The organism is Cohnella caldifontis (assembly GCF_029360585.1).
Classification (GTDB): Bacteria; Bacillota; Bacilli; order Paenibacillales; family Paenibacillaceae; genus Cohnella; species Cohnella caldifontis.
This window is the reverse complement of the sequence record NZ_JAQZSJ010000003.1, coordinates 516520-557087: the sequence shown is the minus strand read 5'-3', so window position 1 is coordinate 557087 and position 40568 is coordinate 516520. Positions and strand designations below refer to the sequence as shown.

The window sequence follows — 40568 nt, the reverse complement described above, 5'->3', positions numbered from 1 at the left end:
CAGGATCAAACTCTCCAAAAAGGTAAAACCTCCAGCGTTCCAAAGGAACGCACATCGGAAGCATAATCTTTCGAAGAGCCAATTGGCTCAAAAAGTTAAATCGTTGTCCGTCGTCTCAATGAAACGACAGGGTCCGTTTACGCTCGATGTTCAGTTTTCAAGGAGCAATCTTTGCTCGGCCATTCGGCCTTGCGAGTCAACCGCAACTCAGCGGCGACAGCTATTAACTTTACCAGGCATCCGCCGTGAAGTCAACTAGAAGTTCTTTCCAACCTCTTCGCTTCCCGTCCGGAATGCCAGCCGCCTCACTGGCGGAAGACAAATGTACCACATCTCCGTTCGGCAGCGCAATACTCCAGAATTTTGCAGCCGCCTAACGATCGGTATTGATATTTTAATTCCAATCGATTAAGTTGGAATTAAGCATCGATCGAACTTGGAGGTGTCCACTGTGGAAATTCCCATGTCTTACGTGAAAGCGAACCAGGTCGGCATCGTGGTCCTCGTGATCCTTTCCTTCGTTTTCACTCCATGGATTTTGCTCGCCTTGTGGCTGATCGAACTGGCCGGATTGCTAAGCGGGGGACGTTACAACTTATTCGTCCGCGTCGCGAAACCGTTCCTGCATCCCGAAGGCAAAGAGACGCAGGCTGCCGAATTGACCCGTTTCAACAATGCCCTGGCCGTTATTTTTCTGACGCTTTCCGTCTTATCCTTTTCTTTAGGCTGGCCCGTTGCGGGGATTGTATTCGCCGCCATGCTGCTGGCCGCCGCGGGCGCCGCCCTGCTCGGATATTGCATCGGCTGCACCGTATATTTTCAATACAAACAATTTCGCCATCGTTTCTCGCGATAACCGCGTTAAGCCGAGCCGAAAAACCTGCTTCAGCCCGCAGAGCGCCGGGGATAAAATACGGAACGCTGCTACACGCAGCGGCTGTAAAATAAAGAAAACCGTCAGACGCCGCTGACGGTTTTCTTATTCATCGGGGAATGCCTATTCCGAGACTCCAAGCAGCTTGAGCAACTCTTCTTCGTCCTCCAGGACGGGGATGCCGAGCTCGCGCGCTTTGGCCAGCTTGCTGCCGGCGCTCTCTCCGGCGATGACCAGGTCCGTCTTCTTGGACACGCTGCCCGACACCTTCGCTCCGAGCGCCTCCAACCGCTTGGACGCTTCGTCCCGGCCCATCTTGCTGAGCGTTCCGGTAAGCACGACGGTCTTGCCGTACAGCGGATGGCTCGCATCCGCCTCGGCCGCCGCCGGGCGTCCCGCTTCCGCCTTCACCCCTGCGGCGCGCATGCGGGCGATGCTTTCCCGCATCAGCGGATCGCGGAAAAAGCCCGCGATGCTCTCCGCCACGATGCCGCCCACGTCCGGCAGCGCGATGAGCTCGTCGGCCTCCGCCTCCATCAGCCGATCCAAATCCCCATAGTGATCCGCCAGCATTTTGGCCGTAGCTTTGCCGGTGTTCGGAATGCCGAGCGCATTCAGGAACGCCGCCAATTCCCGCGATTTCGATTTCCCGATCGCCTCGATCAAGTTCGCGGCCTTCTTCTCGCCGAACCGGGTCAGCCCCTTCAGTTGCTCCAAGGTCAGCGAATAGAGATCCGCCGGGTCCCGGACGCCCAGTTCGTCATACAGCTGCTCTGCCGTCTTGCCGCTGAACGTCTCGATGTCCATGCAATCCCGCGAAGCGAAGTGGGTGATGCGGCCGACGATTTGCGGTTTGCAGCCCAGCTTGTTCGGGCAGAACAGATGGGCGCCGCGCATCTCCAGCGGCGAACCGCAGCCCGGACAGACGGAGGGTACCTCGATCGCGCCGCCCTCCGCTTCGTCCGCTTTGCCGAGAATTTCCGGTATGACGTCGTTGGACCGCCGGATGAAAATCCGGGTGCCGAGCGCGTGCTTCAAATTTTTGCGTTCGATATCCCCGATGTTGTTGAGCGTGCAGTTCTGGACGGTGACGCCCGCCAGCTCCACAGGCTCCACGCGTGCCAAGGGCGTGATTTTGCCGGTGCGGCCGACCTCCCAAGAGACGGATTCGAGCACGGTGGTCGTTTCCTCGGCCTCGAACTTGTAGGCCACCGCCCAGCGGGGGAACTTGTCCGTATAGCCCAGCGCTTCGCGCGTGCGCATGTCGGTGATTTTAATGACCGCTCCGTCGATGAGGTAATCGAGATTGTTCCGATCGGAAGCGATCCGCTCCAGTTCGGCCTCCAAATCCTGAATCGAGGAAAAGTACTTGGCGTACGGGTTGACCGGAAAACCGTTCGCCCGGAGAAACTCCAGCATTTCGCCATGGCTCTTGAACGAAACCCCGTCCGCATACCCCACGTTGTAGAAAAAGGCGTCCAGCTTGCGGGATGCCGTCACTTTCGGGTCCAGGTTGCGCAGCGCCCCCGCGGCCGCGTTCCGCGCGTTCTTGAGCGGCTCCGCGGCGGTGCGGTTATACGCCTCCAGCACCGAGAGGCGCATGATGCCTTCGCCCTGTACTTCGATGGTGCCGCCCGTAAAACCGATCGTCAAAGGGACCGAACGGATCGTCTTCACCTGCGCGAGAATGCCTTCCCCGACTTCCCCGGTGCCGCGGGTCGCGGCTTGTACCAATTGCCCGTTCTCGTAGGTCAAGTTGAGCGTCAGCCCGTCGAACTTGAGCTCCAGCACGAATTCCGGATCCGGGAGCGGATCTTCCGGGTGCTTCGCGTTGTAATCGGCGATCAGCCGGGCGGCGCGCGCGGCCCAAGCCGTCAAGTCCTCCATGTTCTGCGCCTTGTCGAGGCTCCAAAGCCTGGACAAGTGGCGGTGGGGCTGGAAGTTCTTGAGAATTTCGCCGCCTACCCGGCGCGTCGGGGAATCCGGCAGCACGGTGCCGGTCTCCCGCTCGAGCCGCACCAACTCGTCGTAAAGCGCGTCATACTCTTTGTCGCTGATCGTCGGGTTGTCCTCGGTGTAGTATTGGCGGCCGTAGTCGTTCAGCTGGGCCACCAGTCCACGCATGCGGTCCATCGGTTCCGTCATGGATATCCCGGCCTTCCTTCCTCGAATGGGTTTACAACTTCGTTACGGGAGCAAACGCCGCCAGCAGCCGCTTGACGCCCACCGGAGCGGGGAAAGCGATCTGAAGCTCCGTGTCGTTGCCCGTTCCTTTCACCGCGACGACCGTGCCGACGCCCCATTTGGCGTGCTGCACCTTGTCGCCGGCCGCTAGGCTTTGACCGTCCGCGCCCCCTCCCGGTTTCGCCGATTGCTGCGGGGCTGCCGGACGCGCCGCGGGCGAGACCCCGTAAGCGCCCGTCGACCCGAATCCTCCGGAGGCCGCCGCCGGACGGGTCCCGAATCCTCCGGCGCCCGGGCGAGCCTCAAAGCCGCCGCCGCTGCCGCCGAGCCGGTTGGCATAGCCGCCATACGACCCGAGACGCCCTCCGGCCGGCATCGCCGGCTCCTTCAACTGATCCGGGATTTCCTCCAGAAAGCGGGACGGGGCGTTGCTGTTCGTCCGCCCGTACAGCAGCCGCATCCGGGCGCAAGTCAAGTACAGCTTCTCCTCCGCCCGGGTGATGCCCACGTACGCCAGGCGCCGTTCCTCTTCCATCTCGTCGTTGTCCAGGAACGCCCGGCTGCCCGGAAACACGCCTTCCTCCATGCCGACGATAAAGACGACGGGAAATTCCAAGCCTTTGGCGCTGTGCATCGTCATCAGCACGACGGCGTCGCTGGCGTTCTCCTCTTCCGTATCGTTCATGGAGTCGATGTCCGCGATGAGCGCGAGGTCGGTGAGGAACGCGACCAGCGACTTGTCGTCGTTCCGTTTCTCGAATTCCTGGGTAACGGACAGGAATTCGTCGATGTTTTCCAGCCGGGATTTCGATTCGATCGTATTCTCCCGTTGCAGCTCCATCCGGTACCCCGTCATCTCCAGCATTTTTTCCGTGAGTTCGGTGACCGACAAATACTCGACCATGGCGCTAAGATTATTCATGAGGTCCCGGAATTCATATAAAGCCGTTCGCGCCCTGGACGTAATATCCACTTCGTGCAAACTCTCGTTCAGCAGACGGAAAGTCGAAATCCCGTACCGCTGCGCTTCCGCCTGCAGCTTGTCCATCGTCGTGTCGCCGATGCCGCGCTTGGGTTCGTTGACGATCCGCAGCAGGCTGATGTCGTCGTCCGGGTTGGCGATGAGCCGCAAATACGCGAGGATGTCCTTGATTTCCTTCCGGTCGTAGAACTTGATGCCGCCGACGATCTGATAAGGAATTTCCGATTTGATCAAAATTTCCTCGATCACGCGGGACTGGGCGTTCGTCCGGTACAAAATCGCGTGGTCGCCGTAGCGCCGCCCGTTCTGCCGGTTTTTGCGGATTTCCCCGGCCACGAAATACCCTTCCTCGTGTTCCGAGTCTCCTTGATAGACGACGATTTTGTCGCCGCCGTCTTTATCCGTCCACAAATTTTTGGCTTTGCGTCCGAGATTGTTCTTGATGACGGAATTCGCCGCCTCCAGGATGTTGGAAGTGGAACGGTAGTTCTGCTCCAGCAGGATGGTGCGGGCCTCGGGATAGTCGGATTCGAAATTGAGGATGTTCGTAATGTCCGCGCCCCGCCAGCGGTAAATCGACTGGTCGCTGTCGCCGACGACGCAGATGTTGTGGTGCTTGTCCGCCAGCATGCGGCAGAGCATGTACTGCGCGCGGTTCGTGTCTTGATACTCGTCTACGTGGATATAGCGGAATTTGTTCTGGTAGAAGGCCAGCACGTCGGGAACGTCCCGGAACAGCTGGATCGAGAGCATGATCAGGTCGTCGAAGTCCAGGGAGTTGTTGCTTTTCAGCCTTCTCTGATACTGCTTGTAGACTTGGGATACGATCGTCTGAAAATAGTCCCCTTGCCGCTGCTCGTACTTGTCGGGGGTGAGGAGTTCGTTCTTCGCGCCGCTGATCGAAGCCAGAACCGCCTTAGGGTCGAATTTCTTCGTGTCGAGATTCTGCTCCTTCATCACGTTGCGGATTACGGACAACTGATCCGTCGAGTCGAGGATCGAGAAATTGGAGCCGTATCCGATTCGCTCGATGTCCTTGCGCAGGATGCGGACGCACATGGAGTGGAACGTGCTGACCCAGATATCCTTGCCGGACTGTCCTACAAGCTTAGAAACGCGTTCCTGCATTTCGCGGGCGGCTTTGTTCGTGAAGGTAATGGCGAGGATGCTCCAGGGAGCCGCGATACGCTTGCCGATCAGGTAGGCGATCCGATGCGTGAGCACCCGCGTCTTGCCGCTGCCCGCACCCGCCATGATCAGCAGCGGGCCTTCCGTCGTCACGGCGGCTTCCCGCTGCTTCGGATTGAGCTTGCTGACCGCTGCGTCTATATCAATGCCGTCTTGCGAAGGGACTTGTTCGAAAAACATGGCCTTGCTCCTTTACGCTAGATATTCTTTACGGCGTTAACCGTGGCGAGCGCCGCCGGCAGATCGGAATAGACCGCGTTGCCGACCACGACCGTATGGGCAGCCCCGGCTGCCTGACGCGCCTTGTCCGGGCCGTCGATTCCGCCGCCGTAAAACAGGTGCGCTTGCCGAAGGCTATCGCGGATTCGGCGGACCAGCGGCATGTCGCCGAACGTGCCGCTGTATTCCACGTAGAGGACCGGCACGTTCCACAATTTGTCCGCCGCCTGGCTATATGCGAGAATTTCGGCTGCGGTAAGCTCGGTGTCCGCCTCGGTGAGCCGGGCCACGGTCGAGTCGGGGTTCAGCACGAGGTACGCTTCCCCGACCGCGGATTCCCAGGGCAGGAGATGGCCATACTCCCGGAGCGCGTCGACGTGGCGTCCGACGATCCATTCCCGGCGGCGGCTGTTGAGCACCATCGGGACGAAGTAGCCGTCGAAGCCGGGCACGCCGACGGATACGTCGGACAATTCCAAGGCGCACGGCAGCTCGTACCGGCGGATCCGCGAAAGCAGTTCTACCGTATTGTCGTAGGTGAGACCGCTCGAACCGCCGACCAGGATCGCGTCCGTGCCCGAGAGGCATACGGCCTCCAGCGCCTCGTCGCCGATCTCCCGGTCGGGGTCGAGCTTGAACGCATGTCTCCATCCGCTGTAAAAAGAGGGAATCATGAAACCTCCGTAGGGCATGACTGTGTGTCCGATTGGCGTTTACCCCTAGTCTACAGGAATTCGGCGGTTCTTCCAAGAGAACGGCGGAGTGTTGTCGGGCGTTTGCGGACTTGAATAACCCGGGGCTCTAGAGGGAGTTTCTCCCTTTACAAGTCCTGCCGCACCCGATCAGCTGCCGGACGTACTGACCATTTCATGTTCTAAGATCAGCCCCTCGAACGACCTCATCACCGGCCAAACCGTGACCTCCAATAGCTTCTTCGTTCCCGTGAGATCCCGCTTCAGCATTTCCAGACGCTGCCCGCTTGCCTCGGCTTGCTGCTGAGCCAAAAACCTCGCGAATTCCTGTTCGAACGCCGACATCTTCCCCGACCTCCCGGCTAAAAATAAAACGCCGCCCGCCCTCCATGAGAGGGACAAGCGGCGAGTGCTTCACGCGCATGATTCCGTAAGTCGCGCATCAACCTCGTTACATTACGAGCGGTCCGCGACCGCCTGGGTTTCGCGCAGCTTCGCCTCCAGGTAGCTGCGAACCGCGTCCTTCAGATCCGGGCGCTCGAGCGCGAAATCGATGATCGTTTTCAAATAGCCCAGCTTCTCCCCGGTGTCATACCGATTGCCTTCGAAATGGTACGCGTACACCGGCTCTTGCCGCAGCAAGCGCGAAAGGGCGTCCGTCAGCTGGATTTCCCCGCCCGCTCCGGTATCCTGCGTTTCCAGCAAATCGAAGATCGCCGGGGTCAGGATGTACCGGCCCATGATCGCCGTGTTGGAAGGAGCCGCGCCGCGCGCCGGTTTCTCCACCAAGCCGCGCACCTTCAGCACTCCGCCATCTACGGAACTGCCGGTTTCCGGATCCACGATCCCGTAACGGGACACTTCGTCGTCCGGCACTTGCTTGACCGCCAGCACGGTGCTCTGCACGCTTTCGAACACGTCCATCATCTGCTTGAGGCAAGGCACCTCGCCCTGGACGATATCGTCCCCCAGCAGGACGGCGAACGGCTCGTTGCCGATGAACTTGCGGGCGCACCAAATCGCGTGGCCGAGCCCTTTGGGCTCCTTCTGCCGGATATAGTGGATATCCGTAAGCTCCGACGCCTTGCGCACCTCGGAGAGGAGATCCAGCTTGCCGTTCCTCCCCAAAATTTGTTCCAATTCATAATAGCTGTCGAAATGGTCCTCGATCGCCCGTTTGCCTTTGCCCGTTACGATCAGGATATCCTCGATCCCGGAAGCCACCGCTTCCTCCACGATGTACTGGATGCCGGGCTTGTCGATGATCGGCAGCATTTCTTTGGGCATCGCTTTCGTGGCGGGCAAAAACCGGGTCCCGAGCCCAGCCGCGGGAATGATGGCTTTGCGTATCTGTTTCATCGGACGGAAGTCCTCCTCGTATCGGCAGGTCTACCGACCGCCATGGCTCGTCGCTTTCCCTCCATTATAGCCTGTCCGGACCGATTCCGGAAACAAGTTTTCCAATAAGCGTCAACCCGCTCCTTACATTTTTTTCCGGATCGGATTCGAAAACGGCGTATACCTTCCGGTTGCGCTCGGGAACAATGGGCATGACAAGGAGGCATAACCTGTGAATCGGCCGTATCCCCCCAGACGAATCCGGGCCCTGTTGGCCGGGTTCGGAACCACGACGCTTCATCCCCGCAACCCGTGGACCGTCATGTTTTTCGCTTTTTCCTTCCCGGGCTTCGGTTACTTGATGCTTCAACGCTATTTGGCCGCCTTCCTCTTTATCGTTTGGGAAATGTTCATCAACACGAAAGCCAAAATCAATTCCGGCATCCTGTATACGTTGCTGGGAGATTTCGACAAAGCCCGGGAGGTCATGGATGAGCGCTGGCTGATCCTCTACGTGACGATTTATTTATTCAACATTTGGGACAGCTACCGGCTGTGCACGGATTTGAACAAACAGTATCTCCTGGCGGAAAGGGAAAAAGCCCCGATCGAGAATTTCAAGATGACGCCCCTGGATATCAACTTCATGGATAAAAAGCAGCCTTGGCTGGCGTTCTGGTGGTCGTTCTTCGCTCCGGGAGTGGGGCATCTGTATATCCATAAATTTTTGACGGGTTTGTTCATCTCCGGGGCCATGATGGTTCTGATGTATTACTCCCGCATTCCCCAGGGCATGCATTTCACGGCGGCGGGAGATTTCGCGGGGGCGAAGCGGGTCCTCGACATGCAGTGGGCGATGTATCTGCCTTCCATGTACGCGTTCATCGTTTATGACGCCTACGACTCCGCGGTCGAGCAGAACAAGCTGTTCGAGACGGAGCAGTCGGAATTTCTCCGCCGGCAATATCTCCATCCCTCGTTTCCAATGCCCCTTCGGGAAAGGTGAGGAAGATGTATGTCATCGCGACCTTCGAAAAAACCGTCTTCCTGGAGCTGGCGCTGACGGAACTCGAAAGCAAAGGGCTGGAGCGCGAAGACATCCTCGCCGTGCCCTTGGAAAAAAGGCGGCGCACGCTTCAGCTGATGGACACGATTCACCACGCGGACGGGCACAGCGTGCTGGATTTGGCCGCGATTCTCGGGACCGTATTCATGCTGCTCGGAACGATTTACGGATTCGTTCTGAGATGGGGGCCGATCCTGTGGGGATTAATCGGGGCCATCATCGGCGTCCTGACGGGATTCCTGATCAAATACGCCATCGTCCGAAAACAAACGAACCCGACGCCCGGAAACATCACCTCCGAAGTGGTCGTGATGGTTTCGTGCCCCGACCGCGACGGCGAATGGGTCGAGCATGTGTTGTGGGAGAACCGCGCGCTGGGCGTATCGAAAATCAGCTTCTCCCTATCGCCTGCCGTAAAATAAAAAAGGATAGGAACGCCGCCGCGTCGCCAGGCGGCATTCCTATCCTTTATTTCTTGATCAACTGTCCGCGCGTGACGCCCAGCTGGTTGATCGCCTTAAGCTTGCGCCACACTTCCGGCCCGCCGATGCGGCCTTCGATCGCGGAGCGGTACAACGCAAGCACCTCCCGGACTTTGGCGGCGTTCTCTTCCAGGAACTCGACCCGGAAAGAACGAACCCCGAGTTCCAGGAACGTGCTCAAATATTCCGATCCCGACTGCTCGATCGCGTTATACACCGTATTGCGGCAGCCTTCGTCCACCCGGACGGGATGGGACATGCCGATCCGGTCCTGCAGCGAAGCGCGGTGCTGCTCGCAAGGACGGCCGCAGTTCGTATAATCGGTTCCTTCGCTCAGGAACGTGCAGTACACGCAGTGTTCGGTATGGAACATCGGCATGTGCTGGTGGATGACCACCTCGAGCCAAGACGCGTCCGTACGTTCCAGCATGTCGACCATTTGCTGCACGTTGAGGTCGTACGACGGGGTGATCCGGTCGAGCCCGGCTTCGCGGAACAGGTTCGCCGTCTTGTGGTTGGCGACGTTAAGCGAGAAATCGCCGATCAGCATCGGATGCTCGTTCCCCGGGTTCTGCAGGCGTTCCTTCAGGTAGAAGTAAAGCGCCCCCGTGTTGCGCACCAATACGGCGTCCGGCCGCAGTTTCAGGATGTTCCTATGGTAGCCGTTCTCCCCCGGCATATGAATGCGAGGCGTCGCCAGCGCGATCGGCTTGCCCGCTTCCCGGCAGATCGCGATCGCGTCCGGGAACTGCTTGATGAACTCGAAATCGGCGTAAATCATCGCCGCGTCCGTCTCCGCGGCGGCCCGAACCTGCTCGAGGCTCCGGCACAGCACCGTCAGCCGCGCCTCCGCCGGGGCGGCATCGCGCGCGCCGCCGTCCGGACGTGCCGCATCGGCGTACACGTCCACTTTGCGCTTCGCATATGCCGGCGGCTGCTCCCTAAGCCGCTCCAGCTGTTCCGCCGCCTCGCGGCGCATCCGGTTCAGCTCCCGCATCGGCACGATGACGTCGCCTTTCAGCGACACGTCCAGCTTCTCCAGATGGAACAGCGTGCCGCCGAGACGGCCCAGCTGCTCCTCGAGCACCTCGTCGCCAAGCGGCCGTTTCTCGGCGCGTTCGAGCGGCATCTCCGATTCCACCGCTACCGTCGTCCCTTTGTTCAGATCCGTCCAGATCGTCCGAAGAGGCATGCCTTCCTGACCGAAGACGGACACCGCGACGCCGAACGTGCGGTAAGGCTTCTCCGTCTCGAACGTGCCGCGGAGACGGCGGTCCAGCGCCGGGTCGCTCGTCTTCCAGATCCGATGGCCTTCCCGTACCCGGCTCAGGTCCACGTCGTTGCGGCCGCAGACGATCTCGATCCGCTCTCCCTCCGGCGCTTCCCCTTCCAGCTTCGCGCCGGACCGGCGGAGGTCGTAGACGCGGCCCCCTTCTTCCTTCTTGGTCGGGTCGCCCGCGTCGAACACGATGCCGTCCCCGCGCTTGAGCGGCGCGTCCAGGACGCAGACGACCGCATCACGAAGCACCTTCTCCACCCGTCCGAGGTATACGCCCCGGCTTTTGGGGAACGTGCCCTCGACCAGCTGCTTATTGTTCGTTCCTTCGAGGAAGCCGTGCGTGAAGCCGCGCGAGAAGCTTTGCTGCAGCTCGCGCATCTCCTCCTTGCTCGGATCCGAGAGATCCCCTCCGAAATACTTATCGATCGCCTTGCGGTATTTGCCGACGACGTTGGCCACATACTCCGGGCTCTTCAGCCGCCCTTCGATCTTGAATGAAGTCACGCCCGCTTCGATCAGCTCAGGCACCAGCTCCACCGCGGCCAAATCCTTCGGCGACAGCAAATACGCCACGTCGCCCATCGGCTTCTGCACGCCGTCCACCATGAGATCGTAGGGCAGCCGGCAAGCCTGCGCGCATTCTCCCCGGTTCACCGAGCGGCCGCCCCACATTTCGGAGGTCAGGCACTGGCCGGAATACGAAACGCACAGCGCGCCGTGCACGAACACTTCCATCGGCAGCTTGGCCTGCTCGCCGATCTGCTTGATCTGCTTCAAGTTGTTTTCCCGTCCGAGCACGACCCGCTCCAGATCCCACGGCTTGACGAATTCCACCGCTTCCGGGGACGTGATCGTCATCTGGGTCGACCCGTGGATCGGAAAATCCGGCGAAATTTCGCGGATCATCTTGACCAGCCCGAGATCCTGCACGATCACGGCGTCCACGCCCGCATCGATGCAGGCTTCGATCAGCTCCCTCGCATCCGGGAGTTCGTCCTCGAACACGAGGATGTTGAAAGTCAGGAAACCTTTCACCCCATAGCGGTGCAGAAACCGCATGATCTCCGGCAGCTCGTCCATCCGGAAATTATGGGCGCGCGCCCGCGCGTTGAATTTCTCCGCGCCGAAATACACCGCGTCCGCGCCGTTCGCCACCGCGGCGCGCAGGCATTCCCAATCGCCGGCGGGCGCCAGCAGTTCGATATCTTCACGCCGCTTCGCGGCCATGTCCGTCATCGGATAACCTCCAAAAAGCCGCATCGTGCGGCATTGTTACTTTCCAGTATACCAAACGGGTCCGCGCGCAACCATGGAAAGCGAAACCGCCCGCCGGGAGCAGGGGCGCCGGCAGGCGGTCGGGGAAGCGTATGCGTTTATTCCGCCTGGTCCAGCTCCCGCTGCACGTATTTCATCGGGATCGCGAAATCCAGGCTCGTTCCGTCCACGCCCATCGAGGTTACGCCGATCGCCTCTCCTTTTTCGTTGAGGAGAACGCCGCCGCTGGACCCGTGGTCCGTATCCGCCGTATGTTGGATGTACGTGACGCCGTCATAGGTACGGATCGAGGAGACGATCCCTTCCGTCAACGTGTTTTCGAAGCCTTGCGGGCTGCCGATCGCGTACACCTTCTCCCCGATTTCCGGGACCTGCGTCGTATAGTCGAGCGAGTGCGCCGGGAGGGTCCCCGTGGCCGCCCCGCCGGAATCGTAAGAGGTCGAAAGCAGAACGCCGTACAAATCCAAATCCTCGCTATCGAAATAATACCAGTCGGACACGTCATAGGTGACGCCGTCCAGCTTGACGACGATTTTGGAGGCATCCTCGACGACGTGGTGGTTCGTGATGAATAAATTCCCGTTCACGACGAAGCCGGATCCTTGCGCCAAAGGCTCGCCGTCCGAGTCATACGTCAGCACGACGCCGACCGCGTTCTGCAGCTTGCCGATTTCTTTGGTGGACAGCACGGGTTTGAACAGATGGCCCGATACGACGAACCGATCCGAAATATCCGCGGTCTTGCCGCTTTCATAGTCCAGTACGGCGCCGCGGTCGATCGACACCGATCCGATCCACGTGCCGTCCGCGTCGACGTAATCGATGCCGATGGTATCCGCGTCCATCTGCGCAAGCTGCCTGAACTTCTCGAAAATCAAGTCCCAATCGGCGTCTTCGTCTTTGATTTTCGTGAAGGAAGCGAACGCGCTGACTTTCCCGCCGGCGCTGCTCAATTGAACGGAGCCAAGCGAACCGAGCGCGCTCCGGGACTGTTTATCGATCGCTTTAGACGGATCGGGTTTCTCGATGTTCGCGGTCAGCTTCTTGCTATCATAAGTGTAGTTGATGCCCAGTTGTTTCAAAACGTTGAGCGGCAGCATGACTTGACCGTTCAGGGAAACCGGGGGCACGCCCGAAGTTTTGTAGTCTTGGCCGTCTACTTTCACCTTGATGACGGGGTTGCCCTTGTACGCCCCCCACAATCCGGCCGCGGCCGCGCTGGCGGCTCCCGTGAGCAGAAAACTGCCGAGCACGAGGAATAAGATTTTTCTCTTCAAGGTTTCCAATCCCTTCAACCGCGTGAATGTTTAACGTGTTTAACTTACTCTAGCATAAATTTCCATAGGCGAAAATAGATAACGGGACGCAAAAAAACGGGCCGGGGAGCGGTTCGGCTCCCTGGCCCGTTTCGATCGCGGTATTCGTTCGTTACCAGCCGCTTACCATCTTGAAGTCGGCGATCAGGAAAATCACCAGCGCGACGACGGCAAACCCGATGGCGAACATATTTTTGCGAGGCCGCACAAGCAGCAATCTCACCAAGCCGATGGCGATAAGGATCGTAAACAGCACCATGAATACGTCGAAAGTCTGGAACGTGCTCGCCGATTCCTCCGCCTGCTCCGCCAAAAACATTGGTGGGCCCTCCTTTAATCTCATGCCTTTCCATCTTTATATATGTTAGCTTTTGCCTGCCCCGCTTGCAAGTCCGAACTTGCCGCCGTAACAACTTTGTCACACATCATAAAATTTCCGGTTCCGGCATGCTTTATGAACGCGGCACGAAAGCCGGCGGTCAAACGCGAATTTGCCGGACATCGGTTTAAAGCGGGGCCGATTTCCCATACTAGGGAGGAATCCAACAACTGGGAGGTATCCGTATGCGCAGGAAAACGCTGGCCGCGATGGCCTGCCTGAGCCTGAGCCTGCTCCTGTCGGCTCCCGCGATGGCGCAAGCCGCACACCCCGACCACCGCCACGGCGGAGACGGACATCGTACGGAGCAGCATCCGAAATTGGACTGGTCGGCTTATCCGGCCGACGTGCAGGCGTATAAAAAAACGCTGGATCAGCTGAAGGAGCAGCAAAGAGGGCTTTTCGAGCAATTCAAGCGGCAGCGGATGCAAATGAGATCGGCCCACGCGAAGATGACCGACGCCCAGCGCGAGGCGTTCAAAAGCCAGATCAAGGACTGGCTCGTCCAGCTCAAGTCGACCCGCCAGGGAATCCATGCCTTAAGCGAGCAAAAACACGCCGCATGGGAGCAGTTCGACCGGCACGCTTCGGCCAAACAATGGGAGGCCGCCAAGGCCGACATGCAAACCGTCATCGCGAAAAAGCGGGAGATCATCGTCCAACAGCAGAAAGTGCTCGACCTGCAGAAGAAAATCGTGGAGAAAATGCCCCAATGAGCCCGGGACATTATGAATTCGCCGAACTGAAGCCGGAAGTCGTGGACGAAATCCGCCAAGCAGAAAGCAAAATTTCCGAGCTCAGCGGACATCCGATTACCCTGATCGCTTATCAGCCGGATTCCGAGTTCCGGAGTACGGATTCACCGGCGGGCACGGAAACATAATCTCGGAAAGGAGGAGGCATGCTGCCTCCTCCTTTCTTCGTTTCTGCCGAACGACCCGATGGCTGAACCCGAACTACCGAAGCTTGCGCACCATCTTATAGTAGCCGGGCTCGCCCCGGAAGCCCATGAGATCGCGATTGATCCGCAGCATCGGAACGTTCGCGGAGTCATTGTGCGTCCTCAGATAACCATTGGTAAACCGCGCCGTACAAGGCCCCTCCGATCCCGTCGCCTCGGCGATCCGGATGAATGACGACGGTATGGACCAATTCCCCTGGCGCCGTCCAAGGCGCCCGCCACGCGATCGCGTATCCGACGACTTGCCCTTTCTCGTCTTCCGCCACCCATTTGGGACGATCCCATCCCATGAGCCGCCCCTCTTCGTCGTAATGGAGCCGACCGGGAGGGATCTGGTCCTCCACTTCCTTCAACCGCTCTCCCGTCGTCGGTTCCGACCCGACGAAGTTCAGCAGGTTCGCCGCCGCCTCATAGTCGTCCGGGTCCCGCAACCGCCGGATTTCGAAATTCCGCATCTATTTTGCCTCCAAGTCATTCGAATGCGTGTACAGCCGGGGAAACGGGCAACCGTCAGCCGATTCGGACCTCGCATTTTTTCATCAAATCCATCAGCAAGCCGAGCACGATCAAGGAAAAAACGAACAAGGCGATCACGAGCGGAAAGCTCGCGCCCGGCAACTGAACGCTGGTGTGGCTTCCGCCCATGAACAGCAGGGGAACACCCGTAATCGCGGCCATGACCAGATAGAGCGTTCCCCGGGTTTGCGCCATTCCGGCCAACTCGCCGTCGCCGTTCTGCTCCGCCCTCTCTTTAATAGCCGCGCAGATTTGATAGACGAAAACCGCGCCGAGCAACAGAACGGCCAACTGATAGACGAACGCCACGGGCCCCGGAAAAAGCTGCAGCCATGGCGCGTACAAGTCCGGGATCGAGAGCAGGAACAGGGCCGGCAAGCATTTGCGCGCCGTGTCCAAGCGCGGGCTTGCGAACGACATCTTGCCGAATCCCGCGGCGAAAAACAGATACGCGGCCACGTCGGGCAACATGTCGAATCCGTTCAAACGAAAATCGAACAGGAACAGAAATCCCCAGAACCAAGAGCGGAAACCCAATTTCGCGCCCTCCTCCGCATCGAATGGAAACCGTAATGATCATTGGACGTTCAAAAGCGGGCGGAAGTTTCCAAAACGAGCCTGGCCAGCTGGGTGCGGTTTTTGAGACCGAACTTGGACAGCATGGCGTTGACGTGCTTCTTCACGGCGGCTTCGCTGACGTACAGCGCGGCGGCGATCTCGGCGTTCGACTGGCCTGCCGCCAGCAGCCGCGCGACGTCCTTCTCCCGCTCGGTCAGTTCGGCCAGGGCGCCGGTTCCGCCGGCAGGGGCGTCAGCAGGCTCGTCGGCGACCGTCCCTTCCCTTTCCAGAATCCGGTTCAAGAACCCGCGGAGCTTCCCGTTCCGCGTATCCAGCTCGTACGTCCGCGCGGGACGGAACTGTCCATAGTCGTCGTGTTCTGCACCCGAGACGATATCGAATCCGAGCGCCGGCATCGCGGTATCGTAATAATCGAGCGGCGGCGGGGAAGCGACGATCAGGCAGCCTTCCATCACGCGGCCGAACAGCCGGCGCACGTTGTCCGAACGGATCTCTTCTTCTTCCAGGTTCTCCGCGTCCACCGCGAACTGGTACCAAGCCTTCGCGCCTCCCCCCTCGGCAGCCAGCGCTTTGCGCCGCTCCGCCGTCAGCGTCCGCACCCAAGCGCGGGAAAGCGGGACGCGGCCGAGGAAATCCAAGGTGCCCGCATGAATGCGGACGTAGGCATACACGCCGGTCACCCGGCCTTCCCCGTTGCGCTGCAGCCCGATATCCCGGTCCGGTTCGGGCAGCCGCAGAATGTCCTCCCAAGGGACGGCGGTCAACCGAAGCAGGCTCTCCTCCGGGGTGAACGCAAACCGGTACAGGGCGCCGGACTCCGGATCGGAACAGCGGACGTTCCACGCCTTCGCCTGCTTCGTCCGTCGATCCACGTAGGCGGCGAAATCTTCGCGGTCCCCGTCGCCCAGCGGTTCGAGGTAAGAGGAGGCCGTCCGCTCATGCCGGTAATGCGCGCGGAGAACCGAATTGCCCGCCGCGTGGAGAAGCTCCGCCAGGTCGCGGGTGACGGGCTTTCCCAACGCCAACCCTTCCTCGATCCGCTGCTCCCAATAGGCGGACGCTGCCCGGCGATAACGTTCGAACGTCCCCGGCATCCGTTCGCGGAACGCCTGAACGAGCGCCTCCCGGGCGACCTCATGCAGCTTCCAGCCCCCTCCCGTTTCCAATACGAAGGACACCCGGAGGAGGCGGTCGAACTTGGCCCACCCGATCGGCTCTCCGATCAACGCTTCAAGCAGCTCCTGTTGGAACGTCCGGACGCAGGAAGCGGCGAACAGAAGCTTGCGGAGCTCATCGTCCGGCGCTTCCCGGAGCCACTCCTCCAGCAGTTCCCGGATCGGATCCCCAAGCGGGGTCCGGCGTTGCCCGGCCGCCGGCGGCAGCGCGCCCCCGTTCGGCGCGGCCAACGATACGGCGAGCGGATGGCCGAGCGTCCGGAGCCATACCGCGTCGATCGTTTCCTCGTCCGTTACGCCCCATTTCCGCAGGTATGCCCGGATATCCTCGTACGGCAGCTCCGCCAGCGGCAGCCGGACGATGAGGCGGTTCCAGGCGGGCGCATACCGCCACGGCCCATCCAAAGGAAATCGCCCCGCCACCGCGAGGAGCACGCTGGAGGGCAAGCGGGGCAAATAAGAAACGCGCAGCCAGGAATCGGCCGGGCCGGCTTCCTCGTATTCGTCCAGCAGCAGCACGACTTTGCGGTTCTCCGGCATCCGGTGCAGCGCCTCCAGGCTGGCGGCTTCGGCGGTCCCAGCCCGTTCGTTCGCGGACGCCGGCGCTTCAAGACCTTCTAAAATGAGCCTGCAAACCGTCTCCGGGTCCCCTCCCGTTTCCCTCAAGCCGATATATACCGGAACGGCCCCGAGCTCGCGGGCGATCGACGCAAACCGGTGCAGGAGAACCGTTTTCCCCATGCCCGCCGTTCCGTGCACGTTCAAGATCCGCTCGGTCTGTCGGTCGAGACGGGACAGCAATCGCCGAAACAGCTCGATTTCGAAAGTCCGGCCTACGAAGTGGTCTTCCATGAGCCGATTCCACCGTTCCCCAATCGTATTCCGCATCGGCCAACCTCCGTCTCTCCCATTTTTATCTAAAAGTATACGTGCAAAGTAACCGAAAGGGTAGCCTCAAGTAGCCGGACGCTGGTGTACCTTGGGAGTAGTTCGACTCGAGGGGGCAACGAAATGAACGCGAAAACGCAACGAACGGCATGGGCTGCGAAAAACGGCGGAGAACGGTTGACCGGTTCCGAAATCCTGCTGCGCGCGCTGCTCGATGAAGGAGTCGAGTGCGTGTTCGGTTACCCGGGGGGCGCCGTCTTGTATATTTACGATGCCATGCACGGCAACCCCGATTTCCGGCATGTGCTGACGAGGCACGAACAAGGGGCGATCCACGCCGCGGACGGGTACGCCCGTTCCACCGGCAAAACCGGCGTCGTCATGGCGACGTCCGGCCCGGGTGCCGCCAATCTGGTCACGGGAATCGCGACCGCCTATATGGATTCCGTTCCGCTGGTCGTCATCACCGGCAACGTGGCGACCGATCTCATCGGCACCGACTCGTTCCAGGAGGCGGACATCGTCGGCATCACGCAGCCGATCACGAAGCACAGCTATTTCGTCCGCCGCGCGGAGGATTTGGCCCGGATCATCCGGGAAGCGTTCCATATCGCCGGTACCGGCCGGAAGGGCCCGGTGCTCGTCGACATCCCGAAGGACGTCAGCGCCGCCTTGGCGGTCTATACCCCGCCCGAGGGTCCGATCCGCGTGCCGGGCTACGACGGCGACGGCGAGCAGCGGCCGTTGGACGAGGAAGCGTTGGACACGCTGCTGGAAGCGATCGAGCAGAGCGAGAAACCCCTCGTACTGGCAGGCGGGGGCGTTATCCAGTCGGAAGCCGGCGAAGCGCTGCAGGAATTCCTCCGTCTGACCCGGATCCCGGTGACGACCACCTTGATGGGTCTGGGCGCCGTCCCGGCCGATCACGGCATGTGGCTGGGCATGCCCGGCATGCACGGCACGTATGCCGCCAACCGGGCCTTAATCGAATGCGACCTGCTGATCTCCGTCGGCGCGCGGTTCGACGACCGCGTTACGATGCGGCTGGACGGCTTCGCGCCCCGGGCGCGCATCGCCCATATCGACATCGACGCGGCGGAAATCGGCAAGCTGGTCCCGGCGGCTATTCCCATCGCGGGAGACGCCAAGCGGGTGCTGGAACGTTTGAACTTTCGGGCGGCCGGCGGTTTCGCGGAAAATGCGGCTTGGACGGATCGGCTGCGCCGGCTGAAGACGGAATATCCGCTGCGCTACGAAGCCTCCGATACGGAGCTCAAGCCCCAGTACGTCATCGAAATGATTTCGCGAACGACCGAAGGCGAAGCGATCGTCACGACGGACGTCGGGCAGCACCAGATGTGGGCGGCGCAATTTTACCGTTTCCGCCGTCCGCGCTCGCTCATCACTTCCGGCGGCTTGGGCACGATGGGCTTCGGCTTCCCGTCCGCCATCGGCGCCCAGATCGGCAATCCTGGCAGGACCGTCGTTTCCGTGAACGGAGACGGGGGCATGCAGATGTGCGCGCAGGAGCTGGCGATTTGCGCGATCCATCACATTCCGGTGAAAATCGCCGTCATCAACAACCGGACGCTGGGCATGATCAAGCAGTGGCAGGAGCTGATTTACGAGGGGCGATACAGCCATATCGACTTGTCCGGCAGCCCGGACTTCGTCAAGCTCGCGGAGGCTTACGGGGTGAAAGGGCTTCGCGCGGAAACGCCCGCGGAAGCGGAGCGGGTATGGCAGGAGGCGATGGAGACGGCAGGACCCGTGTTGATCGACTTCGTCGTCTCCAAGGAAGAGTTGGTGTATCCCATGGTCCCGCAGGGCAAGGCGCTCGAGGACATGATTTTAGGGCCTGCTGGTTCGGCAGAGGGGGGCTCTAAACATGAATAAACGGCTGATTTCGCTGACGGTCAACGATTCGCCGGGCGTGCTGCAGCGGGTGGCGGGCCTTATCTCCCGCAGGGGCTACAATATCGAGAGCATCACGGTCGGCGCTTCCGAGACGGACGGCCTCTCCCGCATGACCGTGGCCGCGATCGGAGACGAAGCCGTCATCCGCCAAATGTGCAGCCAGCTCCGCAAGCTGATCGACGTACGGGAGGCCCGGCTCTTGCACGAGCGTCCCTTCGTCAGCCGCGAGCTCATGCTGGTCAAGATCCGGCTTGACCCGGCGAGACGCGCGGAAATCCAGAGTTTGACGGACACCTTCCGCTGCTCGGTCGTCGACGTGGGGCCGGAAACCGCGATCGTGCAGGCCGTAGGAGATCCGGAGAAAAACGACGCCTTTCTGCAGTTGATCCGGCCCTACGGCATCCTGGAGATCGCCCGCACGGGAGAAACGGCGATGAACCGGGGTTAAAGGGAACGCGCGGCGGAGTCGGACGCTAGGTCTGGATGATCGCGTCCAAATGGAGGGCCAGCCCTACTTGGCGGTCCGCCTGGCCGACGCCGTCCTCGATGCACCACCAGGCGGACAGCATCGCATGGCAGTACGCCCAGCGCAAAATCCGGTCCGGATCCCGCCCCATGGCGTCCGCGAACGTCAGGGCGCGCCTGCGGGCTTGGCCTTGCGGATCCTTGGAGTCGATTTCGTTCATGAAGTAGGAGCAGGGCTCGTACTCGGCTTCGCCGACGATGCCCTTGGGATCGATGGCGAGCCAGGGCTCGCGCCGGGCGGAGAGGATGTTGCCATGGTGCAGGTCACCGTGCAATAGAACGTGCGGACGCGGCGTTCGGCGAAGCTCCGCCAGCCGTTCCTCCGCTTTTGCGACCAACTCTTCGGGGATCGGTCCCGTCCCGCCGCCGAAGCGCGACCGCAGCCGTTCCAGTCCCCGGAACCAGATTTCCACGGTCGGAAAAGGAGCTCGATCCGCGGGAGCCGGCCGGTGCAGCTTGGCCATGACGGCGGCCGCGATCCGAACGGCCTCCTCTTCCGGAACGGAATGCAGGGAATGCCCGGGATCGGCCTTTTCCAGCAGCAAAATGCCTTCCTCCGGCAAAGCTTCGATCGCACGGATGGCGCCGATGCCGCCGAAATGCCGCAGCGCCCCGGCTTCCGAGGTCAGTTCCTTGTTGGGCACGCCCAGCTTCAGCACCGCTTCGCTCCCGTCCGCGAACCGAACCGGGGCGGCAAAATTGAAGGAGAGCGAATACGGCTCCCCCACCCGGAACGACCAGCGCGCTTCGCACCTTCGGATCAGGTCCGGAAAAGCCTGGAGCCACGCTTCCCCTTTCTCTCCGTGCACGGAACGCACGGTGTTCATGAACGTATCGGGCAATCGCAACGATATCGCCTCCCTTTTTCAAACCTCATCCAGCAAATCCGGCAGTACGTTCCAACGGTCTTCGATCCAATGCATTTCTTCGATGAAACGTCCCAGCAACGCGCGAAGTCCGCTTTCGCGGCGAACCTCCGTCCGCAGCCACCAGATCGACTCGACCAAATAAAGCATCTGCATCGACCGGGATAGTAAGCCCCGAGGCATCTCGGAATAGGTACGGTATCCCTTCATGAACGATCGAACCGCCTCCGTCCGCAAGTTCCCGTCCCGCAACGCCCCGGACAAAACCGCTCGTGCGACGTCGATCCCCGGATAAGCCATTGTCATCCGATCGAAATCGACGATGCCGGCCAACCTTTCCCCTTGCAGCAAAAGGTTGTCCACCCATAAATCCCAATGCAGCCAGCCCGTCGGACAGGTTTCAAACCGGGAGAAATCCATCGATTGAACGATCTCCCGCGACCGGTTCAGCCACCCGATCACCGTCTCGTCTCCCGTTTCCAAGGCTTTTTGACGGTTGACCTCCCATTCGCGCATATAGGCTTCCCGATCCGGTTCCCAGGCCGGCCGGCTTAAGGGCGGCACGGACCGCAGCCAGGCGTGCATCCGTCCGGCCGCCTGACCTAGATCATGCATTTGGGATGTCGTCATCGAGCCGGCCGGAACGGTTCGTCCCTCCACCCAATCCGACGCGGCGAACCACAATCCCCCCGACGTTTCCTGAAGGAACCTATGCTCGTGCGAGTAGACCTTAGGGCACGGAACGCCCGCTTCGTTCAATCCGTGCTGTAACCGAAGCGTCCGTTCCATCTCTTCTCTTCGGTCCGGGCGCTGGTGCAGGCGATATCGGTCCGGGTGGTAGAACTTCACGAAGACGGGCCCGCGGTCCGTGTCCATTTTCCATTTGATGTTGATCCAACCCAGTTCGATGACTGTCGCGTCCCTTACGGTTAGATCGAAACGGCTATTCAGGGCGGCGGCGATTTCTTGCGCCCAGAGGTTTTTCTCCGCTTGCGTCATCCGATGTCACCTCCTGGGACGGAGTGAAAGTTGTTGTGTTTTCATTTCGCGCGACTACCAATGAAATCCTTCAGGGGCGGTATCGCGGCCGTCGGTTTCCATTTTGTAAACCTTGGTGACTTTCTTGTCGCATACGTCATATACTCCAAACCCGTATTGCGTATTGAAATCTTTATCGCCGAATTGGTAGGCGAACAGAAATTTACGGCTGTCCGGACTCCATGACTTTATCGTCACATATGGATCGAAACGGGGAATATCCTCGATTTTGATGCCATTGTATCCGTTCTCGGGATTGCCCAAAACCATGCCGATCAAGTCGGGAAGCTCGGGCGCCGCCGACCCGCTGCCTGTCGCGTCCAGTACGGCGATCGCGTTCCAGATTCGCCCCCCGTAACCTACGGCAAGTTTCTTGCCGTCCGGAGAGAATAGGAGTTGCGTCACGCTCGCGCCGGATTCGAAGATCAACCGGCTCTTTCCGTCCGTCGCCAGCCAGACGCGGCCGTCGTTAAACCGCGCTTCCTGGAACAAGCGATAGGCAGCCCTTTTTCCATCCGCGGGGTGCGCGAATGCTTCTCCCCGATACGTTTTCCCGACAATTTCCATGACGAACTTCGCGGCTTGCCGAACTTCGTCGTCCGGATCTTCCTCCGCCATACGTTTGATCCCAGAGACTTCCGCGCTCCCGAGACCGTCGGGATTTTCGGCCAGCTTGTTCAGGCAAAACCAACGGACGACGGCTCTTGAATTTTGTAATCCGGAGACGAGCAGCGCCTGGTCATACGATTCCGATTGTTGCTCGAAAACGTCGTACGGAACGATGCCTTCAGGCAAAATGCCGGACCATTCGTCCTGCTCCGCTGCCGGCGCGGATGGGGCGGATGTCTCCGTTGTTGGAGACACACTGGCCTCTATATGAGGGGCAACGATTAGAGCGTTGGAGTTTTCCGGAGACGCGAGAGCGGACTTGGCGAACCGTGCGGTGGGAGAGGCGTTGCAGGAACCCAAAACAACCAGCAGCAGACTTGCGCCTATGAAGGTTGCACCGAACCTTCGCATGAACGATCGCCCCCTCTCTCCGTCGCCATGATTTATCGTTTTCCTCGATATAACCGCTTTCCGTCATTCTGTTTCTTCGATCATTCCGCGTAAACTTCCTCTTTTTTACTGTAAAGAAACGAAAACGGCCCCCGTTGCCTAAGCAACGGAGGCTCGCGATTCGGAGGCCGTTCGCGGGAAAAGAAGACTCAAACTTTCGCCATCGCGGCTTCGGTGCGGGCGCGGTCGCGCTCCAGGACCGGCGCGAGGTACTTGCCGGTGTAGGATTTCGGGTTTTTCGCCACTTCCTCTGGCGTGCCGGTCGCGATGATCGTGCCGCCGCCGCTGCCGCCTTCGGGGCCGAGGTCGACGATGTAGTCGGCCGTCTTGATCACGTCCAGGTTGTGCTCGATTACGAGCACCGATTCACCCGAGTCGACCAAGCGGTGCAGCACCTGCAGCAGCCGGTCGATGTCGTCCACGTGCAAGCCGGTGGTCGGCTCGTCGAGAATGTAGAGCGTCTTGCCCGTGCTGCGGCGGTACAGCTCGGCCGCCAGCTTGACGCGCTGGGCTTCCCCGCCCGACAGCGTCGTGGCTGGCTGGCCCAAGGTCATATAGCCGAGGCCGACGTCCATCAGCGTCTGGATCTTCCGGTGAATGCGGGGGATGTTCGAGAAAAATTCCGTCGCATCCTCGATCGTCATATCCAGCACTTCGGAAATGTTCTTGCCCTTGTATTTGACTTCCAACGTTTCGCGGTTGTAGCGCTTGCCCTTGCACACGTCGCAGGGCACGTACACGTCCGGCAAGAAGTGCATCTCGATTTTGATGATCCCGTCGCCCTTGCAGGCTTCGCAGCGCCCGCCTTTGACGTTGAAGCTGAAGCGCCCTTTCTTATAGCCGCGGACTTTCGCTTCGTTCGTCATCTCGAATACGCCGCGGATATCGTCGAACACGCCGGTGTACGTCGCCGGGTTCGAGCGCGGCGTCCGGCCGATCGGAGACTGGTCGATGTCGATGACCTTATCCAGATGCTCCAGGCCGAGCATTTCCTTATAGGCGCCGGGGCGCACCTTCGACTTGTTCAAATCGCGGGCCAGCGTCTTGTACAGGATTTCGTTCACGAGCGTGGACTTGCCGGAGCCGGACACCCCCGTTACGGCGGTGAAGACGCCGAGCGGGAATTTGGCGTTCAGGTTTTTCAGGTTGTTCTCCTTCGCGCCCTTCACTTCCAGCCACTTGCCGTTCGGCTTGCGGCGCTTGAGCGGCACGGGAATGAACTTGCGTCCGCTCAGGTATGCGCCCGTAAGCGAGTTCTCGTCCGCCATCACTTCCTTCGGGGTCCCTTGCGAGATGACCCGGCCCCCGTGGATGCCGGCGCCCGGCCCGATGTCGATGATGTAATCCGCCGCCAGCATCGTGTCCTCGTCGTGCTCGACGACGATCAGCGTATTGCCGAGATCCCGCATATGCTCCAGCGTCCGGATCAGCCGGTCGTTATCCCGCTGATGCAGCCCGATGCTGGGTTCATCGAGAATATACAGGACGCCCATCAAGCTGGAGCCGATCTGCGTCGCCAGGCGAATCCGCTGCGCTTCTCCGCCGGACAGCGTGCCCGCCGCCCGCGACATGGTGAGATAGTTCAACCCCACGTTGACCAGGAAGCCCAGCCGGCTGTTGATCTCCTTGAGGATGAGGTTCGCGATCGCCTTCTCTTTCTCGTTCAAAGAGAGCCTCTCGAAAAATTCCCGGGCGTCCCCGATCGACAGCGAAGTCACGTGCGCGATGTTCTCGCCGCCGACCGTGACGGCCAGCACTTCCTTCTTCAGACGATGTCCTTTGCAGGTGCCGCAAGGCCGGGCGCTCATGTATCCTTCGATGAATTCCCGGATGCCTTCGGAACCGGTCTCCCGATAGCGCCGCTCCAGGTTATGGACGATGCCCTCGAACGGAACCTGCGCGTCCCGCGTATGCCCGAATTCGTTCTCGTAGCGGAAGCGGATCCGTTCTCCTCCGGTACCGTACAGGAGGATGTCCAACTGTTTGTCGGTCAGTTCCGACACCGGCACGTCGGTCCGAATCCCATAATGGGCGCAGACCGCCGCGAGGAACTGCGGATAGTAGTTGGACGTGCTGCCGGCCCAAGCTTCGAAAGCGCCGTCGTCGATGCTCTTGGTCCGGTCGGGCACGAGCAGCTCCGGGTCGATGATCATCTTCGCGCCGAGGCCGTCGCACTCCGGGCAGGCGCCAAAGGGCGAGTTGAAGGAGAACATTCGCGGAGCGAGTTCATCCATGGAGAAGCCGCAGATCGGACAAGCCAGCTTGGAGTTGAAAAGCAGCTCTTCCTTGTCCATCACGTCCACGATCACTTGACCGTCGGACAGCTTCAATGCCGTCTCCAGCGAATCCGCCAGCCGGGCGGCGACTTCGTCTTTCACCACGATGCGGTCGACGACGACCTCGATCGAGTGCTTCTTGTTTTTCTCCAGCTCGATTTTCTCCGAGAGATCCCGGATTTCGCCGTTGACGCGCACCCGGACGAAGCCTTGCTTCTGGACGTCGGCCAGCAGCTTGGCGTGCTCCCCCTTGCGTCCGGATACGATGGGAGCGAGAATCTGCAGCCGCGTCCGTTCCGGATATTCCATGAGCCGGTCGACCATCTGCTCCACGGTCTGCGAGGAAATTTCCACGCCGTGCTCCGGACAATGCGGCTTTCCGATCCGGGCGAACAGCAGACGCAAATAATCGTAAATTTCCGTGACGGTCCCGACGGTCGAACGCGGGTTGCGGCTCGTCGTCTTCTGGTCGATGGAAATGGCCGGCGACAACCCTTCGATGGAGTCGACGTCCGGTTTGTCCATCTGGCCGAGGAATTGCCGTGCGTAGGCGGACAGCGATTCCACGTAACGGCGCTGGCCTTCGGCGTAGATCGTATCGAAGGCGAGCGACGATTTGCCCGAACCGGACAAGCCGGTAAGCACGACGAACTTGTCCCGCGGAATCGTCACGTCGATATTTTTAAGGTTATGGGCGCGGGCGCCCTTGATGACGATAAACTCGTTGGCCAACGATGAAAGCCCCTTTCGCGACGGAGCGGCGGGGTTATCGGTCCGGCCGCAGTCGTTCACCCACAAATAGGAATGTTTGTTCCCGTCCATTATACCCAACGACAGGGCGGCATGCAAACGGGATTGCAAATTTTTGTAATCGATTCGAATTTTCAGGAAGAAATTCGGATGCGTATCCCGTGAATTCGGACTATAATAGATTCGTTTTCCGGGCGTTATCCGATGCTTTAGCGCGCCTGGCTCCATGCATCCGACGAGGAGGCCGTTTCCTTGCAGCCGTTCCGAACCAGAGAGACCTTATACCGCTCCTCCGCGTGGCCGGAAATCGCCGTTCATTTCCGCGAAGACCATCTTCTCATTCAGACCGGCCATCTTCTCGATATTCGCAGCAATGCGGTATGGGGTGACGCCGGTCAAGCCGACCATATCGTCAATTGGCGGGTAGGCAAAGATTTCGATTGCTCCGACCCGACAACGTTGATGCGTGACCGGATCGCGCATTGGGGATATCCGGCGGAAACGTGCGTGGGGCTCATTACCGCAGCCAAACTGCCGCACGCCTCGATTTGCGAATGGACAAATGGCGGTTTCCGGCTAGTCGTCTGCACCACGGCCGGAACGGCCAACGCCGCGCGTGCCGGGCTAAAACGGCCGGTATTCGAGGAATACGCAGCCGGTACGATCAACACCGTCGTGCTGCTGGACGCCCGAATGTCCGAAGCCGCGATCGTGAACGCGATCATCACGGCCACGGAAGCCAAGGCGGCCGCGCTTCAGGACGAGGGTATCCAGGATCATCTTTATCCGGCTGCGGCGACCGGCACGACGACCGACGCGATCGTGCTTGCCGTCAACCCGCGGGCGGCGAACGGGCATGTCCACCGCTATGCGGGGACGGCGACGCCGATCGGCAGCGCGATCGGACAATTGGTGTACCGTTCGGTGAGAGAAACGGTCTCCTCGCAAGGCGAGTCGGCTTTCATCGAGTGAGACTTTGATTCGGGAGAGAAACCAAAGGCGGAGGTTTTCGATAAAATGAGGATTCCGGACCGAGCGAAACTCCTAATGATCGGGGATTCCATCACCGACTGCGACCGGGCACGGCCAGTCGGCGAAGGCAAGGGGGACAGCCTGGGGAACGGCTACGTCTCCATGATCAACGCTTTGGTGGAGTCGGCTTACCCGACCAAGGAAATCCGCGTCGTCAATATGGGGATCGCCGGCAATACCGTGCGGGAGTTGAAGGATCGATGGCAAACCGATGCGCTCGACCTGAAGCCCGACTGGCTCTCCATCATGATCGGCATCAACGACGTCACGCGCCACTTCAACCGCCGGCATATGTCGGAGCGGCACGTTTCTTTGGAGGAATACGAACGGACGCTGGACGGGCTCGTCGCGTCGGCGAAAGACGGGGGCGCGTCGGGCGTGATCCTGATGACCCCTTTCTTTATCGAAAGCAACGGCCGCGACCGCGTCCGGGAGATGACGGATAGATACGGAGAAGCCGTCCGACGCGTCAGCCAGCGGCACGGCACCCTGTTCGTCGACGTCCAGCAAGCATTCGACCGTTATCTGGAGCACCATTATTCGATGGAACTGGCCCTCGATCGGATCCACCCTACCCAGACCGGCCACATGATCGTCGCCCGCGCTTGGCTGCAAGCCGTCGGGTACCGGTGGGAGGGGGAATGAGGGGCGCTAGCCTAATCGTCACGTAGATGAGAATTCATAAAAAACCACATGGAGTTTTTACACTCACATGTGGTATAACGTTTAACTCAATATTTGATGTGCTACTTCTAGGTAAGTTTTCAAGTCGTAATTAATCTCATCACCAAATGTTTGGTTAAATATATTCTTTATTTCATATGCCAATTTATGAGGATCCTTTTCTTTCTGCAAAAATTCATAAATTTTCATTACTTCGAATGTGTATTCATCGTCAGGTGCATGTGACATTAATCTTGCCGGGTCCCAAGTATTGATTACATGAGATATTTTTTCTATCACAGTTCCACCTCATTTACCAAACAAAAGTACGATCGCATCTTTTATATGATCCTTATACTTATTTGCACTATATACTGTTTGAAGTGCTCCATTTTTGATTGCAACAGCTCCCTTTTTTGATAGATATAGAATTGTACCATCGTCTTGTAAGATCGCTTTTGCCGAATTTACCCAGCTTTGGACAGTTTCGGGAGATAAATTTTCTTGTACCATCCTATTAAGTGCATGTACCCGAGCGTTAGCCCAGTCGATTATTGGCGTTTCATTTTTAATAAATGTACCAAGATTACCAATTCTATCACCATATTTAGCAAGGAGCCTAGCTTCTCCTGCTCCATCTAACATTCCAATAGCCATCATGGGATATTCGTAATAAGGGCTGTCCATCCACGCTAACGCATCTTTTGCTCCCCCGTGCCCACTACTCATTGTTGTAACTTTCCCTGAACTATAATCTGTCCTACTTACAATCTCATACTTTCCGCTCGCAAGCCGTAATGATACGGCTCCCCTTACCGGGAAGCTCTTTATCGCGTAAATATTTCGGATGGTTTACGAATGCAAAGCGCTCTTCCATACCACGAGCTTGCTCCGGTCGCGTTCGGCGCCAAGCGCGCGCAGACGATCGGCCGCTTGCGTCTCCGTCACGGTTTGACCGTTCCACTGTTCGACTGTGATTTTGGACAAACCCTGCCGCTTCAGCAACGCCGCGAACGCCGATCGCAGCGCGGATTCGGCGAAACGGGGGTCCGTCGCCGCTTCCTCTTCCATGGCGAAAATCCGCTTGCCGCCGTTCTCGATCCAGTAGAGCCAGCGGCCGCCTTGGAGCACCAGGTAATTTCCCGCCTTCCGCGCGAAAGACGCGCCTTCCCGGGAGGGCCAATCCAAGATCAACCCATACGGATTGGCCGGGTCCACGGATGACAGAACCGTCACGGGGGCTCCTTCATCCGAAGGCGGGGGCTTGCGGAATTCCTCCGCCAGCTCGCGGGTCGTGAATTGGAGGACCTGAAGACCGCGGACGAACGCTCCCCGTGTGACCGCGCCCCATTCTTCCAGCTGTCTTAGAACCGGGAGAAGCGTATCCCACTCGTAGGGACACGTTTTGTTCGCGAGGTCTTTCGTCAGAACCCCGTACGTTTGCAACAAATGGTGGATCCATTGGACGGCGGGCTGGCCGTCGGCGTTGTGGCTGAGGGCCGGGCTTTCAGGCGAGCTTGCCGGGCGTCCCGAATTCGCCGATGCGTCCGTTGCCCCGGGACCCGCTTCGCCGTCTGCCAGCAGCGAACCCGTCCAATACCACCGGCCCAGTCCGGAGCCGGCTTTCTGGAAGCCCTCTTTCCCTTTCGCGCGGCCGGACTGACGCAAAGGCGCGAATTGGTCGTTCGAGACGCGCCCTTCCCATACCAAGTCCAGCAAATCGGACAATACCTCCGAGGGGAGACGACCCGTTTCTTGTGCCAGACGGGTGAGGAACCTCGCTCCGCTGTTTTTTAACCGTTCCAGGAGTTCGGGGTGCCGGGCGGCACCCGCCCGCGCTTCTTCCGCCTGGAGGCAAGGCGCGTAGAGTTCCCGGCTCTCGGCCAGAAAAAACGCCGTCCGGCCTTCCTTCTCCCCCTCTTCCTTGCGGCCGACCCAGATCACTTGGCCGGAGGCGCAGAGCAAGTCGAGCGTTTCCTTCCGGTAGTCCGGCAGCCGGGACGGAAACACGACGGATTCCCACAACGTCCAAGGCAAAAACAAGCCCTGCAGCCGCTCCAGCACCGCCAGCAGCCCGGCCTCGCCCCGCAGTGCGCCCGCCGGCAGCACGCGCTGGCGCCGCAGCAGCCCTTCCAGCAGGCGGGAAGGCTCCACCGGCTCCAGGCTTCGGCGGGCTTTGCCGATCGTCAGCCGGATGAGCCGCTCGGCGACTTTGCGGCTGGTCCATAAGCGCTCCGATGCGTCCGCCGCGAACGGCGCCTGTTCGATGAGGCCTTGCCCAAGCAGCGTGTCCACGACGGCTTCCGCTTCTTTCGCCGACAGTCCGGGAAAACGCTCCCGCAAATCCGCCTCCGTCACCGACAGCCGATGGTCCGCGTAACGGCCGGCGATCAGCGCAACGGACTCGGCAGAATGCGGAAACGACCGATACAGCTCCCGCTCGTCCGCCGCGATCCAGCGCGCGGCGCCGTCCGGCTGGCGAATCTCGGCCACCCGGCGGCCGCGCTTCAATTCCTCCAGCCATGCTCCCGCTTCCGATCCGGCCAGCTTCTCGAGCTCCGACTCCGTCAGGTCGCCCCGTTCCTTCAGCAGGCGGAGCAGCCCGTCCGCGTTCCGCACTTCCCTGCCCGCTTCGGCGAGTCTCTGCCTTTCCTCCTCGAGCACTTCCGGATCGACCGGCTGCAACGCGCCGTCATCCCCGCCGAACAAGTTCCCCGCCATGGAACGGCTGAACTGCAGTAATTGCAGCTGCACCGCTTCGTCCAGTCCATCGCCCTCGTAAATTCGCATGTTGACGTAGTCGAACGCGAACTGGGCCGCCAGCGGCGACGGAAACTCCGTTTCGCGCACGACCGTATCGATGCTCCCGTCCGCCATCCCGTCCAACACTTCTCGCAGCCGATCGAGGTCCAGAAAATCCTGCATCGCCTCGCGCATCGCTTCCCGGAACAACGGGAACCGATCCGCATACGGCAAAGCGCTCTTCAGCAGCTCCGCGCTCCGCAGCCGTTTCTGCCACAGCGGAACCCGCGTGAAGCTGCGCGCCATCAGCAGGGAGGTCTCCGCCAGCCTCCGGAACGATACTGCCAGCAGCGGGGACTCGGCAAGCGCGTCGGCCAAGATCGCTTCCGCGTTCGCGGTCGTAATCTGCCAAATCTCGTGCAGCCAGGAAACGTCCCAATCGGAAAACACGAGCTCGATGCCGTTGTCCTTGGCATTGCCGTAGACCCGATACTTCAGTTTCCCTTCGAATTGCCGCTGGATCGCCATCAGCCACGTGCGGTTCACCTTGCGCCCGAACAGGTTATGGATCAGCACGTGCTTCTGGTTCGCGGCATCCCGGTATTGCTCGACTACGATCCGCCGGTCGGTCGGCATCATGCTGACCGCCTGCTGGGAGCGCATGTATTCGATCAACTCCCCGGCGGCCATGGCGTCCAAGCCATACCTGCTCTGCAGCCAATCGGCGGTCTCTTGGTCGGGCCTCGCCATCCGTCCCTCCATTTCCCGCAGGAACGCCCCGATTTTCAATCCCAGCTCGTACGATCTCGAAGGCGCTTCGTTCCGCCAGAACGGCGTTTCGCTGAACCGGTTGCCCGCTTCGGTCGCGTAGACGCGGTCCGAACGGATTTCCCGGATGATCCAGGATTGCGCGCCAAGCTGGACGACGTCGCCGACCCTCGATTCGTGGATGAATTCCTCGTCGAGCTCGCCGATGTGGGCCCGGCTCTCCGCGTGGTGCACCGGATACGCCGAGCTTTGCGGGATCGTGCCGGCCCCCGTGATCGCCGCCATGGCCGATCCCGGCCGGCGGGAAATCGTGCCAGTCTCCCGGTCCCAATCCAGCAGCGGGCGGACGAACGGATAAAATCCCGACAACAGCTCCAGCAGCGGCTCCAGGCGCTCGCGCGGGAACGCGCGGTAACCGTCGCTCCGGACGACAAGCCGGTACCACTCGTCTGCCGTTCGTTCCCCCTCCGCCGTCATCGCCACCGTCTGCTGGGCGAGCACGTCCAGCGCGTCGCGGGGGATCACGATCTCTTCGATGTCGCGCTCGGCGATCAAGCGGCTGAGCACGGCGGCGTCCGGCAGCGCGCCTTTGTAGCGGGCCACGATGGCGCCGCGGCTCGTGCCGCCGACGGAATGGCCGGCGCGGCCCATGCGCTGGATGCCGGATGCGGCATCCGGCGGCGGGTCGATCTGAATGACCTGATCGACATGGCCCACGTCGATGCCGAGCTCCAGCGAGGACGTCGCCACGATGCAGCGCAGCTCCCCGGACTTCAGCAGCCGTTCCGCTTCCAGGCGCCATTCGCGGGACATGCTGCCGTGATGCGCGCGGGCCATTTCATAGCCGACATGATCGTTCAAACGCAAACAAAGCCGCTCGCATAAGCGTCGGCTGTTCACGTAAATCAATACGGAGCGGCTTCCTTCCATCAACTGCGTCAGCCGGTCAAGCAATGGCAGCCATACCGCGGCATCCCGGGTCTGCAGCTGGCGGTTCAAATCGGGGAGCGTCGCAAGCACCTCGTACGACTTCTCCATGCGGCTCTCGACGATCCGAACGGGCCGCGGGCGATATCCGAGAGGATGCGCAAACCCGCGGATTTCGCCGTCTTCTTCTTCCGCGATTCCCGGATCGCCGTCCTCGCTTGTTGAAATCCCGTCCTTGTTCGCCGTCGATTCCGCCTCTTCCCATCCTCCCAAAAACCGCGACACCCGCTCCAGCGGCTTCTGCGTCGCGGAAATGCCGATCCGCTGCAGCCCGCTGCCGCAGCATTCCTCTAACCGTTCAAGCGACAAAGACAAATGAGACCCGCGCTTATCGGCGGCCAAGTCGTGAATCTCGTCCACGATGACTTGGCGGACCGTGCGGAGCATGTCCCGGCCCTTGTCCGAGGTGAGCAGAATATAGAGCGACTCCGGCGTCGTAACGAGCAGTTCCGGCGGGTTCCGAAGCATGGACGCGCGTTCGGACGGCTTCGTGTCGCCCGTCCGGACGGCGCTTCGCAAGCCGGGCCAAGCCATCCCTCGATCCCGCGCTAACCGGTCCAGCTCCTCCACGAAGCCGGCCGCATGCTCGTGGATATCGTTGTTGAGCGCCTTCAACGGCGTTACGTACAAAATCCGCACGCCTTTGCCGCCGAAGCGACCCTCGGCTTTCTCTTCCAATACCCGGTTCAGGCACGGCAGCAGTGCCGCCAGCGTTTTCCCCGAACCGGTCGGCGCCGCGATCAGCGCATGGATGCCGGACGCGATTGCTTCCCACGACCGGCGCTGGATGTCCGTCGGTTCTCCGAACGTTTCGGCGAACCATGCCGACAGCACCGGATGCATCCCGCGAAACGGAGGTTGTTGCCGCGATTCCATGGAAACCCGCCTTCTCGTATTGGATGGTGAAGAACGGTCTCAATCGACCTGCAAACCGCGCGCAGCCGGACACGCGAACGCTGCGGGTTAACCGAAACTCGCCTTGAGCTCCAGCAGCGCGTCCCGAAGCTCCGCCGCCCGCTCGAATTGCAGGTTTTTGGCCGCATCCTTCATCTCGTGCTCCAGGCGTTCGATCATCGATTGGCGTTCTTTCTTCGACAGCTTCTGCAGGTTCTCCGCGCCGGTCAAATAGCCGGCCTTCTGTTCCGCGACTTTGGTCGCCTCGATGACGTCGCGCACTTTCTTCTGGATCGTCTGCGGCGTAATGCCGTGCTTCTCGTTGTAGGCCTCCTGGATGGAGCGGCGCCGCCTCGTCTCGCCGATCGCCTTCTCCATCGATTCCGTGACCTGGTCCCCGTACATGATGACATGGCCGTCCGCGTTCCGGGCGGCGCGGCCGATCGTCTGGATCAGCGAGCGTTCCGAGCGCAGGAACCCTTCCTTATCCGCGTCGAGGATGGCCACCAGCGACACTTCCGGAAGGTCGAGGCCTTCGCGCAGCAGGTTGATGCCGACCAGCACGTCGAACGTGCCGAGCCGGAGGTCGCGCAGGATCGCCATCCGTTCCAACGTTTTCACGTCGGAGTGCAAATATTGAACTTTAATGCCGACGTCCTTCAAATAATCCGTGAGGTCCTCGGCCATTTTCTTCGTCAGCGTCGTCACGAGCACGCGCTCGTCCTTGGCGATGCGCACGCGGATCTCTCCGAGCAGGTCGTCGATCTGTCCCTTCGTCGGGCGGACCTCGATGATCGGATCGAGCAGACCCGTCGGACGGATGATCTGCTGCACCACCTCCGGGGTATGCTCCAGCTCGTACGGGCCCGGCGTCGCGGACACGTAGATCAACTGCTTCGCCTTCTGTTCGAACTCTTCGAACTTGAGCGGCCGGTTGTCCAACGCGGACGGCAGGCGGAAGCCGTGCTCCACCAGCACTTCCTTGCGCGCGCGGTCGCCGTTGTACATGGCCCGGATCTGCGGGATCGTCACGTGGGACTCGTCGATCACGACGAGGAAATCGTCCGGGAAGAAATCGAACAGCGTATAGGGCGTCGCTCCCCGCTCCCGGAACGTGAGGGGACCGGAATAGTTCTCGATGCCGGAGCAGAAGCCCATTTCGGCCATCATTTCCAGGTCGTAACGGGTGCGCTGCTCGAGCCGCTGCGCTTCCAGCAGTTTGCCCGCCTCCCGCAGCTCCGCCAGCCGTTCCTCCAGCTCTCTTTCGATATTCACGAGAGCCCGCTTCATTCTTTCTTCCGCCGTCACGAAGTGGGATGCCGGGAAGATGGACACGTGATCCCGTTCCCCGACGATTTCGCCCGTCAGGACGTCGATTTCCGTGATCCGTTCGATCTCGTCGCCGAACAGTTCGACGCGGATCGCCCGTTCCCCGTGCGATGCCGGGAAAATCTCGACGACGTCTCCCCGCACCCGGAACGTGCCGCGCACGAAGTTGAGGTCGTTGCGCTGGTATTGGATGTCGACCAGCTTATGAAGAATCGCGTTGCGCGGCTTCTCCATGCCGACCCGGAGGCTGAGCCGCAGGTCGCGGTACTCTTCCGGGGAACCCAAGCCATAGATGCAGGAAACGCTCGCCACGATGATGACGTCCCGGCGCTCGAACAGCGAGGACGTGGCGCTGTGGCGCAGCTTGTCGATTTCCTCGTTGATGCTGGAATCTTTCTCGATATAGGTGTCCGAGGACGGGATATACGCCTCCGGCTGATAGTAATCGTAATAGCTGACGAAGTAAGTGACCGCGTTCTCCGGGAAAAACTCCTGGAATTCGCTGCACAGCTGCGCCGCCAGCGTCTTGTTGTGCGCGATGACGAGCGTCGGCTTGTTGACCTTGGCGATCGTTTGCGCGATGGTGAACGTTTTGCCCGTACCGGTGGCGCCCAGCAGCGTCTGGTGCCGCTTGCCTGCCGTCACCCCTTCGGCGAGCTGCCGGATCGCTTCCGGCTGGTCCCCCTGCGGGGCGTATTCCGAGACGAGCTTGAACTTCTTGTCGAGCAGATTCGCATGCTCCATGGGTCGTGGAAACCCTCCATTTCCGCAAGCCGCCGCTTGCCTGATCGAACGAAACTTTTGTATGAATGAAGGACTGAAATCGCGAATGTGTGTTCCCATTCATTATACCGTTTTGCCAATTGCGAGTCAAAAAAGAATGAGGGATGCCCCCGCTGCTCTAGGGCGCTCCGCAAAGTGCGCAAGAAATCAGGACAAGTTGAGGAAGAAAGTTTCTTAACTCCTCGACTGCCGCAGGTTTTCTTAGGCTGATGAGGAAGAAGTTTCTTAACTCGCCGCTAGGCGGAACATGTGTGCTCTCTTTCATGCCGATTCAAGCATCCGGCAAATTTTGATATAATTTGAGAAACCGACGGCGGGAGACGGCAAGTCCGCTAAATCTCGTAACCTCCTGCGCGGCGGTGCACGACAGCGCCGAGATCCGCGTTTGCGCGATTCGGTGATCGAACCGTCTCATCTGCACGTATGATTGAGTGTAACCGCATGGAGCGTTTGGAAAACCATTCTTTTCCGGGAGGTTTCCGATGGGACTTTTTTCGTTCATTAAAGGACAGTTCATCGAGGTCATCGAGTGGATCGACGACACGGGCGTCATGGTGCACAAGTTCCCGGCGTACGACAACGCGATCAAAATGGGCGCGCAGCTGACGGTCCGCGAATCGCAGGCGGCGATTTTCCTGAACGAGGGGCAGATCGCCGACGTGTTCGGACCGGGACGCTACGAGCTTAGCACGCAGAACTTGCCGGTTCTGACCGCGCTTCGCGCGTGGAAGCACATGTTCAATTCGCCGTTCAAGGCGGACGTCTACTTCGTCAACACGGCGAATTTCACCGACCTGAAATGGGGCACGACGAACCCCGTCATCATGCGGGATCCGGAGTTCGGCATGATCCGGCTGCGCGGATTCGGCGTGTATGCGGTAAAGGTGAAGGATCCGGCCGTCTTCCTGAAAGAGATTTTCGGAACGAAGCGGGACTTCTCCACGGAAAGCATCACGGGCTACCTCAAAAGCCTCATCGTCTCCGGCCTGAGCGACCTGCTGGGCGAGACGAAAATTCCCGTCGCCGACCTCTCCAGTTCCTACGACGAATTGGGCGGCCAAGCCGTGGAAAAGCTGCAGCCCAAGTTCGAGGCGATGGGCCTCTCGCTCACCGCGCTGACGATCGAGAACTTGTCGCTGCCGGAAGAAGTCGAGCGGATGATCGACCGCAAATCGTCGATGAACATCGCGGGCAATCTCGACCAGTATATGAAATTCCAAGCGGCGGAAGCGATCCGCGACGCGGCGAACAACCCGGACGGCGGCGTGGCCGGAACCGGCGCCGGCCTGGGCGCCGGCATGGCGATGGGCCAAATGTTCGCCCAAGCGATGAACCCGGCGGCGCCGCAAGGCGGGGCCGGAGCGGGTGCCGCGGCGAGCGGCGGCGGAGCGGCTGCAGCCTCCGAGACCACGGTCGCCTGCGCGCAATGCGGGCACGGCTTGCTGCCGAGCCAGAAGTTCTGCCCGGAATGCGGAGCCCCCCGCCCGGCGAAGAAATTTTGCTCGGAGTGCGGCAGCGAGCTGTCCCCCGGCGCCAAATTCTGTTCCGGATGCGGAACGAAGGCGTAACCGGCGATGGCGGAGAACGCGCAAGCCGAAGCGCTGGCGAAGGAGGCGGCCGCTAGTTTTCCCTGCGGAGGCTGCGGGGGGCCGATGCGGTTCGACGCGGACGCGCAGGCGCTGAAATGCCAGTACTGCGGAGCTGAGCAGGCCATCGACCGAATGCCGGGGCAGCCGGAGGAGCACGCGCTGGAAGATGAAGGCGAGGAGGACGCCGCCCTCACCGACTGGGGTACGGAGCAGCAGGCCATCCATTGCGAAAGCTGCGGAGGGGAAAGCCTGATTCCGGCAGGGCAGACGGCGACGCTGTGCGCGTTCTGCGGTTCCCCCAAGGTGCTGCCCCAAGGGAATCCCGGCAGCATCCGCCCGGAGTCGGTCATTCCGTTTCAGATATCGCAGGCCGAAGCCATCGAGCAGTTCAAAAAATGGAAACGCAAAAGGTGGTTTTTGCCGAACGATTTCAAGAAACAGGATCCCGCTTCCCGACTGACCGGCATCTACGTTCCGTATTGGACGTTCGACACGAATACGTATTCCGTCTACTCGGCCGAGGTGGGCGTATACCATTACCGGACGGTCACCCGGACCCGCGTCGTCAACGGGAAAACCGAGACGTACACCGAGCAGGAAAGGTACACGGTGTGGCATTGGACCAACGGCGATTACGACCGGGGCTTCGACGACATCCTGATTCCGGCGTCCGGACACTACGACCAGGGCTTGCTGGAGAAGCTGGGCGATTTCGATCTCCGCAAGCTGACGGGCTATCGCCCCGAATATTTGAGCGGATTCGTCGCCGAGCGTTATTCCGTCTCCCGGAGCCAGGGCTGGCAAGCCGCGCGGCATCAAGCAGCCTCGGTGCTGGATCACGAGATTCGCCGTGAGATCGGCGGAGACGAGATCCGCAATTTGAACATCCGCACCCACTACAATGACGTGACGTACAAGCATCTCCTGCTCCCCGTTTGGAATGCCGCATATGCGTATAAAACCAAAACCTATCGCTACATGGTGAACGGCCAGACCGGCACGGTGTCCGGCCGGGTCCCCCGCAGCGCCGTCAAAATCACGTTTTTCGTGCTGGGTTGCCTGGCGGCGGCGATGGTCGCGCTTGCTTTATGGGGTCAATATTCAGGCAGCTGAACGTTTCGCCTGCCGAACCGCCCGCCTTCCGAGGCCGGGCGGTTTTTTTATGGCCGTTGCATCAGCAGAAAGACATCCGCAGCTCGGCACTCGTCCTTGACATTCATTTGATATTTAGAATATTATCTAATTATCGAATATACGGCGCGCGCATGGCACAAACCCGGATCGCTGCCAGCTACCGCGCGGAAAAGGAGGGTGCGAGGATGAACGACGCCTTCAAAGCTTTGTCGGATCCGACCCGCCGCCAAATCATCCAGCTGCTGAAAGACCGCGACCTGACCGCCGGCGAAATCGCCGACCATTTTACGATATCCAAGCCGAGCATTTCGCACCATCTCAACCTGCTCAAGCAAGCCCGGCTGGTACAGGACGAGAGGCAAGGCCAGAATATCGTCTACTCCCTGAATCTGACCGTGATTCAGGAAGCGATGGGTTGGTTTCTCGGCATGATCGGAACGAAAGGGAAAGGGGAATGAGCCTCATGAGCGCGAAAGAACACGAAAACATCCGCAAGAATGCCTGGAGCCGGAACGACTGGCTGTTGCTCGTTTTCAACGCTGCGGCGTTTCTCATCCTGTGGGCGGTATTCAACGATCGGCTGCCCGATCCCGTCGGCAGTCATTACAACTTGCAAGGCGAACAAGACGGGACGATGCCGAAATGGGGATTTTGGCTGATGAACGCAGCGCTGCTGATTTTGCTGCCTTTTCTGCTCAAGGTCACCCGGATGATCGATCCGAAATCGCAAAATTACGAGAAATTCGAAGGCTTCTTCGAGCTTCTCCGCTGGGCGCTGTCCCTATTCATGCTGGGCGTCGTGCTGATGATGATCTTCCAAAACCTGGGCTGGGATGTTCCGGTGATCCGCCTGCTGACCGGCTGGTTCGGGGTGCTTTGGCTGATCATCGGGAACCGGCTCGGCCAGGTCCGCAGCAACTTCACGTTCGGGATCCGCACCCCTTGGACGCTGACGGACGAACATAATTGGAAAATGACGCACCGTCTCGCCGGCCGTCTATGGTTCGTTGCCGGGCTCGTCATGTTGGCTGCGGCCGGGTTTACGGGCACTTATGTTGCGGCGGTCGTCTTGATCGCGGCCGTGCTGGTCAGCGCGCTGATCCCGACGCTTTATTCTTATCTGCTGTACGCGAAACGCCGCTGATCTACCGGGATAGGCGGGTGCCGCGCAGAGTGCTGCCGGCCCTAACGGCCCGACCGGGTTTCCTCCGGCCGGGCCGTTTCGTTTTGTTACCGTGTTCATCTGAGCTTGACGCCTCGTTTTCCCGCAGGCCCCATAGGAATGGTTCTAGTGGCGGCTTCGATTTTCATGCATCGGCGACCCCTCACCCCCGTCGTCCCATGGGAGTTATGGCTTAAAGGCAATAAAACGGCCATTCCCCCTTTGGCCAATGACGAATTATTGCGTTCGAGCAATAAAACGGCGATTTTCCTAAGCCCGCAGCCCCAAGAGGGCCGAGTTATTGCTTCAAAGCAACAATCCGGAGAAGGAGACTTTGCTCGCGGAGAAGTTATTGCCCAAAATCATAACTTGTGCGTCGCCCCCGCTGCGAACCGCTCGAATCCTCTCCCCGAGGACCCATGGAGCGATCCCAAAAATCCCGGTGTGTGATTTAATGAGCCCGTACAAACCCGAGTTTCCCCAAGCAAAGAGGACCTCTACCTCCGCGTTGCCGTGGAAGTTGAGGTCCTTCGCGTCTTCATGCGTACACGTTGAAGACTGCCTTATCCCGGCTTCCTGGATCGGCGGGGCGGCAGCCCCTGATCCGCCTGCGCCGGGCCGCTTGCAGCTCCGGACGGCTGGGCGGGTCCGGCGGTCGGCTCCGCAGGGACGTTGTCCGGGTCAAGCGGAAGCGCCGCAGACTCGTTGGCCGCTTCCTGCGAGCCTACGCCGTCGACCGAGGCCGCCTGCTCCGGTCCGGCGGCGCCGAACTCCGCAAGCGCCGGGCCGCCCCGCTTGCGGGCGCCCGCGTTCCGGAGCATTTGCCAGATCGAGCCCGGGCGGGCGGCCGCCACGAAATCAGCTTCCTCGTCCGGCGCGAGGATCAGGCCGAGCTGATGGTGCTCCCCGGCATAGCGGGCTCTTTGCGGAAACTTCAGGTGACCTTCGCGGTTGGCCACCTCCATCTTGGAGAAGGCCGATTGGCGCTGAAGGGCGGCATGCAGCTCCTCTTTGGTCCGGGTGGCGGCTCCGTTCGCTTTGCGGATCGTTTCACCGGCCATCAGCCCCATCTCCGCCGCCGGCGAACCCGGCAGCACCGCCAAAATCCGGACGCCCGTCCCGTCTTGGACGTACAGCGGCTGGCGCCCGGCCTCGCCGAGCCGGCTGATCCACAGCAACCCTTCATGCAGGACCAGCGCCGCGACGGAAGCGGCCGCGGCCAGCGGCGGCCAATAAACGGCCCCCGCGGAGAGCGCCGCCAAAATCACGCCGAAGACGATCAGGCGGTTACCGGAATCCTTCGCCTTCTGCTCCGGCCAGTAGGTCTCGGTACGGTCGCTGAAGCCGATCACCACGGGGAACGCGATGAGCGACCACAGGGCCGCCGAGTCGCCGTCGCCCCCGAAAAGCGGAGTCCACGGCAGCGCGAAGCCGTCCGTACCCGATGCGGGAACGAGCCACAGCAGCGGAATCGGCCATACCCCGGAAAGGGCGTGCGCGCCGATCGGCTTCCCCCGCTTCCCTTCCAGAAACAGCGGAAATGCCGTCTTCGCGCCTTGCAGACGGACGAGCAGCCCCTCCGCGATATGAAGCAACCCCGCCAGGAACAGAAGACCCGGCACGTCGATTCCTTGAATCGCATTCCAAACCGCAAGTCCCGC

At 60.4% G+C, this 40568-nt stretch carries 33 protein-coding genes (1 of these 33 running past the window's edge); 13 read left to right on the top strand and 20 right to left on the bottom strand.

The features are described from left to right. Nucleotides 1-451 precede the first annotated feature (451 nt). Complete coding sequence (locus PTZ19_RS08300) at nt 452-856, top strand: DUF4395 domain-containing protein (RefSeq protein ID WP_276353677.1); 405 nt, start codon at nt 452-454, stop codon at nt 854-856. A gap of 141 nt (nt 857-997) precedes the next feature. On the opposite strand, the gene ligA is transcribed toward PTZ19_RS08300, so the two are convergent. The 5 genes from ligA to galU form a co-directional block, all read right to left on the bottom strand. After that, complete coding sequence (gene ligA, locus PTZ19_RS08295; RefSeq protein ID WP_276353675.1) at nt 998-3019, bottom strand: NAD-dependent DNA ligase LigA; 2022 nt, start codon at nt 3017-3019, stop codon at nt 998-1000. A gap of 31 nt (nt 3020-3050) precedes the next feature. Next, nucleotides 3051-5408 carry a DNA helicase PcrA gene (gene pcrA, locus PTZ19_RS08290; protein WP_276353674.1) on the bottom strand — a complete coding sequence of 786 codons (2358 nt, stop codon included), beginning with the start codon at nt 5406-5408 and terminating at the stop codon, nt 3051-3053. 17 nt (nt 5409-5425) lie between these two features. Further along, the gene (gene pcrB, locus PTZ19_RS08285; RefSeq protein ID WP_276353673.1) at nt 5426-6121 is read right to left on the bottom strand and encodes a heptaprenylglyceryl phosphate synthase; all 696 of its coding nucleotides are present in this window, start codon (nt 6119-6121) and stop codon (nt 5426-5428) included. A gap of 168 nt (nt 6122-6289) precedes the next feature. Then, entirely contained in the window at nt 6290-6484 is a 195-nt protein-coding gene (locus PTZ19_RS08280) for a hypothetical protein (RefSeq protein WP_276353672.1), read from the bottom strand. 111 nt (nt 6485-6595) lie between these two features. Next, the gene (galU, locus tag PTZ19_RS08275) at nt 6596-7498 is read right to left on the bottom strand and encodes a UTP--glucose-1-phosphate uridylyltransferase GalU (protein WP_276353671.1); all 903 of its coding nucleotides are present in this window, start codon (nt 7496-7498) and stop codon (nt 6596-6598) included. A 211-nt stretch (nt 7499-7709) separates the two neighbouring features. Between galU and PTZ19_RS08270 the strand changes: the two genes are divergently transcribed. Both PTZ19_RS08270 and PTZ19_RS08265 read left to right on the top strand, forming a co-directional pair. Then, entirely contained in the window at nt 7710-8483 is a 774-nt protein-coding gene (locus PTZ19_RS08270) for a M15 family metallopeptidase domain-containing protein (protein ID WP_276353670.1), read from the top strand. Nucleotides 8484-8488: 5 nt separating this feature from the next. After that, entirely contained in the window at nt 8489-8965 is a 477-nt protein-coding gene (locus tag PTZ19_RS08265) for a hypothetical protein (RefSeq protein WP_276353669.1), read from the top strand. Nucleotides 8966-9011: 46 nt separating this feature from the next. Here PTZ19_RS08265 and PTZ19_RS08260 read toward each other — a convergent pair whose 3' ends face one another. The 3 genes from PTZ19_RS08260 to PTZ19_RS08250 form a co-directional block, all read right to left on the bottom strand. Continuing rightward, the gene (locus tag PTZ19_RS08260; protein WP_422614980.1) at nt 9012-11540 is read right to left on the bottom strand and encodes a U32 family peptidase; all 2529 of its coding nucleotides are present in this window, start codon (nt 11538-11540) and stop codon (nt 9012-9014) included. A 137-nt stretch (nt 11541-11677) separates the two neighbouring features. Further along, the gene (locus tag PTZ19_RS08255; RefSeq protein ID WP_276353668.1) at nt 11678-12856 is read right to left on the bottom strand and encodes a S1C family serine protease; all 1179 of its coding nucleotides are present in this window, start codon (nt 12854-12856) and stop codon (nt 11678-11680) included. Between the two features lie 151 nt (nt 12857-13007). Continuing rightward, a complete protein-coding gene (locus PTZ19_RS08250; protein ID WP_276353667.1) occupies nt 13008-13214 on the bottom strand; it encodes a hypothetical protein in 207 nt (68 codons plus the stop codon). A gap of 245 nt (nt 13215-13459) precedes the next feature. Between PTZ19_RS08250 and PTZ19_RS08245 the strand changes: the two genes are divergently transcribed. Both PTZ19_RS08245 and PTZ19_RS08240 read left to right on the top strand, forming a co-directional pair. Further along, nucleotides 13460-13990, top strand: a complete 531-nt coding sequence (locus tag PTZ19_RS08245; RefSeq protein WP_276353666.1) for a hypothetical protein — start codon at nt 13460-13462, stop codon at nt 13988-13990. Then, nucleotides 13987-14157, top strand: a complete 171-nt coding sequence (locus PTZ19_RS08240) for a hypothetical protein (protein WP_276353665.1) — start codon at nt 13987-13989, stop codon at nt 14155-14157. The genes PTZ19_RS08245 and PTZ19_RS08240 overlap by 4 nt, the downstream gene beginning before the upstream one ends. Before the next feature lie 167 nt (nt 14158-14324). Here the strand turns inward: PTZ19_RS08240 and PTZ19_RS08235 are convergent, their stop codons facing one another. From PTZ19_RS08235 to PTZ19_RS08225, 3 genes are read right to left on the bottom strand one after another with little or no spacing between them, the layout of a single operon-like run. Further along, nucleotides 14325-14690: a GNAT family N-acetyltransferase gene (locus tag PTZ19_RS08235; protein ID WP_276353664.1), complete on the bottom strand. Its 366-nt coding sequence runs from the start codon at nt 14688-14690 to the stop codon at nt 14325-14327. 55 nt (nt 14691-14745) lie between these two features. Then, nucleotides 14746-15288, bottom strand: a complete 543-nt coding sequence (locus PTZ19_RS08230) for a hypothetical protein (protein WP_276353663.1) — start codon at nt 15286-15288, stop codon at nt 14746-14748. 50 nt (nt 15289-15338) lie between these two features. Then, a complete protein-coding gene (locus tag PTZ19_RS08225) occupies nt 15339-17393 on the bottom strand; it encodes a LuxR family transcriptional regulator (protein WP_276353662.1) in 2055 nt (684 codons plus the stop codon). Nucleotides 17394-17516: 123 nt separating this feature from the next. On the opposite strand from PTZ19_RS08225, the gene ilvB reads away from it, so the two are divergent. Continuing rightward, nucleotides 17517-19289, top strand: a complete 1773-nt coding sequence (gene ilvB / locus PTZ19_RS08220; protein WP_276353660.1) for a biosynthetic-type acetolactate synthase large subunit — start codon at nt 17517-17519, stop codon at nt 19287-19289. After that, nucleotides 19282-19758: an acetolactate synthase small subunit gene (gene ilvN / locus PTZ19_RS08215; protein ID WP_276353659.1), complete on the top strand. Its 477-nt coding sequence runs from the start codon at nt 19282-19284 to the stop codon at nt 19756-19758. The genes ilvB and ilvN overlap by 8 nt, the downstream gene beginning before the upstream one ends. Nucleotides 19759-19783: 25 nt before the next feature. Here the strand turns inward: ilvN and PTZ19_RS08210 are convergent, their stop codons facing one another. The 4 genes from PTZ19_RS08210 to uvrA all read right to left on the bottom strand — a co-directional run bounded on the left by PTZ19_RS08210 (nt 19784) and on the right by uvrA (nt 25806). Then, nucleotides 19784-20683, bottom strand: a complete 900-nt coding sequence (locus tag PTZ19_RS08210) for an aminoglycoside phosphotransferase family protein (RefSeq protein WP_276353658.1) — start codon at nt 20681-20683, stop codon at nt 19784-19786. A gap of 18 nt (nt 20684-20701) precedes the next feature. Further along, complete coding sequence (locus PTZ19_RS08205; protein ID WP_276353657.1) at nt 20702-21700, bottom strand: phosphotransferase enzyme family protein; 999 nt, start codon at nt 21698-21700, stop codon at nt 20702-20704. A 54-nt stretch (nt 21701-21754) separates the two neighbouring features. Beyond that, the gene (locus PTZ19_RS08200) at nt 21755-22603 is read right to left on the bottom strand and encodes a hypothetical protein (protein WP_276353656.1); all 849 of its coding nucleotides are present in this window, start codon (nt 22601-22603) and stop codon (nt 21755-21757) included. Nucleotides 22604-22947: 344 nt separating this feature from the next. After that, a complete protein-coding gene (gene uvrA, locus PTZ19_RS08195) occupies nt 22948-25806 on the bottom strand; it encodes an excinuclease ABC subunit UvrA (protein WP_276353655.1) in 2859 nt (952 codons plus the stop codon). A 270-nt stretch (nt 25807-26076) separates the two neighbouring features. Between uvrA and PTZ19_RS08190 the strand changes: the two genes are divergently transcribed. Both PTZ19_RS08190 and PTZ19_RS08185 read left to right on the top strand, forming a co-directional pair. Then, nucleotides 26077-26796, top strand: a complete 720-nt coding sequence (locus PTZ19_RS08190; RefSeq protein ID WP_276353654.1) for an adenosylcobinamide amidohydrolase — start codon at nt 26077-26079, stop codon at nt 26794-26796. 45 nt (nt 26797-26841) lie between these two features. After that, nucleotides 26842-27501: an SGNH/GDSL hydrolase family protein gene (locus PTZ19_RS08185; protein ID WP_276353653.1), complete on the top strand. Its 660-nt coding sequence runs from the start codon at nt 26842-26844 to the stop codon at nt 27499-27501. 81 nt (nt 27502-27582) lie between these two features. Here PTZ19_RS08185 and PTZ19_RS25385 read toward each other — a convergent pair whose 3' ends face one another. The 4 genes from PTZ19_RS25385 to uvrB form a co-directional block, all read right to left on the bottom strand. Next, on the bottom strand, nt 27583-27819 hold the full coding sequence (locus PTZ19_RS25385; protein WP_422614979.1) for a DUF1871 family protein: 237 nt from the start codon (nt 27817-27819) through the stop codon (nt 27583-27585). 9 nt (nt 27820-27828) lie between these two features. Then, nucleotides 27829-28248, bottom strand: coding sequence for a hypothetical protein (locus PTZ19_RS08180; protein WP_276353652.1), 420 nt, complete (start codon nt 28246-28248; stop codon nt 27829-27831). A gap of 123 nt (nt 28249-28371) precedes the next feature. Then, entirely contained in the window at nt 28372-32892 is a 4521-nt protein-coding gene (locus PTZ19_RS08175; RefSeq protein WP_276353651.1) for a DEAD/DEAH box helicase, read from the bottom strand. 87 nt (nt 32893-32979) lie between these two features. Next, on the bottom strand, nt 32980-34983 hold the full coding sequence (gene uvrB, locus PTZ19_RS08170) for an excinuclease ABC subunit UvrB (protein WP_276353650.1): 2004 nt from the start codon (nt 34981-34983) through the stop codon (nt 32980-32982). A gap of 521 nt (nt 34984-35504) precedes the next feature. On the opposite strand from uvrB, the gene PTZ19_RS08165 reads away from it, so the two are divergent. The 4 genes from PTZ19_RS08165 to PTZ19_RS08150 all read left to right on the top strand — a co-directional run bounded on the left by PTZ19_RS08165 (nt 35505) and on the right by PTZ19_RS08150 (nt 38889). Beyond that, nucleotides 35505-36590: an SPFH domain-containing protein gene (locus PTZ19_RS08165; protein WP_276353649.1), complete on the top strand. Its 1086-nt coding sequence runs from the start codon at nt 35505-35507 to the stop codon at nt 36588-36590. 6 nt (nt 36591-36596) lie between these two features. Next, nucleotides 36597-37724, top strand: coding sequence for a TFIIB-type zinc ribbon-containing protein (locus PTZ19_RS08160; RefSeq protein ID WP_276353647.1), 1128 nt, complete (start codon nt 36597-36599; stop codon nt 37722-37724). Between the two features lie 206 nt (nt 37725-37930). Continuing rightward, complete coding sequence (locus tag PTZ19_RS08155; RefSeq protein WP_276353646.1) at nt 37931-38203, top strand: autorepressor SdpR family transcription factor; 273 nt, start codon at nt 37931-37933, stop codon at nt 38201-38203. Nucleotides 38204-38208: 5 nt separating this feature from the next. After that, nucleotides 38209-38889, top strand: coding sequence for an SdpI family protein (locus PTZ19_RS08150; RefSeq protein WP_276353645.1), 681 nt, complete (start codon nt 38209-38211; stop codon nt 38887-38889). Nucleotides 38890-39470: 581 nt separating this feature from the next. Here PTZ19_RS08150 and PTZ19_RS08145 read toward each other — a convergent pair. Next, nucleotides 39471-40568, bottom strand: the 3' portion of a protein-coding gene (locus PTZ19_RS08145; protein WP_276353644.1) for a PDZ domain-containing protein. 396 nt of this gene lie beyond the right edge of the window; only the last 1098 of its 1494 coding nucleotides appear in the window; its start codon lies off the right edge, out of view; the stop codon is at nt 39471-39473.

Coding starts and splice junctions, on each gene's coding strand:
- PTZ19_RS08155 (WP_276353646.1), top strand. CDS start 37,931: ATGAACGACGCCTTCAAAGCTTTGTCGGATCCGACCCGCCGCCAAATC.
- PTZ19_RS08250 (WP_276353667.1), bottom strand. CDS start 13,214: ATGTTTTTGGCGGAGCAGGCGGAGGAATCGGCGAGCACGTTCCAGACT.
- PTZ19_RS08265 (WP_276353669.1), top strand. CDS start 8,489: ATGTATGTCATCGCGACCTTCGAAAAAACCGTCTTCCTGGAGCTGGCG.
- PTZ19_RS08180 (WP_276353652.1), bottom strand. CDS start 28,248: ATGAGTAGTGGGCACGGGGGAGCAAAAGATGCGTTAGCGTGGATGGAC.
- PTZ19_RS08235 (WP_276353664.1), bottom strand. CDS start 14,690: ATGCGGAATTTCGAAATCCGGCGGTTGCGGGACCCGGACGACTATGAG.
- ligA (WP_276353675.1), bottom strand. CDS start 3,019: ATGACGGAACCGATGGACCGCATGCGTGGACTGGTGGCCCAGCTGAAC.
- PTZ19_RS08280 (WP_276353672.1), bottom strand. CDS start 6,484: ATGTCGGCGTTCGAACAGGAATTCGCGAGGTTTTTGGCTCAGCAGCAA.
- ilvB (WP_276353660.1), top strand. CDS start 17,517: ATGAACGCGAAAACGCAACGAACGGCATGGGCTGCGAAAAACGGCGGA.
- PTZ19_RS08240 (WP_276353665.1), top strand. CDS start 13,987: ATGAGCCCGGGACATTATGAATTCGCCGAACTGAAGCCGGAAGTCGTG.
- PTZ19_RS08205 (WP_276353657.1), bottom strand. CDS start 21,700: ATGACGCAAGCGGAGAAAAACCTCTGGGCGCAAGAAATCGCCGCCGCC.
- PTZ19_RS08260 (WP_422614980.1), bottom strand. CDS start 11,540: ATGACGGACATGGCCGCGAAGCGGCGTGAAGATATCGAACTGCTGGCG.
- pcrB (WP_276353673.1), bottom strand. CDS start 6,121: ATGATTCCCTCTTTTTACAGCGGATGGAGACATGCGTTCAAGCTCGAC.
- PTZ19_RS08225 (WP_276353662.1), bottom strand. CDS start 17,393: ATGCGGAATACGATTGGGGAACGGTGGAATCGGCTCATGGAAGACCAC.
- uvrB (WP_276353650.1), bottom strand. CDS start 34,983: ATGGAGCATGCGAATCTGCTCGACAAGAAGTTCAAGCTCGTCTCGGAA.
- galU (WP_276353671.1), bottom strand. CDS start 7,498: ATGAAACAGATACGCAAAGCCATCATTCCCGCGGCTGGGCTCGGGACC.
- pcrA (WP_276353674.1), bottom strand. CDS start 5,408: ATGTTTTTCGAACAAGTCCCTTCGCAAGACGGCATTGATATAGACGCA.
- PTZ19_RS08185 (WP_276353653.1), top strand. CDS start 26,842: ATGAGGATTCCGGACCGAGCGAAACTCCTAATGATCGGGGATTCCATC.
- PTZ19_RS08245 (WP_276353666.1), top strand. CDS start 13,460: ATGCGCAGGAAAACGCTGGCCGCGATGGCCTGCCTGAGCCTGAGCCTG.
- PTZ19_RS08175 (WP_276353651.1), bottom strand. CDS start 32,892: ATGGAATCGCGGCAACAACCTCCGTTTCGCGGGATGCATCCGGTGCTG.
- PTZ19_RS08150 (WP_276353645.1), top strand. CDS start 38,209: ATGAGCGCGAAAGAACACGAAAACATCCGCAAGAATGCCTGGAGCCGG.
- ilvN (WP_276353659.1), top strand. CDS start 19,282: ATGAATAAACGGCTGATTTCGCTGACGGTCAACGATTCGCCGGGCGTG.
- PTZ19_RS08165 (WP_276353649.1), top strand. CDS start 35,505: ATGGGACTTTTTTCGTTCATTAAAGGACAGTTCATCGAGGTCATCGAG.
- PTZ19_RS08160 (WP_276353647.1), top strand. CDS start 36,597: ATGGCGGAGAACGCGCAAGCCGAAGCGCTGGCGAAGGAGGCGGCCGCT.